This window comes from Vibrio sp. 704 (assembly GCF_033339295.1).
Map to the genome: position 1 here is coordinate 1 of NZ_JAWOUH010000007.1, position 57,432 is coordinate 57,432.

The window sequence follows — 57,432 nt, forward strand, 5'->3', positions numbered from 1 at the left end:
GAGTAGTTTTACAGGCAAAGCCGAAACGGATGATAACCACCTACTGAAGTAGGTGGTTTAGGGCTGAAAACAAAAAAGCAGCCCGAAGGCTGCTCCTAATCGTTAATATCAAGCTTGTTAACTCGATACGCTTGCTTCAACGCTCGACGTCACTGGCGACTTTCTGAAACGATTAATCAAACGATGGATAAACCTCTTAATCGATCTGAAAATATTTTTAATATCTTCAAGCATTAAATACAAACAAGGCACCAACACTAAAGTCAGAACCGTTGCGTACAACACCGCAAAGCCCAAAGCGACAGCCATCGGTATGACAAAACGCGCCTGCAAACTCGTTTCAAACATTATCGGCAATACACCCGCAAACGTCGTTATTGAGGTGAGCGTGATAGCTCGAAAACGAGCACAACCCGCCTCAACAACCGCTTGTTTGATGTTCATACCCTTTTCTCTCACTTGGTTTACGTAATCTGTCATAACCAGAGAGTCGTTAATAACCACGCCAGCAGCGGCGATCAAACCAAATGTCGACATCATACTGATGTCTAAACCTAGCCAGAAATGGCCCCAAATCGCCCCCGTCAGACTAAACGGAATGACGGACATTACAATCAAAGGTTGGGTATAACTTTTTAACGGTACAGCTAACAAGATGTAGACGATGATCATGCCTGCAATAAAGAACAAAATCTGTTCATTACGCTGCGCAGCCTGCTCTTCAATATCACCGCCCAATTCTGTTTTCACAGTTGGGAAGGCTTGCTTCATGTCCGGTAAGATATTGTCGTCAATGACCTTAACGATTTCTTGAGGTTCAACCAATTCTTCGTCTATGGAACCATAGACATAAACGGTTTGATACCCGCCTTCACGTCGAATGCTACTCACGCCCGGCTGCTCATTGATCTTCACCACATCACCCAACATGACCTTCTTACCTGCTGGTGTGGTAATCACAGCGTAACGCAATGATGAGAATGCTTCACGCGTCAATTGCGGGTAACGCACCATAACTTTAATTTCTTCACCATCACGAATAATGCGCTGTGCTTCGCCACCATAAAAGCTGCCACCAACTTGCTCTGCGATCATGGTGAGATCCAGACCGAGATCGTACGCTACAGGCGCAAGAGACAGGAGTACTTCTTTGCTTCCAGAATCAATAGAAGATGAAATATCATATAACCCTTCTTCCTGCTGTAAACGCTCTATCAAGTAACGCCCAGCCTTGTTGAGCTCATTGATGTTAGAACCAAACAACAAGTAACCAAACTCATCTCTGTCACCACCACCCGCACTCTGCTCGCGGATTTTGATGCTCTTCATACCTGGAATAACAGGCATAGCTTCACGCCAACGTCGAGCCAGTTCAAATGTATTGAACGGGCGTAACTCTTCATCAACCAGAGGTACTAATACACGACCTTCGGTGCGGCTTCTGTTGTACGACAGCACATCACGAATCATTCCTTGACCATGTTCCGCAATGGTCTCAGATTCGATCTTTTGCATGATACGTTCAATAGTCTTGAGTGCACTGATTGTCTGCTCACTTGAAACGGTATCATTCATTTCAATAGTGATCGCAGGATAGTCGGTCGGCACTTTAGGGTTAGGGATCACCCGAACATAATTCGCGTTGATCAAAGCCGCGCTGATCAGCAGTAAACCACAGAACACCGCAAACACTGTCCAGCGCCAATGGGTGCATGTTGTTACAAAGTTACGATATGGACCATTTACAAAACCAAAAAAACGTTGGTTAAATCGGTCACGCCAGCCACCTGGTTTAACTGGCTTAAAATGAGTATGCGCAAGGTGTGCAGGAAGGATCAGCTTCGATTCAATCAAACTGAAGATCAAACAAAGAATCACGACCCCCGCGATACCATAAAAGAAGGCACTATCAATACCACTAGACAACAAGAAAGGAGCAAACACAGCAATTGTGGTTAACACACCGAAAGTGGCTGGTGTGGCAACACGTTTTACACCACGAACCACGTTTTCGACGCCACCGCCTTTTTCTTCAATTTCGCTGTAAGCGCTCTCTCCCATCACGATGGCGTCATCAACTACAATACCGAGCACCATAATGAAGGCAAAAAGAGACACTATGTTTACCGTGATCCCTAATGCAGGCATCATCATTACGGCACCGAGAAAACAGACAGGTAGCCCAATCATTACCCACATAGCCAAGCGGAAACGTAGGAAAATGGTCAGCATAATCGCGACTAATGCAGCGCCTTGCAGCAAGTTTTTCAACATCATGTCGAGACGCCCATTTAAATAATAAGTCGTATCAACTAAGACTTTGAGCTTAACATCCTGCGGCAATGTCTTGTTTTTTGCTTCAATATAATTACGAACGGACTGTGCAACAGGGATAATGTTCTGATCACGAGTTGCTTCAACAGACATGTAGATCGCATTTTGCCCTGAGTATTCAAAATAGCGCTCTTCTTCCGTAAAACCATCTTTGATCGTGGCTATATCTTGCAGTAAAACCTTCGCACCATTTGCGCCAAGCTTTACAGGAATATTTCTAAACTCATCACCACGGTAGTATTGGTTTTCAATCCTTACTGCAATCATCCCTGAATTTGTTTTTACTTCGCCCGCAGAAAAGTTAGCTGAATAACGGCTGATCGCGCTGCTGATATCGCTCAACGTAAGGTCGTATTTACGAAGAACAAGTGGGTCAACTTCAATCGCTATTTCTTCTTCTGGCGCACTCAGGTACACCAGCATGACGTTTTCTAACTGAAGTAATTCATCTTCGATTTGCTTAGCGATCGGTTTAAGCTCCTCGAGCGGTCGGTCCCCAACTAATCCCATTTCGATTACATCTTGGCGCCATTCAACTTGGTAAACATTGATTGGTTCCATACCCGCTGGTAAGTTAGACAATGTATCAATACGTTGGTTTACATCATCTAAGACACGCTTGATATCGGCATTAACGTCTACCTCGATAGAAACATACGCGCTACCTCTAGAGGCCGTTGAGACTGCTTTTTTAATCCCGGTGACGTCTTTAATCGATTCCTCGACCTTAACGAGAATACTCTCTTCTATCTCTTGAGGAGAAGCGCCAGGATAAGTCGCACGAACATCAATGTAGTTCACCTCAATATTCGGAAACATCTGCCTTTGAATAAAGATAAAACTCACCACACCCATGATAATGATGAACACCATCAAAAGGTTGGCAGCGACGGGGTTATTCGCAAAATAGGCAATTAAGCCCTTTTGTTTAGTATCTTCCATGACAAACTCCTACTTACTGTACGACGGTTTCGGAGTCGTCACTCTTTTTTGCGATTTGTACCGCCATGCCTTTTTGAGGGTACTCTGGTAAGGTCAGTACCAACTTATCACTTTGCTCTAAGCCTTCGCCCACCAACAAAAACTCACCTTCTGCTCTCAAAACCGTGACAGTTCTGGGTTGAAGTTGATTATCGCCATTCACCACCCACACGGTACGGTTTTTAACTAATTCCTGTGGCAAGCGGTAGATGTGCTTAAGTTCCTTACCAGTGAAGCTCACTTCAACGTAGGAGCCGAATTTAATTGGAGGCTGCTGGTTATCGACACCGTATGGGTCCGCGATTTGAATGACCATGTTAATCATTCGGGTAGCGCTATCAATCATGCCTAGATCACGAACTACTCGACCTTCTCTAGTGGTAGAAAACACACCTTGCTGCGTCACTGTCGCAGTGAGTTCACCAATGGATTCGGGTAAAAATGCACTATCAAAACCGGCAATGGGTACGTGCACCTCTGCCACTTCGATGTTGTTTAACGTGGCAACTCGAGAACCAGATGTAACAAATTGACCAACACCAATATCACGCTCAACAACCAGCGCATCGTAAGGTGCAACGACTTTGCAATTTTCTAACTCTCTTTTTGCTCGTTTGAGTGCCGCTTGAGCCGACTTCACTTGCGCTTGTGCGCTCAAAACGTGAGGCTTGCGTAAATACAGATCCGTCACTTGCTTATCGCTCAGTCTCTTTGCCTGACGTTTTGCCACTTCGGCTTTCGCTTGTTCCTCAATCAAGTTTGCGCGTGCACTAGCTAAATCGGCTTCAGCTTGTAAAACCGACGCTTCATAGTTGTCACTTTCAATTGTGAAAAGAACCTCTCCTCGTTTTACGATGCCACCCGTCACAAAATTCGGGTGCCAACTCGTAACTTCACCACTAACTTGCGCGGAAAGGTGTGTTTTTTCAAAAGGGACTAATTCACCGTGACTGGTAATCACCACTTTGTGATCGGTAGGAAAAAGAGAAGAAGCCTGAACAGTAGGTTCTGTAATTGCATCTTTGGTTGACTCTTTTTCCGGCGCAGTTGCGGCAATTGCAGCATATCCTGCATAAGAGCCTCCAACGACGACGAAGGGTAAAAGCCAACGTAATATGGGTTTTGCTAACATCGAAAATCCTTTTTTATTGTTGTTTTCAACACCACACTTTTATTCAGTCCATTGCTCCCGGTAAGCATGGTGGTGAGAGAATTGAATTTGAATAAACATCAAAGCGGCACTTGCCTAGTCTTTTAAGCAGCTAACTAGATAGTTATTGCCAATTCAAAGTTAATAAAATTAACAAAAAATTAACCAACTGCGCAAGTTGCTCTGACTTAACTTTTGTTCTAAACAGCAAATGACATGCCAAGCATTTATTTATTAAAAATCATATGGTTATATAAAAAGCATTATTTTATCCAGTGTGCTATTGGTCATAATCACCAGATATTAGTGATTATGACCAATACGGCCATAATGATAATTAAAATAAATGATTATCTGCGCTCTAAAAGTTGAACTTAGTGCAGGCTCTATGGCAATTCATTGATTAATCGCTCGTTATAAAACGGTTCTGGGTGCATGTGGCGTCAGCTTAAGTCTATAATTTGGAGTAGGTAACACTCTGTAAGACAAGGAAATGTGCTTTGTTACAAACACTCGCCAAGTTGCTCTTCCCCTCGCTGCTCACTATTTTATCGGCATGCTCATCCGTATCGTTGAATGACGCCAGTGAAAAGTCCACCAGCTTTCAGCTCGGTTATCAAAAGGATTCTGTTCTTGCGCAGTACTTTGAAGCTTACGGGAGAGATCCTAAGTCTATAACTGGCTTTGCACCGTTAAATCAGGGACACGATGCCCTTCTTGCTCGAACCTCTTTGATCGAGTCCGCCCAGAAAAGCCTTGATCTTCAATACTATATTTACCGCGGTGACGAAACGAGTCAGCTAATAACGTGGCGCTTGTATGAAGCGGCAAAGCGTGGTGTTCGAGTAAGGCTGTTGCTTGACGATATGCAAAAGCGAAACGACGATGTGATGGCTGCCCTCAATGCACATCCTAATATAGAAATCCGCTTATTTAACCCGCATCAGTATCGCGACTCCCGTTGGTTCGCTCTTGCTAGCGATTTTGAACGCCTTAATCGTCGTATGCACAATAAGTCTCTGATTGCAGACAGTGTTTCCGCCATTGTCGGAGGTAGAAATATCGGCAATGAATACTTCTCTTTTGAATCGCAAGTTGAGTTTGGTGATTTTGATCTTCTGCTCTATGGTGAGGCGGTACAACAAACTGCCGATCAGTTCGACCTCTACTGGAATAGCGCCTATTCGATACCAATGGAATGGATTACACCGAATTCACAGCAAATTACCGACCAAGCGATTCAAAAGCAGGTCAATAAACTCCGGTTAGAGGAAAAGTTTTCAACCGGCCGCTATGACTTCACCCAACTGGATATGTACCAAGATCTAAAACAAGGCAAACTCAAGCTCTACTGGGGAGAAGCGAAAGTATGGTTTGATCTGCCCGATAAAGTCGCGACCCGAGAGAGCCAACTTATTGATAATTTGTCGGAATTGGTTAAAAGTGTTGAGGATTCATTTGTGCTCATTTCTCCTTATTTCGTTCCAACTGAAGCAGGTACTCAAGCATTAAGTAACGCGGCCAAGCGAGGCGTTGATATCACGATTGTGACCAACAGCCTCGCGTCTAACGATGTGTTTGCCGTGCATGGTTGGTACGCAAAATATCGAAAAGATCTACTCGAAGCTGGAATCAAGCTTTGGGAAGTAAAAGCGAGCGCGAAACTCAAAAGTAAGTGGAGCCTCACGGGGAGTAGCAGAGCAAGTTTACACGCTAAAGCAATGACGATTGATAACAAAACACTTTTCGTTGGTTCGATGAACTGGGACCCACGTTCGGCCGCTTTGAATACCGAAATGGCCGTTGTTATCGAACAGCCAGAATATGTGCAAATGTTTCTAGAACAACTGCCGAATCAACTGTCGAGTAACGCCTACGCCTTAACTCTGCGCGACGGGGACATTGTCTGGACCGACGTAAAAACAGGCGAAGAATACGACTCCGAACCAGAAGCAGGAGTATGGCGAAAAATGGGCGCTTGGTTCTCCGGAATATTACCGATTGAAGATCAGCTATAACAGCTGCCAATACTGCAAACCTCCCCAGTCAAGCAAAACAAAATGGACGCTAGTTTTGGGCAGGGGACACAACCAACATAAGGAAGTTCAATGCCAGCGCAATGGAATGAATACTATCAGAAAATTTTAAGCCAACCTCACCGCCCAAGCGTGGAAAATGCCGTAAATCGACTTAAGATAGAAGGCAAAGTCGCTCTTGATATTGGCTGCGGAATAGGTCGAGACAGCCACTTTCTCCTCGAAAAGGGATTTAAGGTTCACGCATGTGATAGCAATGAAGATGCAGTAAAAACTTGTTTAACACGCTTTGAAGGTAACAAACGATTTTCGGTTTCGCAGTGCTGTTTTACTGAGTTTAATTATCCTCAGTGCAGCTTGGTTATCGCAAATGCCAGTTTGTTCTTTTGCCCTGACAAAGGCTTCAAACAAGTCTGGACAAAAATAGACAGCGCATTACAACCGGGCGGTATCTTCTGCGGCGATTTCTTGGGAGTGAAAGACTCCTGGGTGACCTCCGAAATGCATCCAAACATTACCGCATTAACGAAAAAGGAAGTGGAAAGCTTATTCGAAGGTTACGACCTCATTTCATTGCATGAAAGAGATGAAGACGGGACCACTGTAGTCGGAAGCCAAAAACATTGGCACATGTTTAGTGTGACCGCTCGAAAGCGCTAAAAATGGTCTCTCAATAAAGAAAGCAGCACTTCAAATCAGTGCTGCTATCAGAGATTAATTGACGGGATACACCACTTCAAAACGCTCTAAAACCAGCGTACGTTTCTCATGCCAATCGATGTTCAACTCATCGCATTCAGCTTTAAAAAATGCAGTATGTGCATCACGCCACCAGTTTAAGGTTCTATCACCTTCGCCTTCTGCGAAGGCAAACTCTGCGGTTACATCCTCATATTTGCATGTACTTACGTCAGTAATTCGTATCACGCAAACCGGGTCCCCATCCCAATTCGTCACTACTTGTAAATGACCGACTTGGGGCATGATTTCACCATGCTCTCGATACCAAAGCTCCAAACTGCACGATGCTGTTTTCTGTCCAATACGAACCAAGTCTGCGCATACATTCGCGTTGTGTTCATCGGCACAATAATAGTCAGCACTGACTGATGGTACAGCTTCCCTTTGTTCTGGTGATAATAATTCTAGGAATTGTTCTAAGTAATCCTTAGCTCGCGCGTCCATGCTCACTCCATTAATCATAAATTCGCAAGGAGGATAAAAGATATCACAACAAATAACCACCAGGAACAAACTGAAAAACAACAAGAATATGACTTCTACGAAGACGACTGTTATTTCTTTTGTAATAACTTTGCTAAACGTTTGTGCTATTTGCTATTGTTGCATGGTCTATCTGTACTCTTCTCGTGAAAGGACGTTATATGCGCTTATTTATTGGTATTTTTTTCTCGCTGATACTTGCCTTGCCAACAATGGCATCGGAGGAAAAGTATTCAGAATCGGATCTGTTAGATAGACCATTAATGGAACGCTATATTTTAGATGAACTAAAAGCGCTGCGTCAGGACTATCAAAGCCTAGAAAAGCGAATGATCACAGAGATCACCGATCGCGAGCTAACGGTCGCAGATAAATCGTTGAACTATGCCAACGTGACCGTTACATACTTCTTCTACATCATTGCTGGTGTCGCATCGCTGATTGCCTTTGTCGGATGGCAATCTCTGCGCGAGTTTAAACACAACACCAAAGAGATGGCTGATAAACGATTGGAGAAGATCGCCCAAGAATACGAGAAAAAGTTTGTCGCCCTTGAGCGAGATTTAAAACGCAAAACTCGCATTATCAGTGAAAACAACAAAGAGATTGAGAAAATCAACGAGATCCATAACTTATGGCTACGTGCACAAAGCTCTCAAACTCCAGAACAACGTATTGAAATCTATGATGAAATCTTATTAATTCGTCCAGGTGATTTAGAAGCGTTGACTTACAAAGCCGACGCAGCGATGGAAATCAACGAATACCATTGGGCACTTAGCATTTGTAACCGCGTACTTGAAGTCGATTACACCAACGGCCCTGCACTGTATCAACGCGCGTGTGCATACTCTCGCCTTGGTATCGAAGAGCAAGCTATTGAAGACTTGGAACGCGCAATTGAATACAGCCCATCCATTCGTGATTTACTTGCAGAAGAACGAGACCTCGAATTGCTGCACGGTAATGAGCGTTTTGAAAAGCTCTTACATCTAGCAAGCGAATAATGGAATAAACAGCATGAGCAGCCACTTTAATCTAGAAGACGCTAGCCAAGTATTGGTTGGTGCTTTTGCCCTAGCAGTCCCGATCTCATTTTCGGAGGAGGCGTGGCGATTGGGTGAGAGCCTACCAATGGCAAACTTGCTCATGCTGTTAAGTCTTTCTGTCATTTTCCTCAGTTTTTTCGCGTATCAAAGCGTGTTTCAAAGCCACATCAAGAATCGCGTATCCATCTTTATTTTTCGTGTGGTTATCGCGTACCTCATTGCGGCCGTTGTGGTAGCGTTAGTTCTTTTCTGTCTTGATAAGCTGCCACTCATGAATGAGCCTTTGGTTGCGATAAAGCGCGTTATCGTCATCACAATGCCTGCTTCGATGGGCGCGATCGTAGTCGACAGTTTCGACAAAGAATAGAGATAATCGCTACTCTTCTTCTAACGTTAAGTTCGACCCCGAGTGTTCTTTCCCTAATACATCTTCTGGGTTTCGCAGTGCGCAGGTTTCTAACGACAAGCACCCGCAGCCAATGCATCCGCCTAAATCGTTTTGCAACGCTTTAAGTTTTTGAATCTTTTGTTCTAACTGTTCATGCCAATGGCTTGCCATTTCTTCCCATTGCGCTTTGTTAGGGGCTTGGTGTTTCGGCAGTTCATCTAACGCATGTTTAATTTCTTCTAACGACAACCCAACTTGCTGCGCTGCTTTGATCACCGCAACACGGCGCAACACACTGCGATGGTAGCGACGCTGATTACCTTGATTTCTCCAACTCGAAATCAGTCCTTTTTGCTCGTAAAAATGTAGGGCAGATACTTTCACTCCAGAACGTTTTGCCACTTCTCCTACGCTGATTTCCATCCTTGACTCCCTGTGTATCAATTTTGTTAAAAAAATGCTTTACCTCAAGTTTACTTGAGGTTTTAAAGTTGCACCATCTTAATTAACGCTAAACCCCGGCGATCTCAAGATAATGTGTTCAGCGCGAACGACTTGGTTGTTAAACACAAGACAGTTGGACATCAACCTTTTGAAATCCATCGGGAGTTAGAGGCAAACATAATGAAAAATAAAACTCAGCCGTACTTAGCTGGCCGCTTCTTCGACAGCATTTCCTCTGGCTTATTCATGATGGCACTGCCATGGGTCATGCTTTCCGAACCTAACATGGGTACATTCGTCGCTTTAGTTTCTCTGAGCTGCACCGCGATTTCTTTTCTAGCAACGCCTTTCTTTTCCACTTTAATTGACCGACATTCACGCAAAGTACTACTCGTGCTCAATCAATGGATTCAATCGGGTATGGCTTTGGTGGTGTTCATTGCTTATTGGTTAGGGTTCGAGTCACACTGGTTGCTGGCTTTTGCACAATTGGTGTATTGGGTTTCGAGTAATTTTGCATGGACGACCAACAACGCTTTCACCCAAGAAAATTATCAGCACCATGAGTATGCGAAAATTTCGGGTCAGCAAGAAATTGTAATGCAATCCACAACCCTCGGAGCTGGCGCGTTGGGTATTGTTTTGCTTGAAATGTGGGGTATGAAAGAGTTTGCTTTGTTTGCGGCCAGCGCCTCTGCGTTAGCAGCGATGTTCTATATTCTGACGCCTTATACCCAACAATTAAGGGCATCAAAATCCGTTGCTTTCATCGCGCAACTCAAAGAGAGCAAACAAATATTCCGCCTCGAACCCCGATTTTATGGCTTTATTCTGCTCTCTTGCCTCTCTTATCCTGCATTGACGTATTTGAGCAAACTGGTGCCGATTTGGTTTTCTGAACAAGGCATCTCTGGCGATTGGTTTGCAGGGTTCAACATCAGTTTTGGCCTCGGCTCGTTGCTAACCGGCTTTATTGTCACCAAAGTGCTAAGCCGTTCCTCCCATAGCCACATTATGTTCGCTTCGATGGTTATGGTCTCTTTTGCGCTTATCGGGATGAGTTTTGCGATGAGCCCGCTGACCATCTTATTGTTTACGGCGCTGTTTGGCGTATTTAACGCGCTAAATCGCATTGCGAGAGTCAACTGGATGCATCACACCGTAGCGGTTCATCAACGAGGTCGCGTCGATGGCGGCATCAGCATGTTTGCCACCACCATTCAATCTCTCAGTTACGTCCTGATTGCAATATTGAGTCATTACGAACTAACACAATACGGTTTTGCAATCGCAGCTGCTGTCATGGTATTAGCAGTGATTTTGATGGGATTACTCAGCCGAGACGTCGAGCCGTTTAACGACCTGCCCCTTCATGCAGCAGCAAAGTGAAGCATAGAAATTGAGAAGTTGAGAAATTGAAAAAGCGAGATAGGAAGGCAACCAACATCGTCTTCCTATTTTTTACGCCAGCACTTTTGCCTCTATCGCTTATCAGCAAGGTTGGGTATTCTGAGGTGACCAACATGAGCAGAGAGAAATCGCAGTGAACTTAAGGCAATTAGAAGTCTTTTACGCCATTATGCAAGCAGGAACGGTGTCAGGCGCGGCTCGCTTACTGCACGTTTCCCAACCTAATGTCACTCGAGTTCTCGCCCATACAGAACAACAACTGAGCTTCGCTTTATTTGAGCGTGTAAAGGGCCGTCTCGTTCCAACTCAAGAAGCCAAAGCCTTATTGCCAGAGGCTGAAAAAGTCTATCAACAACTCGGACAATTTCGCTCTCTGACCAACAAAGTCAAACAGGGAACTCAACATTTACGAGTTGGTGCTCCGCCTGTTTTGGCCGCACACTTGTTAACGCCGACTGTCGCGTTGTTGTCGAAAGAGCACAGCATCTCCTTTGAGCTCTTAACGGCCAATCGCGATGAGCTGTGCTCAGGTTTACTGAAACATGAATTGGATGTCGCCATTGCGTTCGGTGAAGAAACGCCACCAGCGATCATGGGACACATGTTATTAAAAGAAAACTTGGCGCTAATTGCCCCTAAAAGCGCAGCGATACCCACAGAAAAAACCGTCACTTTAGAAGAACTCATCAGTCACGATTTACCCATTATCGGTTTAGATAGCCGAGACCCTCTGGGCTTGCTGTTACATCAAACCTTGTCAGCGCGTGACGAGCATTATCAACATGCCATTACCGTCCGCAGCTACTCCGCGGCGGCTGAACTGGTGAAAAACGAAGCAGGATTCGCGATTGTAGACCCTTGGACTGCAAAACAATATCGCCAAGATAATGCCGTTTCCGTGCATGCTTTGGAGCCAAATATGTCCTTCTCTGTCTCTATTTTATTCGCAGAGCACACACCTCAATCCATTGCGACAAAGCAATTTATCACCGCCCTAAAACAACAGATGGTTTAAAGGTATAACCTGAAGTTATACCTGCCTAACAAATAAGCATTCGGTTTCCTAAATCAGTCTGGCTACATTAATGAGCAATAACGATGACGAAGGGAACCATCATGCAAATTGCTCAACCTTACCTACTTTTTCTTGGCGATGTAACCGATCCACTCGCAGCAAAAACCGCACGTGGCATATATCAATGGCGACCTGAGATTTGTCTTGGCCAAATCCGCCTGACGCCAGAAACCGTATCGCTTGGTTTAACCGACATGACAATACAACAAGCGCAGCAGCAAGGAGCAAAAACGCTGGTGCTCGGCACGGCAAATCCAGGAGGCGTCATTCCCGAAGCTTGGCAAGCAACCTTACTTGAAGCGGCAGAGATGGGATTTGAAATTGCATCGGGCATGCACCAACGTTTGGCGGAATTTGCTCCTCTTGCCGATCTAGAACAACGCGGATTAACCAAACTATATGATGTTCGTCATTATGATGCCCCGCTCAAGGTCGGCAATGGCAAAGCTCGCGCAGGCAAGCGAGTACTTACTGTAGGGACAGATTGCTCCGTTGGCAAAATGTACTCTGCCCTTGCCATTGAGCATGCATTGAAGCGTAAAAACTGTCGTGCAGAGTTCAAAGCAACGGGTCAAACCGGAATTCTCATCGCAGGCAGTGGCATTTCGATTGATGCCGTAGTTGCCGATTTTATCTCCGGCGCAGTAGAAGCGATCAGCCCTAAGTTCACCGATCACGATTGGGACATCATCGAAGGGCAAGGTTCATTGTTTAACCCTTCGTTTGCTGGCGTAAGTTTGGGCTTACTTCACGGCGCACAAGCTGACGCTCTGATACTGTGCCATGAGATTGGTCGCCCGCACATCCGCAACTTACCACATGCGAGCTTGCCAACCATTGAACAAACGATAGAAGCGAATCTGGCCGCTGCTCGCCTAACAAATCCAAACGCTCAATTAGTGGGTATTTGCTTGAACACTTCGGCGGTCAGCGAAGAAGATGCAGCCCAGTTATGCCAGGATTGGAGCGACAAATACCAAGTGCCCGTCACCGACCCTGTACGTTTTGGCGTTGATGCGGTTGCAGATAGGCTCCTTACGATTTAAGAAACATTTACGGTTTAGAAAATAACTGCGGTTTAGGGAAAACTAGTGAGATGAAAATTCATGTAGAACCTGTCACGCTTGCCATGGCGACACCATTTCGCATCTCTCGCGGCAGTCGGACAGAGTGCCACTTAGTCCGAGTGACAATTGAACATCGAGGCATGACAGCCCAAGGTGAATGCACGCCATACCCTCGTTATGGTGAATCGGTTGAATCGGTGATTAAGGCGATTCCTCACGCCGCACATGAACTGCAAAGTTTGTATGCCAAAGGCGAAGCTGATGTCATGGTTCTCAAAAGCCAGCTTCAATCGTTATTGCCCGCGGGGGCGGCAAGAAATGCATTGGATTGCGCCCTTTGGCATCTTCACGCGCTTTTGAGCCACAAGCAACAGGTTCACGACCTCTTTACGTTACCCGAGGCGATTGTGACGGCGATGACGGTTTCTATCGACACGCCGCAAGCGATGGCAAAACAGGCGCAAGCTTACCTTAGCCAAGGCGCAAAACTGCTTAAGGTAAAACTGGATGGTGAAAACGTGATTGAGCGCGTTGCAGCAGTACGCGATGCCGCGCCGCACGCGCAAATTGTTTTAGATGCGAATGAAGCATGGCAAAGCCTCGACCTCGCGACGGTATTTGCTCAACTCGAACCGCTAGACATCACCATGATCGAACAACCGTTGCCACAAGACTGCGATGACGTACTCGCCAGCATTCCGCACCCCATTCCACTTTGCGCCGATGAAAGTTGTCACACCAGAGAGCAATTACATCAGCTGGTTGGAAAATATGAAATGGTGAATATTAAGCTAGATAAAACTGGCGGGCTCACTGAAGCACTATTATTAGCCGACGACGCCCAAAAACTCGGTTTTAGCCTCATGTCCGGTTGTATGTTGGGGACGTCGCTTGCGATGCGTGCTGCCTTACCCATTGCTGCTCAGGCAAGCGTTGTCGATCTTGATGGCCCGGTGTTGCTCGGACAAGATGTAACGCCAAGCTTGGTTTATCGCGACGGCGAAATCGTTCTTTCCAAATAGCCTAAACAATCCAGAGGTTTTGCTCCAAAAGTCAGAACCTCTGAGTTTATGATCTCGATTAAAAAACAATCAGCTCCATCATGAAATAAGTCACATAAATTATATGGTTATTGAGGCATGCTAAGATTCCAGTAGTCCAAGAAGGTGGTCTTATGCATCGAGTCATCCGGAAAATGACGTGGAAAACGAATAGGCGGTAATCCCGCCCTACTCCAATGCAGTGCGTGGGTTTCTATAGCAACCCACTTCCTAGCAATTCGTAGGTTTTTCACGCCATCTTGCAAGGAGGCTCTATGCCTATCAACAAAATACGCAATATCGCTTTTGTCGGCCAAACCGGGACCGGTAAAACCACGCTGATAGAAAAACTGCTCTTCACCTGCGATGCCACGCACCATTTAGGCAGCGTAGAAAAAGGCGATACCGTTACCGACTTCGACCCTCAATCCATCCAATATCAACACAGTATTGAAGCAACGCCAGTCGCACTGCGCTGGAATAAACACCGGCTCAATATCATCGACACTCCGGGACAAAACGAGTTACTTGGCCGTACGATCAGCGTTTTTCCCGCCGTTGAAACATCCGCCCTTGTCATCGACCCTCAAACGCCACTCAACCAAACTTCCGATCGCTTATTCACCTTTGCTAAAGAGCAGCAAAAATGTCAGATGATCATCATCAATAAGCTCGATAACCACGGTAATCAGTTAGAAAGATTGATGGGGAACATCGTTGAGCATTTTGGTGACCACTGCTTGCCGATCAACTTACCTTCGGCTGACGGAGAATCTGTAGTTGACTGCTATTTCGAACCAGAATTGGGACGAGAGACCTTACTTGCAACAGTAGATGAAGCTCATGAGACCTTAATTGACCAAGTCATCGAAGTCGATGAAGAACTGATGGAACTGTATCTGGAACAAGGCTCCGAACTCACCGCAGAGCAACTGCATGATCCGTTTGAAGAAGCACTGAGAACTGGACATGTGATTCCGGTCTGTTTTGTCTCAGCACAAACCGGCGCGGGCGTCGAGTTGCTGCTGCGCACCTTGGCGGAGATCATGCCCATGCCAAACGAGGGTAACCCTCCTCTACTGGAAAAGAACGGCAAAAAAATCAAAGTAAATTGCGAAACCTTAGAGCACACCGTCGCACACGTGTACAAAGTCAGCGTCGACCCATATATGGGAAAACTTGCCTACTTACGTGTGTATCAGGGTGAAATCAATGCGGGCAGCCAGCTTTATATTGGCGAAAGCAACAAGGCATTTAAAGTTGGGCACTTATATCAACTGCAGGGCAAAGATAGAACCGAGATCCCTCGCGCGCTAGCAGGCGACTTCTGCGTTTTAGCCAAAGTGGATGATCTCGAATTCGATTCAATCGTTCATGACTCTCACGAAGAAGATGGTGTTCAACTCAAAACGTTGGACCTTCCTGACTCCATGTATTCTTTGTGCTTGAAGCCTCTTAAGCGTGGAGATGAGCAAAAATTAGGAGATGTGCTGAATAAAATTGCCAGTGAAGATCCTTCGCTGCGCATCGAACATCGCGCTCGCACCAACGAAACCATCATCAGCGGCCAAGGGGAGTTTCACCTCAAAGTCGCATTAGAAAAGATGGCGAACGTGTACAAACTGGACGTCGAAACCTGCCAACCAAGCGTCGAATACTTTGAAACCATCACCAAACCTGCCGAAGGGCATTATCGACACAAAAAACAAAGTGGCGGTGCAGGCCAGTTTGGTGAAGTGCAATTGAAGGTTCGTCCACTCGAACGTGGTGCCGGATTTAAGTTCATCAACAAAGTGGTGGGTGGCGCCATCCCAACCGCGCTCATTCCTGCTGTTGAAAAAGGTATTTTGCAAGCGTTAGAGGAAGGCGCGATTTCTGGCAACCCAATTAAGGATGTGGAAGTCACCGTTTATGACGGTAAATATCACTCCGTCGATTCGAAAGAAATTGCATTTGTCATCGCAGGTAAGAAAGCCTTTTTAGATGCGATTAACAACGCCGATCCTATTGTGCTAGAACCCATTGTCCAGATGGAACTGCACATCCCAACCGCGAACGTTGGCGATGTTTCTGGAGATTTATCTGGAAACCGAGGCTTAATCGAAGGCACCGAGCCAATCGACAGCAGCTTCACCTTACTCAGAGCCAAGTCACCTGTAAACGAGCTGCAAGATTACGCTCGTCGATTGCGCTCCATCACGGGTGGTGAAGGCAGTTTTAGTATGACTTTAAGCCATTACGAGCCCGCGCCACCAGCAGTGCAAAAACAGGTCTGCCAAGGCAGTGCACAACAAGGTTAATTCCCTACGATTCAAATCAATCACATAAACAAAAAAGCGCCCTCATTTTGAGGGCGCTTTTAGGTAAAAGAAAAATTATTTATCGAGAGACAAACCTATCTGACTGATTTTGCTTTCAAACTCTTCGATGCTGTTCGCTTTGTAAGTCGGAGCACCGTTAAAGTAGCGCGGTTTCTCTGGCAGCATCGCATTTTTCAGCTCTTGTTCTTGATCGATATTGTCATGGTAAACCGTTACACGATTTGGAATATCCTGCTTCATTACAGCCATTTTGGTTCTCCTTTATTAAGACGAATAGTAAGCGTAGAACGAATTTATCGGAGTACAGGCGAGACTGTGTAAAATTTAGACACTCACAGCAAAATCATATTTAAACGGTTGCATTTAATATTTTTGAGGCACTTTGTCGTGGCTATTGGCAAAAGTGAGTGCAGCGATTAAGGTGAGCTCTCTCTACATGAAGACAGGAAGTCCGGTGTCGCAACAAGAACTCAACCAAATGGGTAGTGCCAAAGTTTTTCTCATCGAAAAAGATGGCGTCCAAGTAATAGAAAAACGTAACCCTACTCAAATAGAAGTGGCGTTTTATCAACGCTATGCCGAGCAGTTTAACGCGCTTGGAATACACGTACCGCGCTTGATTCAACTCGACGACCAGAAAAACGTTCTGTACATTGAATACGTTCCCCACGCAGTCGAGCAAGCATTCTTACTTGAAGATAATCGAGTCATTGAACAACTCGTCAAACTGCACCGACTTCCACCAACATCAGATGGTGTTTATCACCGCCACCAGTGGATACCACAAGCGACTCAACAAGCACTCACTACACTTAAACTGGGCTCAGAGACAGAACAGTTCTTCCACCAGCTACAACAACGATCGGCGCACCTTTTTGATAGGCAGAACTTGATCTCCGGAGACACCAATGCAGGAAACTGGGGACAGCGCGAAAATGGCGAGCTGGTGCTGTTCGACTGGGAGCGCTTTTCTATAGGGCATGTCGCGATAGATTTAGCACCGCTCATCGAGGGCATGGGCACATTTGATGATTACTTGAACGTAGCAGACAAATATATAAAGTGCGCAGAGAAAGGTGAAACAACAGAATTGGCGCGCGATATCGGACTAGCAAAAGCGTGGATCGTTGTCGAGGTAGTCAACATACTGGTCTCCAGAGAGAATCCGCAGACCAGCAAGTATTTGGACTGGTTTCGGCAAACCTTGCCGCAATGGGCCAAAAGCCTTAGCGCTCAGGTGATGAGTTAGGCTCTGAGATTTGATATAAACGCCTTTCAGGTTCTTCGCATGAGGTTTCGCAGTTGCATACTTTATCAACACCGACGTTGTTTAAACCGCCGCAACTTCCTTGAATACGCTTGTTATGAAAAATGACGCCAAGTGACATCAACAACATGATTGCGAGAAAACCAAGAAAGGTAAATAACCAAACCATATTAACCTGCCTTATTAGCCATCGACTCTAGCTTAAGTATAGCAGGGCTAGATGTTGCTTTGAGTAGCGCTTTAGGTCTTGCCAACAAGGAGGGTTTTGATTTTTGGCCACCACAACCACAGGAGCCGCAGCCGCCTTTTTGTTTGTGAACACTTTTCTTATGATTGTTTGATGGGCGTCCTTGAGAGGGCTCAATCAAAGGCTCTCTTGGAACCGCAAGCACATCTTCCAATGAACTACGAGTAGACAGCCTAAATACTGGCGTGCCACTGCTAAGTAGCTTTGCCAATACACGTTCACCAATATTTCGCACAAGAACAGCATCCACATTGTACCCTTGTAGAGACTGAATCAACTGAGACTTCGCATTACAACCCGCTTGTGGCATAGAAGCAATGTTCGCTAAGTTTTTTAGCATACCGTCAGTATCAGAATAAATAGCGATGTATGGTGCTTTTACAAAGTGGTTTGCCACCCGCTCACCATCATTAGGAATAGCATAAATCATAAGTTTGACTCCTCATTCGGAAAAACTAATGCATGACCTTCAACTAAACTTTTTGCGACTTTCAATCTTGCACTTTTTACTGTGTTACCAAAAGTTTGTCTAGAAACGCCCATCTGCTCCGCAGCTTGCTGCTGGCTAAGCCCCTCTAAGTCGGCTAAACGTAGCGCTTCTAACTCTTCTGGTAATATGGCGACTTGCTCCAACTGATTAAATGGAATGCCATTGGGCTTAAAGCAGTGGTGAGCCGCACGTCCGCATATTCGTCTTTCTATCTTTGGTCTTGCCATCATTGTCCCTCAAAAACACAGAGTCAAATTACGCCTTAAACTGGCATATGCCAATAACATTTTTAGCATATGCCAATAAACTAAGTTTGCAAAAATCAACACGACAAATACGTAATACATCAGCATTAATTAGACATCTAATAATTTAGAAATTTCGATGACAAACGAGCAAAAAGATCAATTCTAATTAACCGGATAATAAAAACGTTAGTTTGCGCAGATTTTTCATACAAATACACGCTAATGTGTTCATTTTATTGAAGAAGAAAAACTATAATCCAAGCAAATCATTAGTTTGAACACTAATGATTGTTTTATTTTAAAGGATGTATACCTAAGGAACGAAAAAGAGAAGTTTGACGATATTCGCCTGAGCTTAAAGAGTAATACGTTCGATAAAGAACCTGTCGAACGACCATTACTTGGCCTAGGTGCCCTACTCTTCTTGCCAAATTAAGTTTCTTGAAAGCGCTTAGGTATATCAGAAAAAGGAAGTACATATGTCTGACTCAAATTGGCTCAGCGAATTCCCGGAAATGGATGCCTCTGATCTCAGGGCGATTCGCAAAACACTCGACGGCGCCTACAGAGATTTCTCTCGCGAGTATGGTGAACTCATTGAGTCTCTGTTTGATCCGCTCCTGGCGTTTCTTGTCTGGTTTGAAAAACTTCTGATTTCTACACCTTGGTTCATTATTTTAGGTGTCTGCACCACTCTCGTTTATGCCGCTAGCCGCTCTTGGAAACTGGCCGCTGCATGTTTTGGTTCGCTGATTCTGATTGGCTATTTTGGAATGTGGGAAGATACTATGCGCACGCTCAGTATCATCACTGTATGTACTATGCTTGCCATCGCACTTGGTATCCCTATCGGCATCGCTATGGCGCGCTCTAATCGCATTCAGTCGGTGGTAACACCATTACTCGACGTCATGCAAACCATGCCGGCATTTGTGTATCTCATTCCAGTTGTGATGTTATTGGGCATTGGGAAAATTCCTGGCCTTATCGCAGTAGTGATCTACGCGATTCCACCGGTTATTCGTTTAACCAATTTGGGCATTCGTCTAGTTGATAAAGAAGTATTGGAAGCCGCAACCGCATTTGGTGCCAGCACTCGGCAACGGCTTTTTGGGGTTCAGCTTCCGCTTGCAATGCCAACCATCATGGCGGGAATTAACCAAACGATCATGATGGCACTGTCAATGGTGGTCATCGCATCAATGATTGGGGTAAAAGGTTTAGGTCAGCCTGTTCTAAAGTCTATTACCAATCAATATTTCACTCTTGGTCTTCTCAATGGTTTAGCAATTGTCGCCCTAGCAATCCTTTTTGACCGTGCTTCACAAGCGTATGCGAAACGCACTCAAGCTCATTTAGGAGATTCAAAAAATGACTAGTCCACTTATCGAAATCAGCGGTCTTTATAAAATCTTCGGTACCAGACCCAATAGCGTGATTGAGCGCGTTAAGTTGGGACATAGTAAAGAGCAGGTTTTAGCGGAAACGGGCCACACGGTCGGACTAAAAGACATCAACCTGCAAATTCAAAAGGGTGAAATTTTTGTCATTATGGGATTATCCGGTTCTGGAAAATCCACCATGATTCGCCACTTCAACCGATTAATCGATCCAACCATGGGGCAGATTTTGGTAGAAGGGGTGGATGTCATGCAACTTTCGAACAAAGAGCTTGAACAGTTTCGCCGTCACAAGATGTCTATGGTGTTCCAGCGCTTTGGCTTGCTGCCTCATCGCACTGTTATCGACAACATCGCATATGGTTTGGAAGTTCAGGGAATGAATAAAGAGGCGCGCTTAGAAAAAGCAAATGAATGGTTAGAAACCGTTGGACTGACGGGTTATGAGCACCAGTATCCTGCTCAACTATCGGGTGGACAGCAACAGCGTGTGGGCCTTGCACGGGCACTGGCTACCGACGCCGAAATACTGTTGATGGACGAGGCTTTTTCAGCATTGGACCCTCTGATTCGGAGCGAAATGCAAGATCAGCTGGTAGAGCTGCAACAGAAGCTGCACAAAACCATTATTTTCATTACTCATGATTTAGATGAAGCGCTTCGACTTGGCGATCGCATCGCGATTCTTAAAGACGGTGAACTTGTCCAACAAGGTTCACCAGACGAAATTTTACTGCATCCTGCCGATGAGTACGTTGAAGCCTTTGTAAAAGACGTCAATAGAGCGCGAGCACTGACGGTCGAAACGCTGATGCAGCCACCTTCGTACTGTGTTCGCGCTGAAACCATTGAAGATGCGCTGAGTGAAATGAAACGTGTTAAACGTGATTATGCCTACCATGAGACCAATGCAGGCTATCAAGGCGTGATAACACAGCAAGGATTGCTAAACGCAGCGAAGTTAACTCACCTATCAGATTGGCGTGATGATATCTATGAAGAGGTGCCTATCATCTCTCCACATTTAGCCATTGAGCAAGTGCTGACTGAAGTCATGTCGTGTGAACATTCACTGCCCGTCATCGATGAGCACGGCCATTTGAAAGGCGAATTAAATCGTCAGGTTATTGCGGAGCTGTTTTCTGATCAACGAAGCACAAAACGAGGCACTTCACGCTCAAGCTTCAATAACGTTTCTTAGATGATGTTGATAATACACCTCACAATAATGTGGGCTGTTATCAATTAACTCGCTCCCACTCCCCTTTTTAGATATTTATCTGTGGGCTCGAGCTTGATACCCAAATCAACATTTACATTGTTCTGATTTTCCTGACAATTTCATGCTCATATCCGGTTTTATTGACATAGTTAGATCATTCTATTGCTTTTTGATGACGCAAATCCTCGATAAATGTCTACTATTACTCTCATACAAAATCTTGATTTAAAGAGGGATAAAATGAAAAAGACAATGTTGGCACTAACAGGCGCGGTAATCATTCTTGCAGGCTGTCAAGATGAGAAACCTGCCGAAACAAGCGCAGTTGAAGTACCTCAGGCAACGGAAACTGAAGTCACCACCAGTGCAGACGTTACGACTGAGACAATTGACACGTTACCAGTAGAAGAAGAACAGGTAATTACTGAAGAGACATTTGTAGACTCTGAACACAACGCACAAAGTGCTCTGGACTGGAACGGCACCTACAAAGGAACACTACCTTGCGCGGATTGTGCTGGTATCGATATGACCATCACACTAAATCAAGATGGCACTTACGTACTTGAAGAAAGCTACCAAGACAAAGAAGACGGTCAATCAAAATCTGAAGGTCAATTCACTTGGGACGCAAATGGCAGCATCGTAACGTTGACAAATGAAGATGCACCAAACCAATACTTTGTTGGTGAAAACGTACTTATGAAGCTAGACATGAATGGCGAAAAAGTAACGGGTGACCTAGCACCACTATACAACTTAACGAAACAGTAAGAAGTTAGTATCAATACCTGATAAATACCCCAAATCCGAGCCACCCCAGCTCGGATTTTTCGTTATTTTAACGAACGCTATTCCAGCAACCTTTCTATTCTGAAGCAACATTCCGCTTCTTACCCTGATTATTCATTACATTTCCATACGCTTTGCCGATAGATGCTTACAACATCATTTTGTACAGTGTTCAAAACAAAACAGAACAACTCGGAAAAATGATGAAAAAAACATTAATTGCACTACTTACTTTGACAGCTGCTGGCTCAGCTTTCGCTGGCGATACTTACATTCGTAACGGTAATATCTACAACAACGAAGGCGGTTGGAACGTAGAAGCTGGTGTGGCTCAAGGCAGCGATCTTTTCAAAGATCAAAAGCATAATACAGCACCAATTCTCAACGGTGGTTACCATGGTGACGACTTTAATGCCGACCTAAGTGGCATTAACTACCGCTTCTTCGGTAACACCAATGAGTTAATCAACATGAGTGCCTACCTTGTAGGTAGCGGTGTAATGCGCGACGGTGATACAGCGAAAAGCCTGAAAGGCACAGATAAACGCCGTTTCGCCGTCGATCTAGGTTTAAACGCAGACTTTACACTGGATCAAAACAACGTCATTTCTACGTACCTTCAGCACGATATCAGTGGTGCTTATAAAGGTTACTTAGCGGGCGCGACTTACTTCCACATCATGAAATTCGGTAGTGTTGATTTTGTTCCTTTTGCTAACCTAACTTATCAAAGTGAAGACTACGTAGATTACTACTTTGGTGTAAAACAACGCGAAGCAAACGCAAACCGCAAAGCATACAAAGGTGATTCAACGGTAAGCTATGGTGTGGGCTACAAACTTGTTATGCCAATCAACGACAACTGGCAAGTAAGCCAAATGACACAATACACGCGCCTAGGCAGCGGTATCAGCGACTCTTCTATCGTTGATAGTGCAAACCAATGGGTTGTTGGCGCAAGTGTGTCGTACAACTTCTAATCCGATACGCCCTTATAAAGCCATCATTTCGATGGCTTTATGCGTTGGACATTTGCATAATCTTGAACACAGACTCTAGTGTGAATGAGCAATCCATAACCTATGTAAGTCGCTATAGCCTGTATTCTTCACCTGCACACCTCGCACTTGCTGTGTTTTTGTCACTTCTTCGTAGCCAACAAACAAAGGCAAATATAGGTACTGATCGCGCAGCGCTTTCTCTAGGTTTAATAAAGACTGTAGCGAGTGATCATCTGCCATCGCTCTGCGAACCTTTTCTCTATGGCTTAACATCTGGCTTTGATCAAAACTAAAACGCAGTCCAGTTGCTATCGACAGCCATTCGAAGATGCCATATTCAAATGGTGCTTCCATGACTTCCTCAATGAAGAGCAAGTCTGCTTGGTGAGACACTACCTCAGGAAAACTAATGTCATCAATAACAATGATCTCTAACTCTAATCCCGTTGCACGAATCACACTGTGCAACCATTCGGAATGGCGAATTAGACTCGGTATCGTCCAGACAGGTTCAGCTAATACCACTTTACCTTTCAGTTTAGGTATCACACCACCATCTGTTATTGATAAATCTTGCTCATGAGTCTCTAACTGAATGCTGTCAACGGCACTTGGCGCATCATAAATTCGCTTTTGCACATGGATGTAATCAGCGAGTTGATACCAAGTCTCTTTTGTGAGTTGGGATTCCACGCGTTCGCGGTAGGTCAGATATGAAAATGCGCTAATTTTTTCCACTTCAACGTGATCGGAACTTTGGTTAAAGCTCAACATATTTAAGGTTTTAACATCACCATGAGACAGCGTTATTTGATCTAACAATGCGCGTGCTGAAAAATACTCTTTGTGCGCTTCAAGAGTCATACTCTCCTGGTTCCAGCCGCTGATTTTAAATGGTCCAGTCCCTATGTGGTAGGAATAACTAGAACCGAAAGAGACGACATCTCGACACAGAATAGACGCATGAGGAGTTGCTAGCATGTATGGGAACAACTTGTTCGGATGCTTCAATATAATTTTTAAGCAGTTAGATGTTTCTGCAACCACACTATCAATGCATTGCCAGAGCTCGTGAACTGGTCCTTTTATCTCCCTGAGTCTTTCTATACTCCAAACCACATCCTGTATGTTAAGGGGCTCGCCATCATGGCGATATATGCCTGGCCGCAACCATAACGTCATTACCTTGCCTTCCATTTTCCATTCGTGTGCTAACGATGGCTCGATACCACCATTGGAATTTTGGGTCAGCAATACGTCATAAACGCTTTTCGCGACGTGTAATTCAGTGTGACGGTAAGTATTCGCAGGGTCGATTTTGGATACCCAAGGGTAAGAAGAAATCAAAATAGCGTTATTTGATTCATTCAATCGATTCACTTTTTCAGAAGCGATGGTTAGTGCTCTAACCGCGGTTTGACCGAACCAATCAATAAGTTTCGTTATTGAGTTCATTCTTCCTCTGCCAAGCTCCTCAACCAAAAACTCGGTCATCGCTTGTTGGAGGGAAATATTAATACTGAGACGGCTAGCGTTACTTCGGCCAATCGCAGGTTGCCAATCGACCCAATCGTAAGTGGCAAGCTTTTTCATCACAATAGAAACATTGCGCCTCGACGTGCAAATCACCGCTTCTAGCTCAGAAAGCGTAACAAGGTGATACTGGTGAGGTTCAAAGTGCTTTAACAGTAGATCCAGATACCTAAGATTGACATCGTTCACAAAGATTCCTAAGAGTTATTCCAAAGCAAAAAAATAGCACAGGACGCTTAGCAACTAAACTTCCTGTGCTATATCTAAACAAATTCAAAGCTTGGACTCAGCTCGACCAACAGAAGTCAAAAACGTTTACTAAGCCAAGAGGTAACTTGAATAAGTATTCTTAGAAACGGTAGCTCATACCTACAGAGAATACATTGATGTCTGCATCAACCGTTACTTTTTCATTGCCAAATTTCGCAATGTCTAGCTCAGGCATCATGTATTCCCATTCAACTTGTAGAGCAAAGTTTTCAGTAATAGCGAACTCTGCGCCTAAACCGTACATGCCTGTTACAGTGCTGTCAGAAATGGTGGTATGGCCTGCGCTACCGTCAATCACAGAGTTGCTAATTTTGAATTCAGCATTGAAGTAAGAAAGACCAGCTTTAGCAAAAAGGTTGAAACGATCGCCAATCGGTAGAGTCGCTTTTGGCTGAATCGATAGATACTTCATATCACCAACAGTAACAACTTTGCCGTCTAAAGCATCGTAGCCACCAATGGCTGCTTCTAGAGAAATGTATTCGTTGAATTTGTAACCACCGAATACTTTGCCTGAAAGGCTTGAGTCATCTTCAAGTTTAAGTTTAGTGCTAGCGTTAGTACCACCACCATTGATAGAGCCATTAACATCACCAAACGATGCTTGACCTACAGATGCACCAACGTAAGGAGCTGCGTTTGCAACAGAACATGTTGCTAGAAGGGCTGTCATTAGCCATGTTTTTTTAAACATTGTATTTCACTGCCTGTTAATTATTGAGGTTGTGTTTTGCCCATCCTTAAGCATGCCATGCTGTCCATTTCACTTGGTTTCAAAACCAAGTGGATGTTAATGAATAAAAACTCAATAAAACATGAAATATTTAGACACAACTTTGCCACTTTCTTTCTTAATTTTGACAATTTAGTCATTTCACAAGCATTGCTGCTTCAACCAGTTAGTGAGCTTGATGATTTCCGCTTGCTTGGCTCGACTCTTTTTATGAATAAAATAAAAGCTGTCTCCGGTTTCCAATCCATGAGAAGGGATGTACACCAAATCGTGCGCTTTATCTCTTTCATTGAGCATAAAATCATTCGCAAATGCGATGCCTTGGTCATAACGCGCCGCCTCTATTGCCAACAACATATGACTAAAATGTTGAACATCGACATCTTTCGGCAAGGTGTAACCGCCCGCTCTGCACCACTCAGCCCAGTCTTTTCCTCTCTCACGATAAATTGAGTCTGTCGACAAAATAGGGTATCGCCAAAGCGCTTCTGGAATCGGTTGATCTTGCAACTCTTTCCAAATTTTATGGCTGCAGACCGGATACAGCGTCTCCGCGTATAACTTTACCGACATGTAGTTTCGCTTTGGCTTTTCTACCGTGATGAAACAATCGCCAACGCTGTCTGTCTGTTCAGGATCACCAACGACCATATTGAGTGTCAGATCGATTTCTGGATGTAGGCGCTTAAAATCAGACAAACGCGGAATAAGCCACTTTACGGCGAGCGAGCTATAAATCGCCAACCGTATGCTGCCTTTGTCCCCTTCTCGCACCTTTTGGCTGGCCATCGCAATTGAGCTAATTGCTGGGCTAATATCCTCTAAATAGCGGGTGCCCGTATCGGACAAAGAGAGCTTTCTGCCTTGGCGGATAAATAATGATTCACCCAAGTAATCTTCTAATAATCGTATCTGGTGGCTAACGGCACTTTGCGTCACATTGAGTTCTTCAGCAGCAAGCGAAAAGCTAGAGTTTCTGGCAACAGATTCAAAACAGTGAACCGCTCTGAGTGGTGGCAATTTCATTATCTAAAAATCTCATACTTAAACTAATAAATATCACTTCACTTCATCCTATGACATCACCTACTCTTTGGCAAAGAAAGAGGAGAGGAAAAAGTGAAAGTTACATCGGTCGGAGCAGCGATGCTGCTATTAATTGTTGGAAATCTCATTGCGGTGCTTTCGGACTCTTTAATTAAAAGTGTCGGAAATGAAGTGCCTATTTTTCAATTTGTCTTTTTCCGACAAATATCAGCGGTGCTTTTCCTGCTGCCAGTCTACCTGCTAACAAAAAATGCGCCTTTTCTTGAAGGGTTTAAGTGGCATGCTGTTCGCGCTCACGTATGGTTACTTGGTGCAATATTCATGGTTTTGGCGATCTCATCTTTACCGCTCGCAACTGCGAACGCGATCTTTTACGCTGCGCCATTGATCATGTTGCCGCTTGCAGCAATCTTTTTTGGAGAACAGTTGTCTAAGCAATCGGTCGCCGCAGCGATAATGGGCTTTGCCGGTGTATTGGTCATCATTCGTCCAGACCAAATCGATTGGGCAGCCATTTCAGCTTTAGTTGTTGCAATTACTTTAGCAATCAATAACTTGCTCATTCGAAAACTGCCAAAAAATCAGTCTGTGATGCAAACGTTATTGATGACAAACTTGGCAGGTATTCCAGTAGCCTTCTTGCTTGTTCTGATCGAAGCAGAACCTTGGGACTGGAGTGCTTTCCCTGTTGCTGCTGGCTCAAGTTTGTTCATCATGATTTATGCAGCAACATGTGTCATCGCTTACCGCTCGATCGATAGCAACAAAATTGCCAGCGCTGAATACAGTGGCTTAATTGGTGCCGTGTTTGTGGGATTGATTTGGTTTGGAGAAGTGCCAGACATATTTATGGCAATAGGAACCATTATGATTGTTGTGCCTCTGGTTTGGCTTTCTAAACGAGAGCGTCGCAAGAAAAAGTTGCAAGAGCAACAAGAAGCGCACGTTACTTAAAGTTGTGCTCTAACCCAAAGACTAAAAAACCGAGCCGTAAGTGCTCGGTTTTTTTATGTGGCTCTAATCGGTTTTTACGTAAGCGACTACGTGAGATAAAAACTGCCTTGCAAAGCGATCATTAAACCGGATGCGATATTCATGCTCGGCTTCCGACACTAGACGCCAGCCTTCAGCAAAGTATTCTTTGATATCATCAACCGCCTCTTCTTTATTTTTGATGTGTTTCGCGTTCCACTGATAAGTGCAAGAGACAACGATCAGCCCACCCACCTTGGTGGTTTTTTTAGAGCATTGATCACGCTAAGTGGCGACTCACATTGATCAATCACATTTAAACATACGACTAAATCAAAGCGAGATTGGAGAGTATCGAGCTCAAAAGGCTGGTTAATTAGCGTCAAATCAACATGAGCACATTTCTGTACGATATCTCTATTCTCAACCTCTAAAGTGTTTAAGGTGTTCACATCGTGAAGGTAAGTAAGCTCGACGCGTTGTTCTTCTATTAACAGTTGCTTCAAGCCATCCATTAACCTATTTGAAGGCTCCACAAGCGTCGCTTCTTTAAGGTTAGGTAAGCGTTGCACTAGCTCATAATAATTTCTTCCCAGCGCCGCCCCAACCTCAAGTAGGGAATACGGCTGAACGCTGCTTTCGATTACCACTTGCGCAATAAAATCAGCAACTTGGGAGCAGTGAGGTGATGACAAAAAAGAAAGTGGGACTTGTTTTGAGCGACTGGTTATCATCTCAATCTGTTGCTCCTCAATGAACTTGTCGAACCATTGCGCCTCGAAATAACCAGCCAAACCGTGCTCGGTCAGGTAAAAATCTTCCATGTTTTTTCCGTTCGTACTTTAAGAAAAGTGATTGTATCGAACGCGGAAATTAACGGGTATTTCTGGCCGCACATTCCAATGGGAAAACAGATGAAAACGCCGCTTATGTGAAAAAGCCCTTTCATCTCAAAGATAAAAGGGCTTGTTAATCGCTTCGGTTAAGTCGCTAACTATTGTGGTAGAACAACGTTACCATCTTGAATTGGGAACGTTTTTGTCGCTGGCTTGCTCGCCAAACGAACCGTCGTTGGTGCACCTGAAACTTCGTAAGTGACGTCGTAACCCACTACTTTATCAGATGTCGTATATTCTGTATGACACTGTTTTTTCGTCGTTGTTACTACATCACCTTTTTGCACATTTTCCTGGATCTTACGACCTGTCAGTGCACCAGCAATCGTACCAGCTGCAGTTGCAATCACTTTACCTGAGCCACCACCGATTTGGTTGCCCAGCGCTGCTCCAGCTGCTGCGCCACCAACCGTACCAATAATTTTATTGTCATCCGCAGGGGCAACTTGCTCGGTTACTACCACGTCTTTACATACTTGGTGCGGCTTTTTCACCGTTTCAGTCACCGCTTCAACCAAAGTAATGTTTGCTTGAGTTGGAGCTGGTGGCGTTTTGTCTTTACAGCCTGCTAGTACAGCAACAACTGCCGTTGCAATTGCGATAGATTTCATATTCATGATTTACATCCCAGTATGGTTTGCTTTGATGAGCGTTATGGTAAATCGCAAAAGGGAAATCACATCAGACGAAAACAAACCCTCTGTCATTAACAAGTAAAGAAACACTGTTTTATAAAAGATACGTCAAGAAACACTCAGCAACGTGTCAACAGAGCTAAAACTGTATCACTACTGATTATGATTGGGCTGAACTAGTCTATGAAATTTATTTTTAAGCCAAGCTCAAAAATAGTTCGTCATCCGTTAAATACTTATGACGGTGGCTTAGATTACGCACGTGCATAAACATAAAATCAGGGAAACCAGGCGCTATAATGTTATTTGGTTCCCAGCATACACCGCCAACAAACACATATCGCCCCTGCTTGTCATCTTCGTGAAGGGGGTTATTAAGAGGAGAAGAAAACTCTGCTCGGCAACCTTCAACCACACAAACAATTTGTCCTTTAAAAAGGCCAATCACGCGCTTTACAAGATTTGCCTTGATACCACACTTCCATGCTTGGCGAGTAGCCATCTCATAGCCATATTTTCGGATCGCTTTCTTTTGCAAATGTACTACTAGGTTCATTTTGACTCCTGATTCAAGCAACTACGTGAAGCCCAAAGCCATAAAAGCAGATAGACGTCTATACCCGAGTGAGCTCATGGTACGTGGGAATAAACTACGTGATTAGACTGAGTTTAGTGTCGGATGAGATACACCGTCCACGATGCTGTAACGTATCGATTTACACCAATCAAAGGCAGATAACACATCAACTTTTGAGTGCTTTCCTGCGCTGTATCTGGTTACTTCTGTATATTACTATAACGAAATCACCCTCCACGTTTACCTATATAAATTTGTCGTAACGATAGAGGGTGCTTATCAAGGAGAGAGGATAACGCCTACACGTCGATGAGATAATTTTGACCTTCAGTTTCTAAACGATCAATCATTTTACGACACTCATTTAAATCAAGAGGTTGTTCAAAGCGGCGCTTGAGATTCATCAAAAAGAAGATATCTTCACACATGGCTTTCTCAGGTTCGTCACTGATTTTGGCGACCGGTGAACCATTGCACGTGACCATTTTTATCACGATAGAAAGTGGCTGGTAGGCGTCACCATCTTTATTGACATAATCACCCATATCATTGGCAAGAAAAGTACCGATACCAAAACTCACCTGAATACGTCCTTGGAAATACTCGCAAATATCTAACGCTTGTTCGAAGTTAAGTCCGTCGGTAAACACCAGTGTTTTTGTTAATGGGTCTATATTCAGCGACTGGTAGTGTGCAATCATTTTTTCACCCCAGCTATAAGGGCAACCACTATCGTGACGTACACCGAAGTACGCGTTACTTAGTTCTTCATCAAAGTCTTTAAGGAAAGCATCGATACCAATCGTATCGGTTAACGCAATACCTAGTGCACCATTAGACATTTTTTGCCAACGTTGCAACGCCACTTTTTGCGAATCTCGCACATTCACCAGAGCTTGGTGTCCCATAAACCATTCATGAGCAACCGTGCCGATAGGCGTCAAGTTTAGCTCTTTTGCTAAGTGATAGTTGCTTGTTCCTGTCAAACATTCCGGCACTTCCTGGCACAAATATTCCAGCATAGTGCGCTGAGCTTGAAAGGAAAAACGTCGACGCGTCGACATGTCAGAAAATTTAAAGTTAGTAATGTTACGACGTTTTAGTTCCGACTTTAGGTGTCGAACTTTCTCTTCTAAAACAGTGGTAAATTGCGCAACAGGGATATCTGACCAACGCTGACGGCTACGAACTTCAGACACGATGCTCATGATGATCGTTTCGTACAAGATGGTGTCTCGCCACAAACCGTTAATGGTAATTCTTAACTGGCTTGAGCCATCAGCCATGGCTTTGTTATGGAAAGAGACATCGCTTTGTGGGTTGAAACGGAAATGGCGCAGTGCATCAACAAAGTCAGGATTCAGGTAAGGCGCGACACGCTTAATATATTCAATTTCTTCTTGCGTAAATTGAATATCTTGCAGTTTAAGGACTTCGGCTTTTACCTCGGGCAAAAGCTCAGAGAGGTCTTCCTCACTGCGCACGATAAACTTATATGACACCATCGCATCAGGGTAAAGCGCTGTTACAGCGCTCATCATATTGACTTTGTAGACATCGAAATCCAAAGCACTTTGAATGATGCGGGAAGAAAATAGTTTGGTGGTCATTAGGTGCCCTTCTACATGCCCTTCCTGGGTATATAACTTTTTGTTACTAACTAATTTGCGTAAACAATAAACACCCATCTATAGTTTGTCAACTTTTGTTACTAACCACTCATTTTTATAAGGTTTTTTTGTCTAGAATTCGAGCAAGCATTGTGAATAAGTCAGAGTCATCCGTAAATTTATGCTCAAACCGTATTACGAACACTACCAAAAACGTTTCTAACAACTCGTTACTTACCCATTGATTGACCACTTGTTATGCGCTAGATTACTTACAAATCAATATTAGGACCCAACCATGATCGTATCTGTCGACATTATTCCATTCAGGCTATCTGGCTGTGCCGATAAGGGATTGGAAGTGTTGTTGATTAAACGTTCAAATCCAAATCGGCCATACCATGGAGTCTGGGCACTACCGGGCGGATTTGTCTTTGATAAAGACTTAACCAGTGAAGGCGGACGCCCGGCCGATGAAAACTTTGAAGCGGCGCGTCGCCGAATTTGCCGTGAGAAAATCCATACCTACCCTCGCCATTTTAGCGAAGCGTTTATCGACGGTGATCCAAAACGCGATCCAGAAGACTGGAGCTTAAACATTACGCACTACGCCTTAGTTGATCGTAACAATGTAGAGCAAATAAATAATGCAGGTGTACCGGAATGCCAACTTAAATGGTTTTCGCTACAGGCTATTCTCAATGAAGAAGAAACCCTCGCATTTGATCATCAAAAAACCATTGAAAAAGCGTGGCAAAAGCTTCGTGCATCCATTGAATACACATCGGTTCTTTTGTTTGCATTAGACAAAGAGTTTTTGGTTGCGGACATCATTTCTGCTTATCAAGAGTTTGGTATTGATATCAGCCGAATGACGATTAAGCGCCGCTTGATAGATTCAGGCGTACTAAAACCCACTAATAAAGTCGCTTCAACCAACAAAGGCAAAGGTGGAAAACCCGCAATGGTATATACGCTGACTAGCGACGAAGTAACCTTTTTTCAAAACTGTTTGCGTGGATAAACGCAGACAATCTGACAGACAAGGAGTCTGCCATGACTGTTCGAGTAAACTATCAAACTACAGCAGTGATCGACGTTGATCCAGAGAAAGGCTTTAGTGAGTTATGTCCAAATGAACTGCCCGTTGCAGGTGCGTTGGAAATCGTACCGGAGCTTCTGAGTAATCATGCCAAAGGCCGATTAAAACTGGTCAGTCGTGACTTACACCCACCGAAAGCAAAATGGGATGCAGAATCGCCATCCAATATGCTTGAGCCCGTTGGTTTACCGAATGTGGATATAAAGTGGAACCGTCACTGTGTGCTTGGCACAACAGGTTCTGAGCTGCTAGATGGTTTACCACCCGTGTTGGACTACGATTTTCAAGTTAATAAAGGCATGGATCCTGATGCGCACCCTTACGGTATTTTTTTCCATGATATTGCCGACACCAAAACGACAGGTGCGCATGAATTTCTAAAGTTCAACGGGATTGATACCTTAGTTATCGGTGGCCTTGCCTTGGACTTTTGCGTGAAAAAATCCGTCATGCAAGCGCTGGAACTTGGCTACAATGTGGTAGTTAATCTTGCTTCAACTCGAGCGGTGCTGCCTGATAATGTAGAGAATGTGCTGACAGAGCTCAGAGATAATGGCGCATTATTTGTCGAGAAAGCGGACGACATCATCGTAGAAAAGTTCGCCTAGAAACGATAGTAACCGAGAAGGATTTCACCATGCATCAACATGAAAAATTGAATTACGTTGAATTTGGTTCCACTAATGTCAGTGCGACCAAACAATTTTTTGAGCGTGCTTTTGACTGGAGCTTTACCGATTATGGTCCAGAATATTCTGCATTTTCAGGACAAGGGTTGGATGGCGGATTCTTCAAATCTGAGTTTATAAACCAAACCGCAAATGGTGGCGCACTTTTAGTATTTTATAGCTCAGACATTCAGGCCACTCAGACAAAAGTAGAGCAGCATGGTGGAAAAATTATCCGCCCTATTTTCGAATTCCCCGGCGGCTGTCGATTCCACTTCACTGAACCGAGTGGAAATGAATTCGCAGTATGGTCAGAGAGCCATTAAGTCATCACAAATCAACAACACACCATCAACGTGAGCCCAAGCTAGCCAGATCCGGAACTGGCATTACATTTCTGGTTGACCTCATCCTTGGTTTAATTCACTGTTAGCGCAACAATTAATCGATGAGGCGCTAGACCTCGACCAAGGATGTCAAATGACTGCCGTCAGTTTTTTTCGCTTACTCTGCCTCGCTGCTATTTGGGGTGGCTCGTTTCTGTTTATGCGAGTCGCCGCCAACACATTCGGGCCAGCTTACTTAATCGAATTTCGAGTTACATTTGCCGCCGTCGCTTTGTTATTGATCGCCGTATATTTGAAGAAGAAACTCACGTTAACTGCGCATACTAAACACTTCTTTATTATTGGCTTATTCAATAGCGCAGTTCCATTTTTACTCTTTGCGTACGCAGCCCAGACACTGAATGCATCAACTTTAGCAATATTGAACTCAACCGCCCCAATATGGGGAGCACTAGTTGGCTTTGTTTGGTACCGCAGCCCACTCACAGCGAAATCTGTTCTCGGTATGCTAATAGGCATTGGAGGCGTTGCAGTCTTGGTCGGCTTAGATACTTCAACCATAGGTGAAGAAGCCATGCTCCCTATTGCCGCCAGTTTGATGGCTTCTTTCAGCTATGGCATTGCTACCAACTACACTAAAAATGCGCCACAAGTACCAGCTTTTGACAATGCTCACGGCAGTATGTGGGCGGCGGTTATTTGGGTACTGCCGCTGCTACCATTCTTACCAATGCGTGCAGAACCAAGTCATTTCGAATGGAGCTCTGTTGTCACGCTCGGCGTTGTATGCACAGGGTTCGCTTATTTGCTCTATTTCCGCTTAGTTTCTGATATCGGCCCAGCGTCAGCACTGACTGTCACTTTTCTTGTTCCTGTTTTTGGTATCTTATGGGGCTACTTGGTTCTAGATGAGCCCGTCGGCTCTAACACCATCATAGGAACAATTCTAGTGCTTAGCGGCACTATGCTAGTCACCGGTTTCTCCCCAACAGCAATGCTCGCGAAGCGAAAACGAAGCGTGGCTTAATCAGCCTAATATAACTTCCACACCTCGCTTTTTGATTTGTTCAAGGTCGCTTTTCGGAGCGGCTTTGTCAGTCAGCAGCACTGATATTTCGTCAGTTTTACCAATTGATGAGGGATAAATCTGCCCAAATTTACTAGAATCCGTTAGAACAATATTGCGCCTTTTTTTCGCAATGATGGTTTCTGCAATCTCAGCACGCATCATGTCGCGGCTAGTAAAGCCAGTGTCTTGATGGAAGCCGTCAATACCCAAAAAGGCTGTGCTGAAATGAATGTTCTCAATACACAACTTAGTCAGCGGTCCGACCAAGCTCTCGCCTTGGTGCTGATACACGCCACCAAGCAAGATAATGTTGGCAGAAGTGTTACGGATGAGATGGGCGATATACGCCGATGGCGTAATAATGGTCACATCGCCGCGCTCAGCCAATGTCCGAGCCAACAACGCATTGGCACTGCCTCCTTCAATCAGCACTGTCTCATTAGGTGCGACCAAATCCGCAGCTTGGTTTGCGAGCGATTGTTTAATATCGAAACGTACTTCTAGGCGGGCATCAATGTCATCACTTTGCAACGCGGTAGCTGCGCCGTGAACGCGCTTTAGGTAGCCCTGCTGCTCCAGAAAGTTCAAATCCTGTCTGATGGTCACACCCGACACGCCAATGATGTCAGAAAGCTCTGTGACTTGAACGCGTTTACGGTCGTTCACTAATTGCAGGATTTCATTTTGTCTTGGGTTCACAGGTTCGCTCCTTATTGATGAGCTTACAGTATACTCACCTGATGTTTCATATGAAAAGAACTTGAAAGTAAAAAGGAAAAAACGCGTGGTCTGATTAGCCAAGCTGTACCTTGCGAATATCGCTCCCATCAACAGATAATAGGGCAACGAAAATGGGATGGAAGAAGAGGGGTTAACTCCCTACATCCCAACAACGGTAAAGACTAGGATAAAAGTAATGGAAGAAATTTACTTCGCAGGCGGTTGCCTTTGGGGCGTGCAAGAATTTATGCGCCACCTTCCGGGCGTAATCAACACAGAAGCCGGGCGAGCAAATGGCACAACGGATAACACTCAATCCGAATACGATGGCTACGCAGAGTGCGTGAAAACCCAGTTCGACCCTGAGCAAGTTTCGGTTGAAACTTTAATGGGGTATTTGTTTGAGATAATCGACCCTTACAGCGTTAACAAGCAAGGTGAAGACGTAGGTGAGAAGTACCGTACTGGTGTTTATAGCCAAAACGAACAGCATCTCACCATGGCGAAAGCGTGTATCGCAGTACGACCGGACGCCGACAAGATCGCCGTAGAAGTACTGCCACTCACAAATTATGTGTCAAGTGATGATGAGCACCAAGACAGACTCACAAACTTTCCGAATGATTACTGCCACATCCCATTAGATTTACTACATAAATACAGGGATAACTCGTAACCATTCAGTCAGCATCGCTTTAAAAGGCAAGATGCATATCAGTTTAAATCGATGCCTTCCACTAATGACAATGTCATTTCTGCCGCCGATATTTCCTTACAACCCGACGAGTTTTGTCCGCACCACAACGGTGTGAATTCATCTCGGTTTTGCTTTTCCATAAGCGCTCTAAGTTGAGCCATTTCAATGGAGGCGTATGGGAATTTCGGCGCAAACTCACTGATGTAGCCTAGCTCCGACATCGCGCGATTCACAATGCCTCTCGCTGGTCGGCCCGAGAAAACATTGGTCAAAGCGGTATGTTGAGCGCGTTCACTGGCAATGGCATATCGATGTAAAGACGATGTTTTCGCCTCATCGCACAACAAATAGGCGCTGCCAACTTGAACGGCACTCGCTCCTAATCTCAACGCGGCTTCCACCCCACTTCTATCAGCGATTCCGCCTGCAGCAATAACAGGCAAATTCACCCGTTTGGCGATTTGTGGTAATAACGCCATCAAACTTAATTGAGTAGTTAAATCATCCGATAAAAACATACCTCGGTGTCCACCAGCCTCCAAGCCTTGGGCGATAATACCGTCAACGCCTTTTGCTTCTAGCCAAAGTGCTTCGTCCACCGTGGTCGCTGACGAAAGGATCTTCCCTCCCCACCCTCTAATTCGAGCTAACAGATCATCGTCTGGCAAACCAAAGTGGAAACTGATCACTGGCGGTGCAAATGGTTCAATCGCGTCAGCAATAGCATGATTGAAAGGCATCCTTGTCGGAGCGTTTGGCTGAGCCTGAACGGTTGCATCAACCTCGGAAAAATACGGTTGCAGCGTTTTTTGCCACTTTTCGTGCTTGTTGGCGTCATACTCCGGCATTTCATGGCAAAAGAAATTGAGGTTAAACGGTCGGTTAGTTGCCTGCTTGATAAGTTGAAGTTCTTTTACGATGGCGTCTTTGTTCAGCATTCCACAAGGTAACGAGCCAAGCCCGCCAACATTACTGACGGCTATGGTCATTTGGCTGTCTTGCACACCAGCCATTGGCGCTTGAATAATCGGTAACTCTGTTCCCAAAAGTGTATTAAATACCTTGTTTATCATGCTCTTTCCTTGAAAACTTAACCTTTACCTGTGATGGATCTTCGCCATCGTTATCCAGACTAGACTTTCACATGATTAACCGCTTATAAAGTTAAAGTGATGCATTTGTGCGCTATGCACTTTTGATAGAAATGACAAAGGGAGCCTATGGCTCCCTTAATATGCTGAATAACAAGAATCAAAGTGACTATCGTACGACATCTGATTCAAGCTCTAGCTCTGCTACAGACAGCATGGCAAACTCTTCCTCGGCGGTTGCTGCCACCAGTTTGTTGCGGCTGTATAACCCATAATAAACACCACCGATAAGAAACAATCCCATTGTCATGAAAAAGGCTGAGGGATCAAAAGCATAAACACCTGTCATTGCGATCAAAGAAAGCACCAGAGAAATACTCGACGTAATTATCCCACCAGGCGTTTTATATGGACGAGTTAATTCCGGCTGTTTAATTCGCAATAAAATATGGCTCAAGGACATTAATGCGTACGATACAGTCGCACCGACAACAGCCATCGCCAAGATTAAGTCCCCCTCACCCGTAAGTGAAACCAAGAACCCAAAAACGCCCGGAACCAAAAGCGCACGAGAAGGCACTTTTTTGTCACTGGTTAATGACAAAGTTTGCGGTAAATAACCCGCGCGGGAAAGCGCAAACACCAAGCGACTGTAACCATAAATGATTGAAAAGAAAGAAGCGATAAGGCCAGCCAATCCAAGTAAGTTCACGGCCATTGCTACCGTTGAATTGCCCGTAAGCTTTAGGGCGTCAACTAATGGCACCGCGCTATCGCCTATGACCTTTGAGCCAACCGCACCAGCCCAAAGGACGACTACGATAGTTGCGGTTAGCAATAAAAACAGCATCGCACCAATGATGCCTTTGGGAACATCTTTTGCCGGATTTTTTGCCTCCTCTGCCGCTAAAGGCACACCTTCAACCGCAAGAAACAACCACATTGCAAATGGCAACGCAGCCCATACGCCATACCACCCAAACGGCAAGATTTCTGTTGCCTGAGCCGTCGCCGGAGCAATATCGAATAAGTTGTTAACATCAAAATGACCAATAAGCACAGCAGCAGTAATTAGAATAGCTAGCACAGCCAAACCGCTGATGACCATCATTACTTTGAGAGCTTCGCCTACCCCTGCCATATGAATAGCGATAAAGACGGCGTAGAAAAGTGCGTAAACAACAGGGCCATCAATACCAACCAATTCATTCACTGCTGAGCCAATAAAAATTACTATCGCAGCAGGTGCGAGCGCATATTCAATCAAAACTGATAAGCCAGTGAAAAAGCCACCTGTCGGCCCCATCGCCTGTCTTGCGAAGCTGTAACCACCACCCGCAGCAGGAATCGCCGCAGACATTTCAGCTAAAGACAATACTAGCGTGAAATACATTATTGCCATCGCGATAACAGCAATAAGAAATCCTCCCCATCCTGCTTGAGCGATGCCAAAGTTCCAACCGGCAAAGTCACCAGATATAACATACGAGACACCTAAGCCAGCAAGTAAAATCCAACCTGCGGTGCCTCTTTTTAGCTGCCTTTTGGCCAAGTACTCCTGATGTTTAGACATAGTAAATCCTTCTACTTTGATGAAATTAAAAAGTTGTCGCTGTGTTTATCTTCAACGCTTGCGCCACTTGGCTCATTGATATCGGAGCGATCTTTCAGGTTCACTCCTGACAGTTGTAATTTTCGAGCCTCCTTGAGCAAGTAAAATACGCGTTCACAGGCATCGTCATAGTTGAGCCCCTGAGGGCGCACATTGGAAATGCAGTTTCTTTGGGAATCTTTAGAGCCTCGTTTAGCCCCCCAAGTGAGATACATACCCATGCTATCCGGAGAAGTTAGACCGGGTCTCTCTCCAATTAAAACCAGCACGGCCTTGGCGTTAAAACATTCACCAACATCATCCCCTACCGCTACTCTTCCTTGCTTTACGATTGTGATAGGTGCGAATTTCCATTGATGTTCATCATCAGCGCTTAAAAGAGAAATCAATCGAGTAACAACAGGCACGGCATGGTTTTGAATTGCGACGGAAGAAAGTCCATCAGCAATAACAATCGCAAGATCAATGTCAGTGTTATGCTCATTTGCTATCAAGTTGAGCGTTTGCCAAGAAGATTCATCAAGCAGCCTTCCTAAATCGGGCCTTTGCAGGTACATAAGCCGGTCACTCACTTGACTGCTCACTACCACTGGAGGTTCTAAGGTATTTTCAAGAATCGAGTAAGAGTCCGACAAACCAGCAACGAGAGACTCAATATTCAAACTGCAATGCACTGCATCCATAGCTTGGGCGTGATCCAGCTGAAATGAGAGTAACTCGTTGGTTGGTACACTGTTCCCGCTGCGACCCAGAGCGATCCGAGCAGAGGTGAAGTCGCGTAACTTGCCCCAAGGGTTATGTGTGACAACTTCAGACTCATCTTGTGGGGACTGAGCAATGGTGATTACTTTACCCATGAGAATACCCCTTATTCAGTTGGTTAATTGCTCCCGAAAACGAGCGAGAGATTTGCTCACTTAACCGAACGTCTTGCACGCTCTCGAAAATCTGCATCTCCATTAACCATTGTTCAAACTCTGGTGCTGGCTTCAAACCGAGTACTTTTCTTGCGTAAAGGGCATCGTGAAATGAGGTAGTTTGATAGTTGAGCATGATGTCATCAGACCCTGGAATACCCATGATGAACGAGCACTCGGCCACACCTAATAGTGTCAGCAAGTTATCCATGTCATTCTGATCGGCATAGGCATGATTGGTGTAACAGATATCGCAACCCATAGGTAAACCAAGCAACTTCCCACAGAAATGATCTTCAAGCCCAGCACGAATGATCTGTTTGCCATCAAACAGATACTCAGGGCCAATAAACCCAACGACAGTATTAACCAACAAAGGATCGAACTGTTTCGCGACAGCATAAGCGCGGGCTTCACAAGTCTGCTGATCGACCCCATGAAACGCATTCGCAGACAGCGCTGTACCTTGTCCGGTCTCAAAATACATCACATTGTTTCCTACGCTACCTCGATTCAAAGACAACGCGGCTTCATGGGCCTCTTTCAAAATCGACAAGTCGATTCCGAAGGTATCATTCGTCCCTTGCGTGCCGCCTATCGACTGAAAAACGAGATCGACTGGTGCACCCATTTCAATGGCTTCGATCGTGTTCGTGACATGAGTTAACACACAAGACTGAGTCGGTATTTGATAGTGTTGAATCACCTCATCCATTAAGTTCATTAACTTAATAGCTTGAGGTACATTATCTGTTGCCGGATTGATACCGATAACCGCATCGCCATTTCCGTACATCAGACCATCAAAAATGGTCGCTGCGATACCGTTGAGAGAATCAGTGGGATGATTCGGCTGTAAGCGAGTAGACAGGCGACTCGGCAAACCAATCGTATTCCGAAAAGCCGTGACAACTTGGCATTTTTTAGCAACGAGAATCAAATCCTGGTTGCGCATAATCTTACTGACTGCGGCCACCATTTCTGGTGTTAAACCTTGACGAATTTTAGCCAACGTTTCACCATCGGCTTCTTCACTCAGCAGCCAATTTCGAAAATCTCCGACCGTCAAGTGCTCAATCGGCTTAAAGGCTTCAAGGTCATGCGTATCGATAATTAGGCGAGTGATATCGTCGCTTTCGTATGGAATAACCGCCTCGTTAAGAAACGTTTTAAGTGGTAACTCAGACAGCGCCATTTGTGCGACTACACGTTCTGCCGCTGACTGAGCACAAACCCCGGCTAACGCATCGCCTGAGCGCTCCGGTGTCGCTTTCGCCATCAAGTCAGCTAATGACTTAAAGGTATAGACTTTACTTCCTTGTTGCCGACGATAAGTTGCCGTCATTGCTCTTCCTCTTCACTATTTGGTTCGCTTTTTGCTGAACTATCAATAAGCTTTAAGAAAGTATTGCCAAATGTGTTCCGTAGCGTTATCAAAAACTGGCAACATTTATAAACCAATAATAAACAATGAGTTATGTAAATACTGATCCAACATGACTCACAAAAAAGGAATGAGCATCACAAGGATGAGTAACCAAATGCCCCAAACTGCACCAATGCTGTGCATCCATCACACTAAGGATGCAAACCAACAAGCTGCGAGTCTGATAAACTGGCAACAGGAATATGACCAACTCAGCGATGGTCGATTTTTAGGTCAAATTCGAGAACGACGATTTCCCAATTTCCATGTGTTTCGTGAAGACAGTAACCGCTCGCTAAGACAGCAATGCAGGGTTGAAGAGGGAGGTATTTGGTTGGGTTTGAGTGCGGAAAATAAGCCGCTACACCTAAATCACAGTCAGTTTAATTCAAGCCAACTTTTGCTTAGGCAAGGTGGCGCTGATTTTGAGTTAATGACACCGGAGCAGTTTTCTATCTATGGAATAGTGCTCGACAAAAACTTCGTTCACATCATAGAAAATCAACTTGAGCTTGGGAGTATCCAAAACAACACATTACACTTAACGGGTTTGACGGAAAAACACATTCAACAACTTAAATACTACTTAGGCACGTTACTTGGTTCCGCCGAGCCAAGATGGTCTGAAACCACACATCAAGCAATCTTAAAAGATATTGTGCTGGAGTTGTTCTCACTCAGTTCACTGCACACGAGCCATCCGATATCAATCTCTCATCGTCAACACGTGATGCACCGTATAAAACAACAGCTACAGGATCTAGACTACCGTACACCGATAACCGTCAGTGAACTGTGTGACGCAGTACACGTCAGTCGTCGCACACTACAGTACACCTTTGAACATTGCTGTAATACTTCCCCAAAGCAGTTCATACATCGAATGCGCCTGAATCAAGTACGTAGAGTGCTACAAAGCCCTGAAGATAATCGAACAATTGCAGAAATTGCTTTTGACTTTGGTTTTTTCCATCTCGGGCAGTTCAGTCAAAGCTACAAGCGGCTATTTGGTGAGACGCCAACTGAAACGAGAAAATGGGAGTCCAGCAAATAAAATGACAGGCAGTATATTCTTTCAGATCCTGCGTTGGGGCCATGTTATGCAGTCGCAATGATTTGCTGAAACTTAGCATGAAGCTCTTCAAGTGCCGCTTCAACATCCGGTTCTGCACGGCTCAAGTGCGAGATTAACGTCATAAAATAGCAGTCAAAAATCAGCGGTATTTTTCCCTCAAGGACGGAGCTTCCGTTTACAGATTGAAACAAAGCTTGGTTAAACGACTGATAATAATCCAAATCCCAAATCACCTCTTTCAACAAAGCTCGGCTCAGCTCAACGTTCGCAAAATAGTAGCGATAGTATTTCTCCGTCAGCGCCAAACCAATGTCGATATCGGTTTTACCTTCCACACTGACTAGCGTTTCTTGGCTGATCTGTTGCAGTTGCGCCAGCATCCCTTCGCGCAAAATCGACAGTTTAGTCGGGAAATGGCTAAACACTGTGCCATCGGCTACTCCTGCTTCTCTCGCTATCTGCCTTGTGGTCGTCATGTCATAGCCATTTTGAGCAAAAGATGCCCATGCGGCTTTTAGAATTTTATCTCTGGTTTGTTGTCGCTTCGTCATTGATGTGTCTGCTTAATGAGCCTGAAAGGATCATACCTTGCGTGGTTGAGATTGACAAATTGAGCGCGCTCATTTATAAAATTGAGCATGCTCATTTTATATAAAAACAAAAGGAATCACTCATGTACGTATTAAACAAACTAGGCCAAGGATTGATTTTCTTCCCGACCATCTTCTGCTTTTCGTATATTTTAAGACCGATATTAATGGTCATCCTTATTCCAGGAGGACTCGCACTTTTGGCGTTAATCGGTGGCGCAGAAGTCAGAGCAGAACTCAAAGCCATGCTGCTTGAGGAGTTTTTTGGCGTTAGCCCATCGCACACCACCTCGAAAAAGGCGTGAGTGCGCTACAAACGTTGGCAAGGCTAAGTAAAAAAGAAAACGCGCAGATATCGAGATCTCAATACCTGCGCGTAGATGTGGTGAAAATAAGACTGGCGTTAGTCAGTATTCATGTTCTGACCAATTCGCCATAAAACGCCGCTAGGGTCAAACAAACAACATTCGCGCATGCCCCAAGGTTGCTCGACCAACTCAGTCAAACGCGAACCAAATTCTTCATGACCCACTTTGGATAAGTGCTGATGCCAGCTTTCTGCGTCTTCTACGAGCAAGTGCATCATGAAGTTATTGCCGTGTTCTGGCTCATAAAAATTCTGTAAAAGAAACGCGCAGCTACCTTGAGAGAAGTATGCTACATCACCGAAGTCCGATGCCATTTCAAAGCCAATCGCCTCATAAAAGCGTTTTGATAGCGCGTAATCTTTCGCCGGAACAAATGATTTGATTTCAACAATATTGAGGTTTTCCATTTCCAATTTCCTAAGCCTTTTTCCATAAAACTGACTGACGTAATCTCGCTCTATGCCTTCTATTCGCCTTGCGTAATCTGCTGTGATGACAGTGGCACACACTCTGCCATTTGCGTTTGTAACCATGTGATAAATTTATGTTCGAGTTCTGTACGCTTTTTATCTTGACTCAATAAAACGTAATTGCAACTTGATGGAGAAAACCCAAATGGTGCGACCAAATTACCACGCTTAATATCGTCCATGACAAAAGGATACGATCCCATTGCGACGCCTAAGCCGTCCACCGCTGCTTGTATGCAAAAATAAAAATGCGCGAATGATTGCTGAGTGTTGCCGTTGAAAGTTTCACAACGTGTTGATTGCTGCCAATCCGCCCAAGCATTCGGTCTGGTTTGGCTATTCAACAATCGAGCTGCTTTCAAATTGTCTTTAATGGATTGCCAATACTCAGGAGAAAATACCGGCCCCACCCACTCTTCCACAAGAATGGTTTTGTCGTAATCGTGATGCTGCGCAAAATCGTCTCGACGAATCGCCATCGAAAGCCCAGTTGATCCTAATGTTACCGGGCCACCAGCCGTCGACAAACGAACATCAGCACGGTGTTCATCATTAAACGCGGCCAACCTTGGCATCAACCAGCGCATGGTTAATGTCGGTTCACAAGACACTTCAAGATGCTGATGCTTCTCTTGAATAAGCGTATTCACGCCTGTTTCTAGCGTTTGGAATGCCGTTTCTGTGTATGTCTTGAGTAATTCGCCTTCTGCCGTCAACACGACTTTCCTGCCCTCTTTGAAGAACAAAGGTTGAGACAGATATTGCTCAAGTTGCTTGATCTGCTTACTCACGGCTCCGTGAGTAATGTTCAGTTTGTCAGCCGCTTCAGTGTAGCTTGAAGAACTCGCCGCAACGTGGAAGACATAAAAAGATTTCAGGTGACGAATCTGTGAGTTTTTCTCACCAATATGGGAATATTTTTCGATTATAGTCAGTAATAAAGACACCTACAATTCCGCTACATCCCAGACTTCATCATTCAAACAGGAAATCGATATGGAATTTGTAACTCTTGCGTTATTAGGTGTGCTTATTGTCATTAGCCCTGGCGCAGACTTTGTTTTGGTATTAAGAAATAGCTTAAATCAAGGACGAAAAGCAGGCGTATACAGTGCGATTGGTATCAGCATGGCGATAAGCATCCACACCGCTTACTCCATGCTGGGGATCAGTTACTTAATTTCACAAAATGAATGGTTGTTTAATCTCGTGCGCTATCTTGGAGCCGCTTATCTTGTCTACCTTGGGATTAAAGGAATATTCTCCTCGCAACCTGCATCAAACTCAGAAACCGTTCAACAGAGCGAGTATTCAATGTGGCGATTTTTCATGCAGGGGTTTCTGTGTAATTTACTCAATCCCAAGACGATGCTGTTTTTTCTGAGTATTTTTAGCCAAGTGATTTCTCCCGACTCTAGTCAGCAACACATCGCCTTGTTCTACGGGATTTATATGATTGCGCTGCATGGTATTTGGTTTTCTATCGTTGCTGTTTTATTCACGTCACCCCAGCTACAAGCTTTCTTGTTGAAGATTAAGCATCGACTCAATCAAGCATGTGGGGCGGGATTAATCATTTTCGGCGCGATGCTGGGCTTAAAAGTGTAGTACGCTTGCGGTCCGATTACCCCAATTCAAATTGATCATTGAACAAGTGGCTGTAATCAAATAAAAATCTGCATTATCAATACCTTAAATTAGAAAAAACAGCCAACGTGCGCTGGCTGTTTCGATGCAGTTAATGAATGACCCGAGCGTCCCCTTTAAGTAACTGAGACAGATCGATAGTGAATATCGTCACTGTCGGACGTTTAGGCAGAGCATTTTCGATCGAAAACTCTGGCCCAGCTGGAACGAGGGGGAAGTGAATAGCAGTCGGCCACTTTGACGAAGCTTCATTACCGCCCGGCTCAGATATTGAGAAAGAAAACGCAGGTAAACGGGTCATAACACTTACCTCAAATGACTGATTAGCGGGCTCAAGCGAGCCCGCTTAGGTTTTGCAATGTTATTGTTATTTTAACGCTTACTTAATCACTAACGATTGATGACGTTAGATATCAAGTTCTTTGTCTTCAACGTGGTTGGTGATCATCGCTTCAGTGGTGATCATCAAGCCAGCAACAGACGCTGCGAATTGAAGCGCTGAACGTGTTACTTTCGCAGGGTCCAAGATGCCCATTTCGATCATGTTGCCGTATTCACCTGTTGCAGCGTTGTAACCGTAATCGGAATCACCAGCTTTGACAGCGTTCGCCACAACAGAAGCTTCGTCACCTGCGTTAGTTGCGATTTGACGAAGAGGCTCTTCCATTGCACGTAGCGCAACTCGGATACCCACGTTTTGGTCATCATTGTCGCCTTTTAGATCCGCCAATTCTTTCGCGATCTTAGTTAGGGCAACACCACCACCAGCAACAATACCTTCTTCAACCGCTGCGCGAGTAGCGTGTAGTGCATCGTCCACGCGGTCTTTCTTCTCTTTCATCTCAACTTCGGTTGCAGCGCCGATCTTGATCACCGCTACGCCGCCAGATAGCTTCGCAACACGTTGTTGAAGCTTATCTTTGTCGTATTGAGAAGTGGTTGTTTCGATTTGTTTTTCAATCGAAGCCACACGATCAGCAATCGCGCTTGCTTCTGCTGCGCCACCCACAATGGTTGTTGTGTCTTTGGTAATGGTCACTTTCTTCGCACTACCTAGTTGCTCTAACGTTGCTTTTTCGAGCTCTAGGCCGATTTCTTCAGAGATGACCGTACCAGCAGTTAGTACCGCAATGTCTTCCATCATCGCTTTACGGTTGTCACCAAAGCCAGGCGCTTTCACCGCGGTCGCACGCACGATGCCGCGCATGTTGTTCACAACCAATGTCGCTAGCGCTTCACCTTCGATGTCTTCAGCAATGATCAATAGCGAGCGAGAAGATTTCGCCACTTCTTCTAGTACAGGCAATAGCTCGCGGATGCTGCTGACTTTTTTGTCCACCAATAGGATGTAAGGGTTGTCTAGCTCTACGCTGCCATTTTCTTGGTTAGTGATGAAGTATGGCGACAAGTAACCGCGGTCAAATTGCATACCTTCAACCACAGACAATTCGTTGTTTAGACCTTGGCCTTCTTCAACCGTAATCACGCCATTGCGACCCACTTTCTCCATCGCTTCTGCAATGATTTCACCGATCGCGCGATCGCTGTTTGCAGAAATGCTACCCACTTGGGTGATGGATTCTTTGTCGCTGCATGGCTTAGACATTTCACGTAGTTTCTCAACCGCCGCTTCAGTGGCTTTGTCGATACCACGTTTTAGGTCCATTGGGTTCATGCCAGAGGCTACCGCTTTAAGACCTTCATTGATGAAAGATTGCGCCAGTACGGTAGCCGTCGTTGTACCGTCCCCCGCTTCATCATTCGCTTTGGACGCCACTTGTTTCACCATTTGTGCGCCCATGTTTTCGAACTTATCTTTCAGTTCGATTTCTTTCGCTACAGACACGCCATCTTTGGTGATGGTTGGCGCGCCGTAAGATTTATCAAGCACAACGTTGCGGCCTTTCGGGCCTAGTGTCACTTTTACTGCGTCCGCCAGTAAGTTCACACCTTTCAGCATTTTTTGACGTGCGTCATTAGCAAATAATACGTCTTTTGCAGCCATGGTTATCTCCTCAAAAAACTACTACAAAAATAATTACTCAACGATTGCTAACACATCAGATTCGGACAGAATTAAGTATTCTGCGCCGTCAATTTTCTCGGTTTTCACGCCGTAACCGTCATTGAAAATGATTTGGTCGCCCACTTTGACTTCCATCGCAGCGCGTTCGCCATTTTCAAGACGTTTACCTAAACCAACAGCAATGACTTTCCCGCGGTTTGATTTTTTCACCGACTGAGAAGTTAAAACGATTCCCCCTTCAGATTTATTTTCCACCTCTTGTCTTTCAACAATTAGCTTGTCATTTAAAGGACGAATTTTCATTTTTAAGTGCCTCCTACTTGGAACCAAAAATAAAAGACAAAATAAACATCAAGATGGATTTGCGAGTCGACAGCTCGCTTTCGATGAAAATAATAAGGTCGAAAAATTAGAGTTCAAGAGGTGAATTTGATAAAAATTTTTTATTAAATTAAATAAAATTTTCTATCGAATTATCGCATTCACAACTACTTAGCATCTCTTTATGATGGAAAATATGCTCAATCAAATCTAGAGTGGTTACGTACTCTTAAAAAGGATAATCAAACAATGAAAAAGGCCGTATCTCTATTTCTTGCAACGTTGTGCGTTGGCTTCCTCTCCCCCAACGTGTCGGCTTCTGAACGCGCTGAACAAGGGTGGCAATTGATTGACAAGGGCGCGATGATTGTCGATGTGCGTACGCCGCAAGAGTTTTCTGAAGGGCATTTGGATAATGCCGTCAACTTCCCTTTATCTGAACTTGATAAACATTTTCAAGACGTCGATAAAGATCAAGCTATCGTGTTGTACTGTCGCAGTGGTAACCGCTCTGGCAAAGCGTATCAATACTTACAAACGCAAGGCTTTACGAATCTGCACAATGCAGGTGGCTTAGAAGAACTACAAGACGCCAAATAGTCGTCTCCGTCCTAATATACAAAGTAAAAGCACAGAGCGCGTCGCAAGCGTATTGTAACGCGCTCTGTTTCTAAATACTTATCTACAACAACTCTATTTTGGCCCTGCATCAAATTGAGTCAGGTTATCCGATATCTCGAGCCACGGCGCTTTCGACACGACAAAAATATGGAAATCAGGCTTGTGAGAAGGTGTCTCATCCAAGATACCAAGGCGAATATTGACGATCCCATTGTTCTTTTTCGAATACAGACTTGATCCGCAGTGGCGACAAAAGCATAGCATGGTATTTTCGCTTTTCTGATAAGTTTGAATATCTTCTTTCCCTTGGATAATAAGCAGTTTATCCAACGCAATACCACCGGCAGATGAATAGTCAGAACCTGTGAACTTGCGGCATTCAGAGCAATGGCAATTTCCCATGTACTTGAATTCATCTGCCACTTCCAACTTTACCTTGCCGCACAGACATGAGCCTTTTAGTACTTCCATTTGAATTCCTTTTTGTTATGAATCTAATTGAATTAGATGGCTATCTCGACACCATGCCACTGCAATACGAAAAATTAAAGACAGGCAATACAGGTTTTCAAAAATGAAACGAAAATGTAAAACATTCCATTCAGAGGGAAGTGCGCTCGACACGTGAAAAATCGAGCTATTTTAGATACAAAAACACCAAGCAATAACGCTTGGTGTTTACCTCACAGAATGTCGCCTCAGAAAAGGCGCTTTCCGCTGTGCTTAAAAAATGCAGTGTTTAGTAAAGCTGGTCGCTTCGTTTGCAGTCCAGTCACCTTTCGGCTTATCTTTCAGGTTTTCACACCATTGCTCGCTGCCGACACCATCTTGCAGAACACAATGCTTTGCAAAGTCTACCGCGTTGTCTGCTGTCCATTCTGTTTTTGGCTTATCGCGCATGTCGTTACACCAGCCTTCAGTGCCCACTTCATCACTACAAGCGGTCAAAGCAGAAGCCGCCAACATCAGCATGACTAGTTTTTTCATAAATTTAAGGTTCCAGTTGCAAACAATAGTAAAATTAAACTCAATCTCTTCAACACATGCCCATTCAAGTGTCTGAATAAAGGCGTCACTAGCTGAAGTGACTTTTGTATCAACTATAACGAAATTATCAGTCTACGTGTTAAGACATCGAAAAATTATTGAGCGACTCTGTGTAAAGCGCGCCATTCTAAAAGCTATAGGCAGCGCGCTTTCGTTAGCTCACCAACCATAGAAGAGCCAGTACCAAAGCACGCTAAACGCAGCTCTAATGCCATTTGTTCAAAGTGTTCGACGACAGACTGCGTGCTGATCGTCGCAGCTTTTAATACCGCACCAGCTTGCCCAATGAGATTAGCACCCAAATGAATGGCTTTCGCCGCTTCAAGTCCGTTATGAACACCTCCCGAGGCGATCAACGGTAATGTAGGATGCAGTGCGCGGATTTGAGCCAAACATGTTGCTGTAGGGACACCCCAATCGCGGAAAAGCTCGGCTGCACGCTGCATTTTCGGATTGTCTTGGCAATACCCTTCAACCGCACTCCAGCTTGTACCACCCGCGCCCGCAACGTCAATTGCATCCACACCAGCATCAATTAATCGCTGCGCAACGTGTCCGCTAATACCAAAACCGACTTCTTTGATAATGATAGGAACCTTCACGCGAGATTTAAGCATCTCAATTGCCTGGAAAACACCAACCCAATTGTGGTCGCCATTTTTCTGAAACGCTTCCTGCATTGGATTAACGTGCACAAACAAGGCATCTGCTTGAATCGCCTCAACCGCACGTTGCGCATTATCGAGTTTACCTTTATCGAGCAATTGAGCGGCTCCAAGATTGGAATACAACGGTACTTCTTTCGCCAACTCACGAATGGTTTTACCCAAGCCCGAATGCTGACTTTCTTCTAAGCTAATCCGTTGCGAGCCCACACCCATGGCAATACCTAATTCACTTGCTGCTTCAGCTAGACGACAATTGATCGTTTCTGCGTCTTTTGTTCCGCCAGTCATCGAGCTAATCAAAAACGGTAGCGCTAATTGATGACCAAGAAACTCTGTCGATAAATCGATCGCGTGAAAGTCACATTCTGGCAGCGCACAGTGTTCAAACTCGACAGACTCAAAACCCGCCGTTTTATGCTTCATGCTCATATCATGATGTAAAACAGCATCTAGGTGTAAATCTTTTCGGTTAGTTTGCGGAGCCATAATGTCACCCTAAAGTAAAACAGTCGCGCAGTATTGCGATCCTTATCAGTAACGTCAATGCGAATTTTGTGAATTTGCCGGATTACTTTTCCGAAACGAGTAATGAATCTCGACTGCTCCTGACATTATAAGAAAAGAAACTCGCTTTCCGTTTTAAACAAGCCGGCAAGTTTCTCTTCAAATTGAGATAATCAGCGTACGATACCCATGATGCAAATGGATCACATTGCTCTGTAGTTTACTTTACGCTGTCCGACAGAATTAGCGACACAACAGTGCTTGTCGTCGTTGGTTCAAACTGTTCGGGATCATCACAGAATTGAATTTTTCCTTTTTCTTCTACATGGAACAGCGGTACAACTGAACTACCTTTGTGATGCGCTAAATAATCTTGATACGTGAAGTTATCGCTCAATTTCGTGTGTTTAACCTCTGCACCACGACTTAACATACTGGCTAGCTGGGTATAGCTTACATTGCCGCCCATCAGCAATTTACCATGGTACTCCTGAGCCACGGAGTGCTTCTCGCTGCCATTGCTGTTGGTTTTCACTTTTTGTAAGCAGTGAACTTTATCTTCCCCAAACTCGTCGACGAATTGCATGCAAGCCATAATGTTGAAATGCTGATCGGGCGTTAATGCAACCACTTGACCTATTCCTATCAAGTTCAAGTTGTCGTCCGCGTGACTAGAAATAGGGTTGCCGTAATAGTAATCCAGTCCCAACATACGAACCTGACTGATGTACTCCCAGTTTGAGTCAGTCATTAATACGCGACGGTCATAACGCGACAACGCCTGCCCTATTTCTCTTGCTACTCGGTTAGCACCAATCAACAAGAAGCCGCGTGGTGCTGGCTCTGCGACGCCCAACGTCAGCGCTACAGGACGTGCCGTCGCACTTTGTAACACGACCGTTCCTATAATCACCATGAAGGTCATAGGGACCAGTAAAATCGCTTCATCAATGCCGTATTCAGTCAATTTGATCGCGAAAAGAGACGAAATCGAAGCAGCAACAATACCGCGCGGTGCAACCCAAGACAAAAACAGCTTATCTTTGAGACGCAAGTTGCTGCGGAAGGTTGAAAGAAAAATCGATAACGGACGCGACACTAACTGCATAAATACAAACAACAATAACGCACCGCTACCTAGCGCAGCAAAATCATCCAGACTGATTCGAGCCGCAAGGAAGATGAACAATCCGGTGATCAGTAAAATGGTTAAATGCTCTTTAAAATGCAGAATTTGCTGAATATTGATGTCTTTAGCGTTTGCGAGCCACATACCCATTACGGTGACGGTTAGTAACCCAGCTTCAGACTCAATGTGGTTAGAGACCGAAAATACACCTAGAACCACCATCAAAACCGCAAATGGCTGCAAATATTCCGGTAGCCAAGAGCGACGCATGATCGTCGCAACTGCATAGCCTGAGGCCGCACCTAGCATGACACCGACAGCAATGATCGTCCCAAACACTTCGACGCTATTTATCGCGCTGTGAGATACGATAAACTCGTAAACCATCACAACAAAAAGCGCACCGAGCGGGTCAATCAAAATCCCTTCCCATCGCAAAATGTTAGCAAGCGTACTGTTAGGTCTTACGGTTCGTAGAAGTGGCACGATGACCGTCGGCCCTGTTACTACGGTTAAGCTGCCAAACAACATGGCAAGCTCCCAAGTAAAGCCGAGGAAATAGTGTGTTGCGATACTGGTCGCTGCCCACGAAATGATCGCCCCGATGGAAACAATGCTCCATACCGAACCACTCACGCCACGAATTTCTTTAAAATTTAAGGTCAAACTGCCTTCAAATAAAATCACTGCCACCGCTAAAGAAACCAACGGAAAGAGCAAATTACCTAATATCTCATCAGGATTTAACCACTGCATAAATGGCCCGACGATCAGCCCTGCCAACAACAAAAATAAAATCGCTGGCAAACGCAATCGCCAAGCTAACCATTGGCAACCTAAACCAATAACCCCAACCGCTGACAGCACCAGCGCTTCATTACCCACCTGCATCAATAATTACCTGTTTTTGTCTTTTTTCGCGTGAATGCGCTATACCCGAATACATTCAGCCTTACGGTCAAATAGAAACAACCGAACGTGCAAATCAAACGACTGACCTTCGATGACATCGCTACGAAACGCACATGTTTGAAGTCATTTGGCGATCGCATCAGAACTATGAATATAGTTGACCCCCAATGACTTAACGACTCATTTTTGTTCATCAGGTCTTAAAGTGGCACACAAGTGTGCGACTTTGTCGAATTCATCATTACGCATTGAGTTTCATTATGTAGAATGATTTCTGAAGAAAGCGTGGAACCTAGCACTATATGAGGCTAAGGCATAGAGCATGAACTAAGCTTTAGCGTAAGTGCTCAAAGTTAAGAATCGTGGGTCACGCGACGTACGCAAGGAGAAATGGATTGTACGTAATACTAGCACTGTTCATGGCGTGTCTCGCCATCCTCATCGGAGTGAAAGCCGCCAACCGAGCTGCACTTTTAGAAAAAGAACTAACCAAACTTCGTGAGGAAGTCACATCACTACGAGCCAGTGTCCATGGGGGCTCAAACCAACAAGTACACCAACAATCCAGCATCGAAAAAGACACACCATCTGTAGCGACGTCACCTCACATAGAATCACAACAGAAAAATGTCTCATCCTCTGGGGAACATGAACCAGCTGCCAACCTAGACTTGGACCAGAGCGCTGCGAATCAAGGGTACGCCCAGACAAGAGAAGTGCAACTGGATGTTTTTAGTCAAGAAAATGAGTCATTCCTTCAGAGTAAAGTTCAGAGCCTGCTTAGCAACATTCAAGAAAATTGGTTGGTTTGGGTAGGCGCATTGGCCATGCTGATCGGTGGAGGTTATCTCGTACAGGTAATTGGTAGTCACATCCAGTTTTCGCCATTTATGCGAGTGTCCTTTGCCTTTGTGCTCTCATTACTTATGGTGCTTGTTGGCGAGTGGTTTCACCGTAAAGAACAACAGAATCCGCAACGGGCAGCACGAGCCCAAGGCTTTACGTATGTTCCTGCTGCCGTTACCGGTACGGGATTAACGGGCATTTACTGCACCGTCATTTTTGCCTTTGTGGTTTATCAAATGCTAACGCCAAGTATCTCGTTGATCATTTTGGCTTCAGCGGCATTTTTCAGTTTAGCATTATCATTGCGACAAGGGCCGTTAATGGCCGTGCTTGGCTTAATTGGTGGCTACACAGCACCACTGTGGATTGGAGGTAGTGAACCCAACTACTTTTTGTTAGCCGGATACATCTGCGCGATTTCGTTCGCGGCGACCTTATTGATGCAAAAAGTGCGTAGGGCATGGATTACGCCAAGTATCGCGATTCCACATGTCATTTGGATGTTGCTGTTGATTGAGAGTGTACCAACAGAACGGTTGTTCTCGTGGCTCGCGATTTATCTCTCCATCACTTTGTATCTCATTTTCGCGGTTCCGAGAATGGGTTGGATGCTCAATCCTCGCTTTCGTCACTATCAAAGCAAGTGGACAAACTCGCCGACCGCTACCGCTCTCGCAACTGCTTTATTGACCTTTTCTGCCGTCACCAGAATGCCGGAGCTGAACACTCTACAAATGGCGTACTGTTATACGCTGCTTGTTGCGATCATCTGGCTACCAGCACTTCGTACAGGCTGGTCATTACGTGTATTTTTGCCATCTATTCTCGCCTCAGCAACCGCGCTGATTGTTCTTACCATCGCTTTTGATGCGCTGTATATGTTAGAGCGAGAAGCTAGCATTCTATTCGCATTGGCGGTGAGTATTGCACTGATCGGCTATCGAACATATTGCCAATCACTTAGTGACCGTTCGCAACTCAGTGGGCTGCTTCTGCTGGTACTGGCTCCCGCGATGAGCTTAATTACGTTGCTTTATGTTGACGAATTTATGCAAGGCTACCTGTGGTATTGGACTACCTTCTGCGCATTGATGGCCACTTACTATGTTGTGCTTGGTCAGCGTGCACGTTCGTTGGCATTAGAATGCTCTGCCGTTATGCATGCTTTAATCGTAGGTATCGCTTTTGTTTGGTTGAGCGATACTTGGTTAACAACAGCAATCTCAATACAAGTTGCGATAATGGCCTTACAGGCTCAAGTCGGGTTATTTCGACCTGCGAGTTGGGCGATTAAAGTGGCAATGGGAATACTGGTTATCCGACTCACGCTGCTACCTTTCATACCCGAATGGCAACCGGTAGAAGCTGGACATTGGGCTTGGGTTCTTGTGAGTTATATGCCTTCTCTCTTCATCTTGTCTTACGCTCGTTCAACACTAAAACAAGTGGACCGAGAACTGACCAACTGGTTTGAAGGGGCGTTTTTACATGTATTCTTAATGGCATTGTTCACCCAAACTAACTACTGGTTAACGGGGCAATATGGTTACTTGGGGCACATCGACTTCACAAGTGCGGCAGTCTTTGCCAATCAAGCATTAGTTATGGGTTTGGTATACAGCTACCGCAGCCAATTTGCGCAACGCTTAAGCCGTATCTACGAAATCTATAGTTACTTGCTTTGGTGCGCGTTCGCTATATTGATTATTTTGCTTAATACGGCAGAATCGCCGTTGGTGACTGATAACGTCTCGGCACAAGCACTTCCCATCTTTAACATGCTGAGTATCGGCTGGCTGTTACCAGCTTGCATCCTGCTTATCGCAACCTTTAAACGTTGGAATACGTTGCAAGTTCATCGATTTGCGATTGCTAGTCTAGGCTTTTTACTTGCAGCCATTTGGTTGGGGATGTCTATCCGTCAATTCTGGCAAACCACATCGATGATGCTGTATCAGCCAACCAGCATGGCAGAGTTGTTCAGTTATTCAGTGGCTGGCTTGCTCGTAGGTGGATTGCTGACTTGGCGCGGCGTGACCCAACAGGGGCTGATGATGCAGCGTGTCGGTCTAGTGGTCCTTGCCTGTGTCGCACTGAAAGTATTCTTATGGGATGTGAGCTCTCTGGATGGGTTCTGGCGAGCAATAAGCTTCTTAGGCTTAGGTGCATCTTTGATAGCACTTGGATGGCTATTCCAGAAATTGAATCGTTCGGTGGCAAAAGCACTCGAGCCCTAGACGAGTCAAAGAGAGATTCCCGACAGTGCGCTGTTTTCGTTATTGGGGGACGATAACAGTGTAAAGCCGGGAATCATTGGAGTGTTCGTTACTTCAGTAAAGCGACCACGGTATGACGACGCACGTTTGCTTGCGCATTCAATGCCTGAAAAGTCGAAGTAAACTCGCCAGACTTTTGCATGAATCCATCCAGTTTTGCATTCACCTCATTGACTGAAAGCTGTGCGGTTTTGGTTTGGATAGAACGCATTTGAGTATTCAGTTCACCATGAAAAGCTTTCGCTTCCTGCAAGCTCGTTTGAACTTGTTTCAGATGCTGATTTACTTTGGCAATCGTCTGCTTGATGCCGTCGCGTGAGCCTAGATCAAACCCGAGCTCCGCAATACCATCTGGCTCAGACTTTAAGTTCAAAACGTTAGGCTGTCCCGCAGGGAATCGGTGCCCTTCCCCCGTTACCATCACCTTTTGCTGCATTTGTTGATAAGCGTTGTCTCTGGCTTCAAATAAAATGCTGCCATCATCGGCTAATGAGGCTCGCATTCCTAACGCAATCAAGCTGCGATCCAGCATTTTGACCGTTCGCTCACCGTCTGATTGTCCATCAAACTGAATCATCACCGCTTGACCTTGAGGAAAATCCAAACGGATTTGCTCGGCCTTGTCGCTTAAGCGATGAACATTCAAACCTGGAATAGAAAAGCGACGAATGTCCGCTTTATCCAGTTTTAAGTGCAGTTCGTTATTTAGGACTTTCTGGCCATCGAAACGTGCTTGCTCAACGACTTTTTGGATGGTGGCTTTAGAACGAACCAATGTATCCTGCAAACCAGGAACATTTTGTACGCCTTGATTAATAGCTTGCGTCAAACCACGTTTAATTTGCGTGAGCTCTTTGCCAATCACCTGCAGCGATTTGGACGCGATCTGAACCGCCGTGGCTTGCTGCTGACCCTGCGTAAGCTGAATACCAGATACAGAGTAGGCTGACGCAGTGTCAGCCTGAATTTGCGCCGGACGCGGTTTAATTGCCGTACTTGAGTCTGCAGAACGGGTCGGCATGATAGAGGCTTGTTCTTGTCCACCTAAGCGTATGCTATGGGGTCTAACCTCTACTGTACTCATTACCATAAAAAGAACTTCCTAACCTTATAAACGGTCAAACAGCGACAAACCATCGATCTTCACATAGCTTGCTTGCGTTGCTTGCAAAGCGGCCATGTAATTACTCAATCGTACCGACGCTTCACCATAGTCCAGAGCAGAGAGGTCTCCAGATACCTTGTCAACGAACAGCTTGTTTTCACTGTGCGCGCCACCAACAAGATCTAAGTTGTTGTGTCGACCACCAATCTCAGTCATGGTCCCTAGTACGTTTGAAAAAGTATCGTCGATAGCGCTGATACTCGCCTCAACTTCAGCTCTGAAGTTGGCGGTAGGGCTCTCAAACTCTTTGATCAGCGCATCAATTTGGTTAAGCACGTTATGGCCTCCCCCAAGGTCCAATATTTCTTTTGCAGTCATATTGGAATCCATCGTGACACCTTTAGCAATTGTTACTACGCGCTTGTCACTATTACCTTCAATTACGTAGCTGCCGCTCGCTTTACTTACAGCCGCAGTATCCGTTTTAGTACCAGAGAAAAGGTAGTGCCCTTCTTCATCCTGCGCGTTAAAAGACGACTCAATAGAGTCACGGTAACTCTTAAGCTCTGTAATCATACCGCCACGACTTTCGTCAGTAAGAGAGCCGTTCGCACCCCAAAGCGCGATGTCTCGCATGCTTTTTAAGCTTTCTTTGATCGAATCTAAATGGGTTTCTTGACTCGATAGCGTCGTTTTTACGTTTTCAATGTTGTTTTTGT

Annotated in this window: 56 protein-coding genes and 1 pseudogene (1 of these 57 only partly in view); 25 read left to right on the forward strand and 32 right to left on the reverse strand. The window is 44.9% G+C overall.

What is annotated here, in order from left to right; translation table 11 throughout:
• Positions 1–117: 117 nt before the first annotated feature.
• Together R7R24_RS11875 and R7R24_RS11880 are read right to left on the reverse strand one after the other, a co-directional pair.
• Positions 118–3,276, reverse strand: coding sequence for an efflux RND transporter permease subunit (locus tag R7R24_RS11875; RefSeq protein WP_054579253.1), 3,159 nt, complete (start codon positions 3,274–3,276; stop codon positions 118–120).
• Positions 3,277–3,289: 13 nt separating this feature from the next.
• Positions 3,290–4,447 (reverse strand): efflux RND transporter periplasmic adaptor subunit, encoded by a 1,158-nt coding sequence (locus R7R24_RS11880; protein WP_005387110.1) that lies wholly within the window; start codon positions 4,445–4,447, stop codon positions 3,290–3,292.
• Between the two features lie 518 nt (positions 4,448–4,965).
• Here R7R24_RS11880 and R7R24_RS11885 point away from each other — a divergent pair.
• Both R7R24_RS11885 and R7R24_RS11890 read left to right on the forward strand, forming a co-directional pair.
• A complete protein-coding gene (locus tag R7R24_RS11885; protein ID WP_047102775.1) occupies positions 4,966–6,483 on the forward strand; it encodes a phospholipase D family protein in 1,518 nt (505 codons plus the stop codon).
• Between the two features lie 90 nt (positions 6,484–6,573).
• Positions 6,574–7,161 carry a class I SAM-dependent methyltransferase gene (locus R7R24_RS11890; RefSeq protein ID WP_191115936.1) on the forward strand — a complete coding sequence of 196 codons (588 nt, stop codon included), beginning with the start codon at positions 6,574–6,576 and terminating at the stop codon, positions 7,159–7,161.
• A gap of 54 nt (positions 7,162–7,215) precedes the next feature.
• Here R7R24_RS11890 and R7R24_RS11895 read toward each other — a convergent pair whose 3' ends face one another.
• Complete coding sequence (locus R7R24_RS11895) at positions 7,216–7,686, reverse strand: ASCH domain-containing protein (RefSeq protein ID WP_191115937.1); 471 nt, start codon at positions 7,684–7,686, stop codon at positions 7,216–7,218.
• Between the two features lie 200 nt (positions 7,687–7,886).
• Between R7R24_RS11895 and R7R24_RS11900 the strand changes: the two genes are divergently transcribed.
• Both R7R24_RS11900 and R7R24_RS11905 read left to right on the forward strand, forming a co-directional pair.
• A complete protein-coding gene (locus tag R7R24_RS11900) occupies positions 7,887–8,732 on the forward strand; it encodes a tetratricopeptide repeat protein (protein WP_005373890.1) in 846 nt (281 codons plus the stop codon).
• A 13-nt stretch (positions 8,733–8,745) separates the two neighbouring features.
• Positions 8,746–9,141, forward strand: a complete 396-nt coding sequence (locus R7R24_RS11905; RefSeq protein WP_005373896.1) for a DUF2391 family protein — start codon at positions 8,746–8,748, stop codon at positions 9,139–9,141.
• A gap of 9 nt (positions 9,142–9,150) precedes the next feature.
• Here the strand turns inward: R7R24_RS11905 and soxR are convergent, their stop codons facing one another.
• On the reverse strand, positions 9,151–9,585 hold the full coding sequence (gene soxR, locus R7R24_RS11910) for a redox-sensitive transcriptional activator SoxR (RefSeq protein WP_318119497.1): 435 nt from the start codon (positions 9,583–9,585) through the stop codon (positions 9,151–9,153).
• Between the two features lie 201 nt (positions 9,586–9,786).
• Here soxR and R7R24_RS11915 point away from each other — a divergent pair, with 201 nt between their 5' ends.
• From R7R24_RS11915 to fusA, 5 genes are all read left to right on the forward strand, one after another.
• Complete coding sequence (locus tag R7R24_RS11915) at positions 9,787–10,995, forward strand: MFS transporter (RefSeq protein ID WP_042523295.1); 1,209 nt, start codon at positions 9,787–9,789, stop codon at positions 10,993–10,995.
• Positions 10,996–11,149: 154 nt separating this feature from the next.
• On the forward strand, positions 11,150–12,031 hold the full coding sequence (locus R7R24_RS11920; RefSeq protein WP_042523297.1) for a LysR family transcriptional regulator: 882 nt from the start codon (positions 11,150–11,152) through the stop codon (positions 12,029–12,031).
• A gap of 101 nt (positions 12,032–12,132) precedes the next feature.
• On the forward strand, positions 12,133–13,137 hold the full coding sequence (gene dgcN / locus R7R24_RS11925; protein WP_191115971.1) for an N-acetyltransferase DgcN: 1,005 nt from the start codon (positions 12,133–12,135) through the stop codon (positions 13,135–13,137).
• A 50-nt stretch (positions 13,138–13,187) separates the two neighbouring features.
• Positions 13,188–14,180: an N-acetyl-D-Glu racemase DgcA gene (gene dgcA / locus R7R24_RS11930; protein WP_206946944.1), complete on the forward strand. Its 993-nt coding sequence runs from the start codon at positions 13,188–13,190 to the stop codon at positions 14,178–14,180.
• Between the two features lie 293 nt (positions 14,181–14,473).
• Positions 14,474–16,498, forward strand: a complete 2,025-nt coding sequence (gene fusA / locus R7R24_RS11935) for an elongation factor G (RefSeq protein ID WP_021452437.1) — start codon at positions 14,474–14,476, stop codon at positions 16,496–16,498.
• Positions 16,499–16,573: 75 nt separating this feature from the next.
• Here the strand turns inward: fusA and R7R24_RS11940 are convergent, their stop codons facing one another.
• Positions 16,574–16,768: a hypothetical protein gene (locus tag R7R24_RS11940; protein ID WP_005373920.1), complete on the reverse strand. Its 195-nt coding sequence runs from the start codon at positions 16,766–16,768 to the stop codon at positions 16,574–16,576.
• Positions 16,769–16,955: 187 nt separating this feature from the next.
• Here R7R24_RS11940 and R7R24_RS11945 point away from each other — a divergent pair, with 187 nt between their 5' ends.
• Positions 16,956–17,768 carry an aminoglycoside phosphotransferase family protein gene (locus R7R24_RS11945; protein WP_191115940.1) on the forward strand — a complete coding sequence of 271 codons (813 nt, stop codon included), beginning with the start codon at positions 16,956–16,958 and terminating at the stop codon, positions 17,766–17,768.
• Here R7R24_RS11945 and nqrM read toward each other — a convergent pair.
• Genes nqrM through R7R24_RS11960 form a run of 3 tightly spaced genes read right to left on the reverse strand, consistent with a single transcriptional unit; the run spans position 17,746 to position 18,750 of the window.
• Positions 17,746–17,955 carry a (Na+)-NQR maturation NqrM gene (nqrM, locus tag R7R24_RS11950; protein ID WP_191115941.1) on the reverse strand — a complete coding sequence of 70 codons (210 nt, stop codon included), beginning with the start codon at positions 17,953–17,955 and terminating at the stop codon, positions 17,746–17,748. The genes R7R24_RS11945 and nqrM overlap by 23 nt on opposite strands.
• A gap of 1 nt (position 17,956) precedes the next feature.
• Complete coding sequence (locus tag R7R24_RS11955) at positions 17,957–18,463, reverse strand: NifB/NifX family molybdenum-iron cluster-binding protein (protein ID WP_005387209.1); 507 nt, start codon at positions 18,461–18,463, stop codon at positions 17,957–17,959.
• Positions 18,460–18,750 carry a DUF134 domain-containing protein gene (locus tag R7R24_RS11960; RefSeq protein WP_005373924.1) on the reverse strand — a complete coding sequence of 97 codons (291 nt, stop codon included), beginning with the start codon at positions 18,748–18,750 and terminating at the stop codon, positions 18,460–18,462. Before R7R24_RS11960 ends, R7R24_RS11955 begins: the two co-directional genes overlap by 4 nt.
• Before the next feature lie 500 nt (positions 18,751–19,250).
• On the opposite strand from R7R24_RS11960, the gene R7R24_RS11965 reads away from it, so the two are divergent.
• From R7R24_RS11965 to ompV, 4 genes are all read left to right on the forward strand, one after another.
• The gene (locus tag R7R24_RS11965) at positions 19,251–20,150 is read left to right on the forward strand and encodes an ABC transporter permease (protein WP_053304614.1); all 900 of its coding nucleotides are present in this window, start codon (positions 19,251–19,253) and stop codon (positions 20,148–20,150) included.
• The gene (locus R7R24_RS11970) at positions 20,143–21,372 is read left to right on the forward strand and encodes a glycine betaine/L-proline ABC transporter ATP-binding protein (protein WP_191115942.1); all 1,230 of its coding nucleotides are present in this window, start codon (positions 20,143–20,145) and stop codon (positions 21,370–21,372) included. Before R7R24_RS11965 ends, R7R24_RS11970 begins: the two co-directional genes overlap by 8 nt.
• Before the next feature lie 261 nt (positions 21,373–21,633).
• Positions 21,634–22,167, forward strand: coding sequence for a copper resistance protein NlpE (locus tag R7R24_RS11975; protein WP_005373930.1), 534 nt, complete (start codon positions 21,634–21,636; stop codon positions 22,165–22,167).
• A 221-nt stretch (positions 22,168–22,388) separates the two neighbouring features.
• Positions 22,389–23,165: an outer membrane protein OmpV gene (gene ompV, locus R7R24_RS11980; RefSeq protein WP_017635134.1), complete on the forward strand. Its 777-nt coding sequence runs from the start codon at positions 22,389–22,391 to the stop codon at positions 23,163–23,165.
• Positions 23,166–23,240: 75 nt separating this feature from the next.
• Here ompV and R7R24_RS11985 read toward each other — a convergent pair whose 3' ends face one another.
• From R7R24_RS11985 to R7R24_RS11995, 3 genes are all read right to left on the reverse strand, one after another.
• Positions 23,241–24,908 carry an ABC transporter substrate-binding protein gene (locus tag R7R24_RS11985; protein ID WP_054574527.1) on the reverse strand — a complete coding sequence of 556 codons (1,668 nt, stop codon included), beginning with the start codon at positions 24,906–24,908 and terminating at the stop codon, positions 23,241–23,243.
• 160 nt (positions 24,909–25,068) lie between these two features.
• Complete coding sequence (locus tag R7R24_RS11990; protein ID WP_005373936.1) at positions 25,069–25,683, reverse strand: outer membrane beta-barrel protein; 615 nt, start codon at positions 25,681–25,683, stop codon at positions 25,069–25,071.
• Positions 25,684–25,863: 180 nt separating this feature from the next.
• A complete protein-coding gene (locus R7R24_RS11995; RefSeq protein ID WP_005387224.1) occupies positions 25,864–26,748 on the reverse strand; it encodes a LysR family transcriptional regulator in 885 nt (294 codons plus the stop codon).
• A 93-nt stretch (positions 26,749–26,841) separates the two neighbouring features.
• Between R7R24_RS11995 and R7R24_RS12000 the strand changes: the two genes are divergently transcribed.
• Positions 26,842–27,723 (forward strand): DMT family transporter, encoded by an 882-nt coding sequence (locus tag R7R24_RS12000; RefSeq protein WP_005373940.1) that lies wholly within the window; start codon positions 26,842–26,844, stop codon positions 27,721–27,723.
• Between the two features lie 63 nt (positions 27,724–27,786).
• Here the strand turns inward: R7R24_RS12000 and R7R24_RS12005 are convergent.
• The 4 genes and pseudogenes from R7R24_RS12005 to pncB form a co-directional block, all read right to left on the reverse strand.
• Positions 27,787–28,565, reverse strand: a pseudogene (locus R7R24_RS12005) (SAM-dependent methyltransferase).
• 170 nt (positions 28,566–28,735) lie between these two features.
• On the reverse strand, positions 28,736–29,254 hold the full coding sequence (locus R7R24_RS12010; RefSeq protein ID WP_005373945.1) for a glycine zipper 2TM domain-containing protein: 519 nt from the start codon (positions 29,252–29,254) through the stop codon (positions 28,736–28,738).
• Positions 29,255–29,468: 214 nt separating this feature from the next.
• On the reverse strand, positions 29,469–29,828 hold the full coding sequence (locus tag R7R24_RS12015) for a hypothetical protein (protein WP_005373947.1): 360 nt from the start codon (positions 29,826–29,828) through the stop codon (positions 29,469–29,471).
• 320 nt (positions 29,829–30,148) lie between these two features.
• On the reverse strand, positions 30,149–31,459 hold the full coding sequence (pncB, locus tag R7R24_RS12020; protein ID WP_206946942.1) for a nicotinate phosphoribosyltransferase: 1,311 nt from the start codon (positions 31,457–31,459) through the stop codon (positions 30,149–30,151).
• Between the two features lie 298 nt (positions 31,460–31,757).
• On the opposite strand from pncB, the gene R7R24_RS12025 reads away from it, so the two are divergent.
• From R7R24_RS12025 to R7R24_RS12040, 4 genes are all read left to right on the forward strand, one after another.
• Positions 31,758–32,483, forward strand: a complete 726-nt coding sequence (locus R7R24_RS12025; RefSeq protein WP_054579246.1) for an NUDIX domain-containing protein — start codon at positions 31,758–31,760, stop codon at positions 32,481–32,483.
• Positions 32,484–32,515: 32 nt separating this feature from the next.
• Positions 32,516–33,169, forward strand: a complete 654-nt coding sequence (locus R7R24_RS12030; protein WP_054579245.1) for an isochorismatase family protein — start codon at positions 32,516–32,518, stop codon at positions 33,167–33,169.
• A 29-nt stretch (positions 33,170–33,198) separates the two neighbouring features.
• Entirely contained in the window at positions 33,199–33,555 is a 357-nt protein-coding gene (locus R7R24_RS12035; protein WP_042523322.1) for a VOC family protein, read from the forward strand.
• A 154-nt stretch (positions 33,556–33,709) separates the two neighbouring features.
• Positions 33,710–34,603, forward strand: a complete 894-nt coding sequence (locus R7R24_RS12040; protein ID WP_005373960.1) for a DMT family transporter — start codon at positions 33,710–33,712, stop codon at positions 34,601–34,603.
• Here R7R24_RS12040 and R7R24_RS12045 read toward each other — a convergent pair whose 3' ends face one another.
• Positions 34,604–35,344, reverse strand: a complete 741-nt coding sequence (locus tag R7R24_RS12045) for a DNA-binding transcriptional regulator YciT (RefSeq protein WP_017635127.1) — start codon at positions 35,342–35,344, stop codon at positions 34,604–34,606. It lies immediately after the preceding gene.
• A gap of 217 nt (positions 35,345–35,561) precedes the next feature.
• On the opposite strand from R7R24_RS12045, the gene R7R24_RS12050 reads away from it, so the two are divergent.
• On the forward strand, positions 35,562–36,041 hold the full coding sequence (locus tag R7R24_RS12050; protein WP_054579244.1) for a peptide-methionine (S)-S-oxide reductase: 480 nt from the start codon (positions 35,562–35,564) through the stop codon (positions 36,039–36,041).
• A 38-nt stretch (positions 36,042–36,079) separates the two neighbouring features.
• On the opposite strand, the gene R7R24_RS12055 is transcribed toward R7R24_RS12050, so the two are convergent.
• The 4 genes from R7R24_RS12055 to R7R24_RS12070 all read right to left on the reverse strand — a co-directional run bounded on the left by R7R24_RS12055 (position 36,080) and on the right by R7R24_RS12070 (position 41,027).
• On the reverse strand, positions 36,080–37,135 hold the full coding sequence (locus R7R24_RS12055) for an NAD(P)H-dependent flavin oxidoreductase (protein ID WP_054579243.1): 1,056 nt from the start codon (positions 37,133–37,135) through the stop codon (positions 36,080–36,082).
• A gap of 187 nt (positions 37,136–37,322) precedes the next feature.
• Positions 37,323–38,726 carry an ethanolamine permease gene (gene eat / locus R7R24_RS12060; RefSeq protein ID WP_206946940.1) on the reverse strand — a complete coding sequence of 468 codons (1,404 nt, stop codon included), beginning with the start codon at positions 38,724–38,726 and terminating at the stop codon, positions 37,323–37,325.
• Positions 38,727–38,737: 11 nt separating this feature from the next.
• The gene (gene eutC, locus R7R24_RS12065; protein WP_054579241.1) at positions 38,738–39,622 is read right to left on the reverse strand and encodes an ethanolamine ammonia-lyase subunit EutC; all 885 of its coding nucleotides are present in this window, start codon (positions 39,620–39,622) and stop codon (positions 38,738–38,740) included.
• Entirely contained in the window at positions 39,615–41,027 is a 1,413-nt protein-coding gene (locus R7R24_RS12070) for an ethanolamine ammonia-lyase subunit EutB (RefSeq protein ID WP_005388715.1), read from the reverse strand. Before R7R24_RS12070 ends, eutC begins: the two co-directional genes overlap by 8 nt.
• Before the next feature lie 184 nt (positions 41,028–41,211).
• Here R7R24_RS12070 and R7R24_RS12075 point away from each other — a divergent pair, with 184 nt between their 5' ends.
• Complete coding sequence (locus R7R24_RS12075) at positions 41,212–42,162, forward strand: helix-turn-helix domain-containing protein (protein ID WP_044129538.1); 951 nt, start codon at positions 41,212–41,214, stop codon at positions 42,160–42,162.
• A 44-nt stretch (positions 42,163–42,206) separates the two neighbouring features.
• Here R7R24_RS12075 and R7R24_RS12080 read toward each other — a convergent pair whose 3' ends face one another.
• Positions 42,207–42,734 carry a TetR/AcrR family transcriptional regulator gene (locus tag R7R24_RS12080; protein WP_005373975.1) on the reverse strand — a complete coding sequence of 176 codons (528 nt, stop codon included), beginning with the start codon at positions 42,732–42,734 and terminating at the stop codon, positions 42,207–42,209.
• A 122-nt stretch (positions 42,735–42,856) separates the two neighbouring features.
• Between R7R24_RS12080 and R7R24_RS12085 the strand changes: the two genes are divergently transcribed.
• Positions 42,857–43,078 (forward strand): hypothetical protein, encoded by a 222-nt coding sequence (locus R7R24_RS12085; protein WP_017635120.1) that lies wholly within the window; start codon positions 42,857–42,859, stop codon positions 43,076–43,078.
• A 98-nt stretch (positions 43,079–43,176) separates the two neighbouring features.
• Here R7R24_RS12085 and R7R24_RS12090 read toward each other — a convergent pair whose 3' ends face one another.
• Complete coding sequence (locus tag R7R24_RS12090; protein ID WP_005373979.1) at positions 43,177–43,548, reverse strand: VOC family protein; 372 nt, start codon at positions 43,546–43,548, stop codon at positions 43,177–43,179.
• A 59-nt stretch (positions 43,549–43,607) separates the two neighbouring features.
• Positions 43,608–44,498, reverse strand: coding sequence for a LysR family transcriptional regulator (locus R7R24_RS12095; RefSeq protein WP_005388706.1), 891 nt, complete (start codon positions 44,496–44,498; stop codon positions 43,608–43,610).
• 109 nt (positions 44,499–44,607) lie between these two features.
• Between R7R24_RS12095 and R7R24_RS12100 the strand changes: the two genes are divergently transcribed.
• Positions 44,608–45,219: a LysE family translocator gene (locus R7R24_RS12100; protein ID WP_047102790.1), complete on the forward strand. Its 612-nt coding sequence runs from the start codon at positions 44,608–44,610 to the stop codon at positions 45,217–45,219.
• Between the two features lie 130 nt (positions 45,220–45,349).
• Here R7R24_RS12100 and R7R24_RS12105 read toward each other — a convergent pair whose 3' ends face one another.
• The 3 genes from R7R24_RS12105 to R7R24_RS12115 form a co-directional block, all read right to left on the reverse strand.
• Positions 45,350–45,559: a hypothetical protein gene (locus R7R24_RS12105; protein ID WP_080257663.1), complete on the reverse strand. Its 210-nt coding sequence runs from the start codon at positions 45,557–45,559 to the stop codon at positions 45,350–45,352.
• Between the two features lie 105 nt (positions 45,560–45,664).
• Complete coding sequence (groL, locus tag R7R24_RS12110; RefSeq protein ID WP_053304624.1) at positions 45,665–47,263, reverse strand: chaperonin GroEL; 1,599 nt, start codon at positions 47,261–47,263, stop codon at positions 45,665–45,667.
• A 33-nt stretch (positions 47,264–47,296) separates the two neighbouring features.
• The gene (locus R7R24_RS12115) at positions 47,297–47,587 is read right to left on the reverse strand and encodes a co-chaperone GroES (protein ID WP_005373989.1); all 291 of its coding nucleotides are present in this window, start codon (positions 47,585–47,587) and stop codon (positions 47,297–47,299) included.
• A gap of 267 nt (positions 47,588–47,854) precedes the next feature.
• Here R7R24_RS12115 and R7R24_RS12120 point away from each other — a divergent pair, with 267 nt between their 5' ends.
• Positions 47,855–48,205 carry a rhodanese-like domain-containing protein gene (locus R7R24_RS12120; protein WP_054579240.1) on the forward strand — a complete coding sequence of 117 codons (351 nt, stop codon included), beginning with the start codon at positions 47,855–47,857 and terminating at the stop codon, positions 48,203–48,205.
• Positions 48,206–48,298: 93 nt separating this feature from the next.
• Here R7R24_RS12120 and R7R24_RS12125 read toward each other — a convergent pair whose 3' ends face one another.
• The 4 genes from R7R24_RS12125 to R7R24_RS12140 all read right to left on the reverse strand — a co-directional run bounded on the left by R7R24_RS12125 (position 48,299) and on the right by R7R24_RS12140 (position 52,465).
• Complete coding sequence (locus tag R7R24_RS12125) at positions 48,299–48,697, reverse strand: GFA family protein (RefSeq protein ID WP_054579239.1); 399 nt, start codon at positions 48,695–48,697, stop codon at positions 48,299–48,301.
• Between the two features lie 252 nt (positions 48,698–48,949).
• Positions 48,950–49,213, reverse strand: coding sequence for a DUF3012 domain-containing protein (locus R7R24_RS12130; protein WP_005373992.1), 264 nt, complete (start codon positions 49,211–49,213; stop codon positions 48,950–48,952).
• A 194-nt stretch (positions 49,214–49,407) separates the two neighbouring features.
• Positions 49,408–50,427 (reverse strand): type 2 isopentenyl-diphosphate Delta-isomerase, encoded by a 1,020-nt coding sequence (gene fni, locus R7R24_RS12135; RefSeq protein WP_318119499.1) that lies wholly within the window; start codon positions 50,425–50,427, stop codon positions 49,408–49,410.
• 238 nt (positions 50,428–50,665) lie between these two features.
• Positions 50,666–52,465 carry a cation:proton antiporter gene (locus R7R24_RS12140; RefSeq protein WP_005388694.1) on the reverse strand — a complete coding sequence of 600 codons (1,800 nt, stop codon included), beginning with the start codon at positions 52,463–52,465 and terminating at the stop codon, positions 50,666–50,668.
• Positions 52,466–52,905: 440 nt separating this feature from the next.
• Here R7R24_RS12140 and R7R24_RS12145 point away from each other — a divergent pair, with 440 nt between their 5' ends.
• Complete coding sequence (locus R7R24_RS12145; RefSeq protein ID WP_054579237.1) at positions 52,906–55,569, forward strand: DUF2339 domain-containing protein; 2,664 nt, start codon at positions 52,906–52,908, stop codon at positions 55,567–55,569.
• Between the two features lie 88 nt (positions 55,570–55,657).
• On the opposite strand, the gene R7R24_RS12150 is transcribed toward R7R24_RS12145, so the two are convergent.
• A complete protein-coding gene (locus R7R24_RS12150) occupies positions 55,658–56,698 on the reverse strand; it encodes a flagellin (RefSeq protein WP_005373996.1) in 1,041 nt (346 codons plus the stop codon).
• An 18-nt stretch (positions 56,699–56,716) separates the two neighbouring features.
• Positions 56,717–57,432, reverse strand: the 3' portion of a protein-coding gene (flgL, locus tag R7R24_RS12155; protein ID WP_005373998.1) for a flagellar hook-associated protein FlgL. Its footprint extends 184 nt past the window's final position; only the last 716 of its 900 coding nucleotides appear in the window; its start codon lies beyond the right edge, outside the window — the gene reads right to left on this strand; its stop codon occupies positions 56,717–56,719.

Coding starts and splice junctions, on each gene's coding strand:
- R7R24_RS11875 (WP_054579253.1), bottom strand. CDS start 3,276: ATGGAAGATACTAAACAAAAGGGCTTAATTGCCTATTTTGCGAATAAC.
- R7R24_RS11880 (WP_005387110.1), bottom strand. CDS start 4,447: ATGTTAGCAAAACCCATATTACGTTGGCTTTTACCCTTCGTCGTCGTT.
- R7R24_RS11890 (WP_191115936.1), top strand. CDS start 6,574: ATGCCAGCGCAATGGAATGAATACTATCAGAAAATTTTAAGCCAACCT.
- R7R24_RS11895 (WP_191115937.1), bottom strand. CDS start 7,686: ATGGACGCGCGAGCTAAGGATTACTTAGAACAATTCCTAGAATTATTA.
- R7R24_RS11900 (WP_005373890.1), top strand. CDS start 7,887: ATGCGCTTATTTATTGGTATTTTTTTCTCGCTGATACTTGCCTTGCCA.
- R7R24_RS11905 (WP_005373896.1), top strand. CDS start 8,746: ATGAGCAGCCACTTTAATCTAGAAGACGCTAGCCAAGTATTGGTTGGT.
- soxR (WP_318119497.1), bottom strand. CDS start 9,585: ATGGAAATCAGCGTAGGAGAAGTGGCAAAACGTTCTGGAGTGAAAGTA.
- R7R24_RS11915 (WP_042523295.1), top strand. CDS start 9,787: ATGAAAAATAAAACTCAGCCGTACTTAGCTGGCCGCTTCTTCGACAGC.
- dgcN (WP_191115971.1), top strand. CDS start 12,133: ATGCAAATTGCTCAACCTTACCTACTTTTTCTTGGCGATGTAACCGAT.
- dgcA (WP_206946944.1), top strand. CDS start 13,188: ATGAAAATTCATGTAGAACCTGTCACGCTTGCCATGGCGACACCATTT.
- fusA (WP_021452437.1), top strand. CDS start 14,474: ATGCCTATCAACAAAATACGCAATATCGCTTTTGTCGGCCAAACCGGG.
- R7R24_RS11940 (WP_005373920.1), bottom strand. CDS start 16,768: ATGGCTGTAATGAAGCAGGATATTCCAAATCGTGTAACGGTTTACCAT.
- R7R24_RS11945 (WP_191115940.1), top strand. CDS start 16,956: ATGAAGACAGGAAGTCCGGTGTCGCAACAAGAACTCAACCAAATGGGT.
- nqrM (WP_191115941.1), bottom strand. CDS start 17,955: ATGGTTTGGTTATTTACCTTTCTTGGTTTTCTCGCAATCATGTTGTTG.
- R7R24_RS11955 (WP_005387209.1), bottom strand. CDS start 18,463: ATGATTTATGCTATTCCTAATGATGGTGAGCGGGTGGCAAACCACTTT.
- R7R24_RS11960 (WP_005373924.1), bottom strand. CDS start 18,750: ATGGCAAGACCAAAGATAGAAAGACGAATATGCGGACGTGCGGCTCAC.
- R7R24_RS11965 (WP_053304614.1), top strand. CDS start 19,251: ATGTCTGACTCAAATTGGCTCAGCGAATTCCCGGAAATGGATGCCTCT.
- R7R24_RS11970 (WP_191115942.1), top strand. CDS start 20,143: ATGACTAGTCCACTTATCGAAATCAGCGGTCTTTATAAAATCTTCGGT.
- R7R24_RS11975 (WP_005373930.1), top strand. CDS start 21,634: ATGAAAAAGACAATGTTGGCACTAACAGGCGCGGTAATCATTCTTGCA.
- ompV (WP_017635134.1), top strand. CDS start 22,389: ATGAAAAAAACATTAATTGCACTACTTACTTTGACAGCTGCTGGCTCA.
- R7R24_RS11990 (WP_005373936.1), bottom strand. CDS start 25,683: ATGTTTAAAAAAACATGGCTAATGACAGCCCTTCTAGCAACATGTTCT.
- R7R24_RS11995 (WP_005387224.1), bottom strand. CDS start 26,748: ATGAAATTGCCACCACTCAGAGCGGTTCACTGTTTTGAATCTGTTGCC.
- R7R24_RS12010 (WP_005373945.1), bottom strand. CDS start 29,254: ATGAATATGAAATCTATCGCAATTGCAACGGCAGTTGTTGCTGTACTA.
- R7R24_RS12015 (WP_005373947.1), bottom strand. CDS start 29,828: ATGAACCTAGTAGTACATTTGCAAAAGAAAGCGATCCGAAAATATGGC.
- pncB (WP_206946942.1), bottom strand. CDS start 31,459: ATGACCACCAAACTATTTTCTTCCCGCATCATTCAAAGTGCTTTGGAT.
- R7R24_RS12025 (WP_054579246.1), top strand. CDS start 31,758: ATGATCGTATCTGTCGACATTATTCCATTCAGGCTATCTGGCTGTGCC.
- R7R24_RS12030 (WP_054579245.1), top strand. CDS start 32,516: ATGACTGTTCGAGTAAACTATCAAACTACAGCAGTGATCGACGTTGAT.
- R7R24_RS12035 (WP_042523322.1), top strand. CDS start 33,199: ATGCATCAACATGAAAAATTGAATTACGTTGAATTTGGTTCCACTAAT.
- R7R24_RS12040 (WP_005373960.1), top strand. CDS start 33,710: ATGACTGCCGTCAGTTTTTTTCGCTTACTCTGCCTCGCTGCTATTTGG.
- R7R24_RS12050 (WP_054579244.1), top strand. CDS start 35,562: ATGGAAGAAATTTACTTCGCAGGCGGTTGCCTTTGGGGCGTGCAAGAA.
- R7R24_RS12055 (WP_054579243.1), bottom strand. CDS start 37,135: ATGATAAACAAGGTATTTAATACACTTTTGGGAACAGAGTTACCGATT.
- eat (WP_206946940.1), bottom strand. CDS start 38,726: ATGTCTAAACATCAGGAGTACTTGGCCAAAAGGCAGCTAAAAAGAGGC.
- eutC (WP_054579241.1), bottom strand. CDS start 39,622: ATGGGTAAAGTAATCACCATTGCTCAGTCCCCACAAGATGAGTCTGAA.
- R7R24_RS12070 (WP_005388715.1), bottom strand. CDS start 41,027: ATGACGGCAACTTATCGTCGGCAACAAGGAAGTAAAGTCTATACCTTT.
- R7R24_RS12075 (WP_044129538.1), top strand. CDS start 41,212: ATGAGTAACCAAATGCCCCAAACTGCACCAATGCTGTGCATCCATCAC.
- R7R24_RS12080 (WP_005373975.1), bottom strand. CDS start 42,734: ATGACGAAGCGACAACAAACCAGAGATAAAATTCTAAAAGCCGCATGG.
- R7R24_RS12085 (WP_017635120.1), top strand. CDS start 42,857: ATGTACGTATTAAACAAACTAGGCCAAGGATTGATTTTCTTCCCGACC.
- R7R24_RS12090 (WP_005373979.1), bottom strand. CDS start 43,548: ATGGAAAACCTCAATATTGTTGAAATCAAATCATTTGTTCCGGCGAAA.
- R7R24_RS12100 (WP_047102790.1), top strand. CDS start 44,608: ATGGAATTTGTAACTCTTGCGTTATTAGGTGTGCTTATTGTCATTAGC.
- R7R24_RS12105 (WP_080257663.1), bottom strand. CDS start 45,559: ATGACCCGTTTACCTGCGTTTTCTTTCTCAATATCTGAGCCGGGCGGT.
- groL (WP_053304624.1), bottom strand. CDS start 47,263: ATGGCTGCAAAAGACGTATTATTTGCTAATGACGCACGTCAAAAAATG.
- R7R24_RS12115 (WP_005373989.1), bottom strand. CDS start 47,587: ATGAAAATTCGTCCTTTAAATGACAAGCTAATTGTTGAAAGACAAGAG.
- R7R24_RS12120 (WP_054579240.1), top strand. CDS start 47,855: ATGAAAAAGGCCGTATCTCTATTTCTTGCAACGTTGTGCGTTGGCTTC.
- R7R24_RS12125 (WP_054579239.1), bottom strand. CDS start 48,697: ATGGAAGTACTAAAAGGCTCATGTCTGTGCGGCAAGGTAAAGTTGGAA.
- R7R24_RS12130 (WP_005373992.1), bottom strand. CDS start 49,213: ATGAAAAAACTAGTCATGCTGATGTTGGCGGCTTCTGCTTTGACCGCT.
- fni (WP_318119499.1), bottom strand. CDS start 50,427: ATGGCTCCGCAAACTAACCGAAAAGATTTACACCTAGATGCTGTTTTA.
- R7R24_RS12140 (WP_005388694.1), bottom strand. CDS start 52,465: ATGCAGGTGGGTAATGAAGCGCTGGTGCTGTCAGCGGTTGGGGTTATT.
- R7R24_RS12145 (WP_054579237.1), top strand. CDS start 52,906: ATGGCGTGTCTCGCCATCCTCATCGGAGTGAAAGCCGCCAACCGAGCT.
- R7R24_RS12150 (WP_005373996.1), bottom strand. CDS start 56,698: ATGGTAATGAGTACAGTAGAGGTTAGACCCCATAGCATACGCTTAGGT.